Raw genomic sequence first — 56834 nt, 5'->3', positions numbered from 1 at the left:
AAGCGGAAAAGGTAAAAGAGCTGAAAGCTCAAGGGAAAACGGTGGCGATGGTAGGGGATGGCATCAACGATGCCCCGGCGCTTGCACTCGCTGACGTAGGGATCGCCATTGGAACGGGTACAGACGTTGCCATTGAAGCTGCTGATTTGACAATTCTCGGAGGAGATTTGCTTCTCATACCAAAAGCATTCCGCCTCAGCCATGCAGTGATGAGAAATATTCACCAAAACTTTTTCTGGGCCCTTGCCTATAACTCAGCCGGAATTCCAATCGCGGCGGCTGGACTGTTGGCCCCGTGGGTTGCTGGAGCGGCGATGGCCTTCAGTTCGGTTTCAGTTGTTTCCAATTCACTGCGTTTAAAAAGAGTAAAATTATAAAATCAGGAGGAGATTGAACATGCAAGAAACCGTATTAAAAGTAGAAGGAATGACATGCGGACACTGCAAACAATCAGTTGAAAAAGCATTAACAGCCCTAGCAGGGGTTGAAAAAGCCGAGGCAGACCTGGATGAAGGAACTGTTAAAGTTTCCTATGATCGTTCCAAAACGGATATCGGCAAAATGAAAGAAGCCGTAGAAGACCAGGGATATGATGTGGGCAAATAGGGATCAGCCAAAGTCAAAAATAACAAGGGGTGTGTTCAAGTGAAAGTTTTTGTAGCGGGTGCAAATGGACAAATCGGCCGTCATATTATGAAACTATTGAAAGACAGCGACGATTATACCGGTATTGCCATGGTTAGAAGCAAAGAACAGGCCGAAGCCTTCAGGGAGAAGGGGATAGAAGCGGTATTGGCAGACCTGGAAGGCAGTGTCGATGAATTGGCAGAGGCTATGAAGGGCTGTGATGCCGTCGTTTTCACAGCCGGTTCAGGCGGTCATACCGGAGCAGACAAAACACTGCTTATTGACCTGGATGGAGCGGTCAAAACGGTGGAAGCAGCCGAATTGGCAAACGTTAATCGCTTTATTATGGTCAGTGCTTTCCAGGCGAACAACCGTGAAAACTGGAATGAAAAAATCAAACACTATTACGCAGCCAAACATTACGCTGACAAAGCCTTATTACAAAGCGGTTTGACCTAAACGATTGTGCGGCCCGGCGGTCTTGTGAACGAGCCCGGGACCGGGAAAGTAAGTGCTGGTGAAAAAACAGAACGGGGCATCATTCCACGTGAAGATGTGGCCAAGGCAGTTGTTGCATGTTTAAAAGAAGAGCATACTCATAATAAATCGTTCGATCTTGTCTCCGGCGACACTCCTATTGAAGAAGCGTTAAAAAGAATCTAACCGGAATTGGCGGGGTGCGTGTGAATATCATCGATCTTCATTGTGATATTTTATGGAAGCTGTGGGAAAGCAAGGGTAAGCTTCGTTTCAATGATTCACCTGAACTTGATGCAAATAAGGAACGTTTGAAAAAGGGAAATGTGAAGGTTCAGTGCTTCGCTGTTTTCATTCCACCGGAAATTAAGACAACAGAGCAATTTCAGTCCGCCCTTGAGCAAATCAATTATTACTATACGGAAATCCTGGAAAATAACCCCGACATCATCCAGATCAGATGCTGGAAGGATATTCTGGATTTAAAACCCGGCCAAACAGGGGCTGTGCTTACACTTGAAGGGATAGATTGCATTGGTAATGACCTGCAGAAACTCAGTCTTCTAAATCATATGGGGGTCCGTTCTACTGGTCTTACCTGGAATTATGCCAACCTGGCTGCGGATGGGGCGGAAGAGCCGCGTGGAGCGGGTCTTACAACTTTTGGAAAGCAAGTTGTTCGTTTTAATAATCAGCGCAAGATGCTTACAGATGTTTCCCACTTAAGTGAGAGGTCCTTTTGGGACGTGATGGACCTTGCGGATTATCCAATTGCGAGCCATTCCAATGCAAAGGCACTATGCAGCCATCCAAGAAATTTGAAAGATAGGCAGGCTGAAGCCCTCTTTGAAAAAAACGGCATGGTCCATGTTGTTTTTTTTCCTGAATTCATAGCAGAAAAAGAAATAGTGACCATCCCGGATCTCATCAAACATATTGATCATTTCTGTTCGCTCGGCGGAGTTCGCCATATTGGATTCGGTTCTGATTTTGACGGAATCGATAGACATATTGCCGGTTTGGAAAATGCATCAAAATACCAAAATCTGATCAATGAGCTTTTAAAATATTACTCGGAGGATCAAGTACGGGGATTCGCCGGCCAAAACTTTTTAGAAACGGTCTCAAATTGGAAAATCTGAGCGGGCTTAATGAAAAAAATGTAAAAAAAAGTATGATTAAAACCGCCATGGGCAATATTAGTCCTATGGCGGTTTTTTTATTTGCCGTTTGGTAATCAAATAGGAAAATAAGGAGGCTGTTAAAATGTCAGAAAAAGATAAGGGCTTGACGCGCCGCGATTTCCTGAAAACCTCCGGAATTGCGACAGGAACGTTGATTGGAGGCGGTGTGCTCGGCGGATTGATCGGATATAACGCGAACAAACAACCCGATACTGCGAGAAAGGATCAGGGAACCGGCAAAGACAGGTCAAGCCCAAAAGGATTGCAGTTTTTCAAAAATTACAATGACTTTGAAGTGTTATCACAGGCAACCGAACGGATTTTTCCAAAGGATGATTTGGGTCCCGGTGCCATCGAACTGGGTGTCCCGTATTTTATCGACAATCAGCTTGCCGGAAGCTACGGTTTGAATGCAAGGGAATATATGCAGGGACCATTTGATATTGGGGAAATCACCCAGGGTTATCAAACTCCGATGAACCGTCAGGAGGCTTTTCTGCTTGGAATCAAAACGATGGACAAAGAAGCGCAAAATCGTTTTAAAAAAGGTTTTGCCAATTTAGAAGCCGATCAGATGGATGAAATATTGACGGACTTCCAAAAAGGAAAAGTGAAAATGGATGGAATCACATCCGACTTCTTTTTTACGCTGCTCAGGTCTGCAACACTGGAAGGAGCCTACGCAGACCCGATATACGGCGGCAATAACAATATGGACGGCTGGAGGATGAAAAACTTCCCGGGTCACCAGGCAGCATATATAAACGTCGTGGACAGTGACAAATTTCAAAAAATCAATCCCCAGTCACTGGCAAGTATGGATCATTAAAGGAGTTGAGGACATGGCTAAAACTTTGGATAAAGTGGATGTTGTAACCGTTGGGGTCGGCTGGACAGGCGGCATCGTAGCAGCCGAGTGTGCAAAGGAAGGATTGAAAGTGGTGGGCCTCGAACGCGGGGAAAGAAGAGGGACCCAGGACTATCAGCGGATTCACGACGAGTATCGGTATGCCATCCGTTATGATTTGATGCAGGATTTGTCAAAAGAGACGATCACATTCAGAAATACCCGCAAAGAAAAAGCACTGCCCATGAGACAGATGGGGTCATTTTTATTGGGCGAAGGCCTTGGCGGCTCTGGAACCCACTGGAACGGATGGACTTTCAGATTTTTGCCTTACGATTTTGAAATCAGAAGCATGACGGAAAAGAAATATGGAAAAGATAAGATTCCTGACGGCTTTTTGCTTCAGGATTGGGGTATTACATACGATGAAATGGAGCCTTACTTTGATAAATTTGAAAAGACAGCGGGGATTTCCGGTGAAACCAATCCGCTTGGGGGAAAAAGGTCCAATGATTATCCGACGCCGCCGATGAAAAAGACGCCTATACTGCAAAAGTTTGAGAAAGCGGCGAAGGACAGGGGATATCATCCGTATATGATGCCATCTGCAAACTTGTCCGAAACATATGAAAATCCGGACGGGCAGACCATTTACGCCTGTCAATATTGCGGGTTTTGCGAAAGATTCGGATGTGAGTACGGGGCGAAGTCTTCCCCGGAAATAACAGTGATTCCGGCAGCGGAAAAGACCGGCAATTATGAAGTCCGGACAAACGCCAATGTCGTTGAGATCTTGAAAAAAGGCGACAAGGTTACAGGTGTCAGGTATATCGACACAGCGACAAGGCAGGAATACATCCAGCCTGCAGATATAGTAGTGCTGACAAGCTATGTATTGAACAATGCCAAACTACTGATGGTATCCGACATCGGCGAACAGTATGACCCTGACACAGGAAGAGGAACGCTTGGCAGAAACTATTGCTATCAAATGAACGCCGGAGCGACAGGCTTTTTTGATGATCAAATGAATACATTCATGGGAGCAGGAGCACTTGGGATGTATATGGACGATTTCAACGGCGACAATTTTGACCATAGCAAAGAAGATTTTCTCCACGGCGCCGGAATCTGGATTACACAGTCGGGATCCAGGCCGATTGCAAGCAACCCGGTCCCGCCGGATGTTCCACTCTGGGGCGAGGAGTTCAAGAAGGCATCCATTCACTACTACACACGGACATTGTTTGTGGGTGGCCAGGGTGCATCGCTGCCATTTAAGGAAAATTATTTGTCGCTTGATCCGACATATAAAGATGCATACGGCCTGCCGCTGTTGCAGATGACCTATAATTTTACCGATCAGGACCGTGCCCTGCACAAATTTGCGACGGAAAGGTCCGCTGAAATTATGAAAGATATGGGAGCAAAAGAGGTTGTCCCTGAAAACGTATTGACAGATTATGATATCGTCCCATACCAGACAACCCATAACACGGGCGGCACGACAATGGGAGCGGATCCCGCCACAAGTGTTGTAAACAACTATTTGCAGCATTGGGATGCCGATAATCTATTCGTAGTCGGAGCCGGAAATTTCGCCCATAACAGTGGTTATAACCCTACCGGCACTGTCGGCGCATTGGCTTACAGATGTGCGGAAGGCATCATAAAATACAGCAAAAAAGGCGGAAGTCTTGTTTAATACAAAAGGAGGCGTTCAGAGATGGGCATTTCACAGATTGGAGTACCAGGACTAATTATTATTCTGGTCATCGTTTTGATTATTTTCGGGCCGAAAAAGCTTCCGGAGATTGGCGGAGCCATGGGGAAAACGCTGTCAGAGTTTAAAAAATCGACCCGGGAAATCATGGACGACGATGATACCTCAAAGCAAGAGAATAAAAAAGAGATTTGATTTAGAAGGTGCGCTGAATGGGACAAGATACGAAACAGGATAGAAAAATTCTCAGTCCCTTGGACAAAAAGCCCGAAGACCGCAATATGGATCGTCCCTATTATCGGAAAGAAAAGCAAGAGGAAGAAACGAACGGGGAAGCTTTGGTTGAGCACTTAGCCGATCTTCGCAAGCAGTTGATCAAAAGTCTGGCTGTGTTTGTTGTATTTCTCCTTGTTGTCTTTACAACGATGAACTATTGGTTCCCTTATGTGACGAAAGGGAATGAGCTTGTTGTTTTCGGCCCTTTTCAAATCGTCAAGTTTTACACTTCTATTTGTGTGACTCTTGCGCTTGGATTGTCGCTGCCGTTTCTCGTCCATTTTATATGGCAGTTTGTTAAGCCGGGCTTGAAGTCCAATGAGATTCGATTTCTTGGATTATATTCACCCGCAATGTTTCTCTTATTCATTATGGGGGTCGCTTTCGGCTACTTTGTTGTCAATCCTTTAAGCTATCATTTCTTAATGAATTTTGGTGCAATGAATTTTGATGTCATCGTTTCGGCACAGGAATACGTACACTTCCTGATTATGACGACTGTGCCGCTTGGCTTGTTATTTGAACTGCCGATTGTCGCCATGTTTTTGGCATCCATCGGGGTGTTGACCTCGGAAACAATGAAAAAAGTGAGAAAATGGGCGTATTTGGCCATAGCGGTTGTATCGGCTTTGATCACACCCCCTGATTTTATCAGCCAGTTGATGGTGCTGATCCCGATGGCATTACTATACGAAGCGAGTATCTATATTGTAAAACGGATGGAAGCAAGGCAGGAGACCGCTCAGCAAACAGAAGTTGTCTCCACGGAATGAGAAAAAAGCTCCGGGAAAAAGGAAAATTCCTTTCCTGGAGCTTATGTTATTTGCCGTAAATACCTTCAAACCCCTTAACGGACAACGTCCTTGAACTGCGTCAATTCCTCCAAAGTTTCCTCGTCGACCTCCACGCCGAGCCCCGGCTCTTCATTAAGCTGTATGAAAGGTACGTCGTATTTAAGGTTTCCGATATCCCGAGAAAACTTCAATGGTCCGGTCAGTTCAACACTTGTGATGTTTTTCTTGGAAAAAGCGACATGGAAACCGGCGGCTGACCCGATCGATGATTCCACCATCGATCCGACCTGGCACTCAATGCCGGCCATTTCGGCTTGGTATGCAAGCTTTGCTGCCGGAAGGATGCCTCCGCATTTCATCAACTTGATATTGACTTTGTCCGCAGCCTGCTTCCGGATGATTTCCCGCAGTTCACGGGGCCCTTTCATACCTTCGTCAATCATGACTGGAATATCGGTTTTTGATTTGATTTCAACCATGCCGTCGATATCATCGGCTGCTACAGGCTGTTCTATCCAATCGATATTCAAGTCTTTTAATGAACGAATCGCGACAAGGGAGGCGGCGCTGTTTTTCCAGCCTTGATTTACATCCACACGGATGGCAATGTCCTTGCCGACTTTTTCTCTGACAGCTTGAATCCGCTCGACATCTTTCTGTACTGCCGTACCGACTTTCATTTTAAAAGAGTTGTAGCCCTGTTTCATCATGGCTGCTGCTTCTTCAGCCATTTCCTGCGGCTCTGCGATGCTCAAAACATGGGTGATCGGAAATTTTTCGTGATAACGCCCGCCAATCAACTGGTAGACAGGCTGTTCGAGCTTTTTGCCGGCAGCATCAAAACAGGCGATGTCCAATGCGGCTTTTGCCGCAGGAACTGCATAAATTGTCCCATTCATCAGATCGTGTATCTTTTCAAATTCCATCGGGTTTTTGCCGATCAGCAACGGAGCGAGAGTATGTTTTAAAAGGTAATACGTGCTTTCAAAAGACTCGCCGGTCACGTATTCGTCCGGCAAAGCTTCCCCGTAACCTATAATGCCTTCATCCGTTTCTATTTTGACGATGATGGTGGGCATATGGTGAAAGATACCATAGCTCACAATAAAAGGGCTGTACAAAGGTAAATGGACAGCATGAATATGTATGGCTTCGATTTTTATGACGATCAATCCCTTCATTTTACAGTAATGATTTTTTGAATAAGAAAAGCGCAAGCGCCTGTTTATCGAGGTACAGACTGGAGTGCCTCCGACGAGATAAAGGATAAGGAAAGGCGGAGAGTGCCTGCTTATCGGCGCAAAGCTAGACTACGCTTGCGAAGGCGTAGTTTGCCTTCAGCAGCGATTGGCTTAATCCTTGCGCCGATGGCACTCGCAGCCGGACAACACGGCGAGGAACGCAGGCTCAAGCAGCGACGTCCTGTCGCTTCGCCTGCACTAGCACATCCTGTGCGTCGGCAGGCTCAAGCAGCGACATCCTGTCGCTTTACCTGCACTAGGACGTCCTGTCCGTCGGAGCCGATGTTGACTTATCGTAGGAAAGCTTCTTCTTCGAGAGGCTTCCTGAGCTTTGCGACGAGCTGAACAAGGCTTCCTTGATAAGCTATGGCGCAGGAGCACCAGAGGTGCGAAGTCTGCTAGTCGATAGGCGCTGGCCGCCTTAAAGCGCCACGTCCTGTGGCGCCGGCGGCACTAGGACCTCCTGTCCGTCGAAGCTAGACAACAAAAGGCTTTGTTCAAAATTTTAAAGCTAAAAATTTTTATGCTTTCTCTCTGAAAAAAAACCGCCGATTTAAGGAGCAAATACAATGGCCGGAAATCGGACCTGGCGTTTTTAGCATAATATAAAATTTTTGGCCGGGCAAATCAAGGATATGGAAAATGTTCCTCGCATAAGTATCGTAAAATTCAATAATAAAAGATTAGTGTAAAAATGGCTTTTATTTTTGTTGGAGTTGTTATATAATAATTTCAGTTAATTACATCTGATGTATAACACAACGGAGTTTTTTGCTTAGTACAGAGGAGGAGAGAGGAATGGAGAACTACTTGAATGTAAATGGGCTGAAAGTGGCGTCCATTTTGCATGAGTTTATCGAAAAGGAGGCATTGCCTGATACCGGGGTGGATAGCAAAAGCTTTTGGAAAGGCTTTAGCCGCATCATTGAAGATCTTGTGCCCACAAACAAGCAGCTTTTACAAACACGGAAAAGCCTGCAGGAGAAAATCAATCAGTGGCATCAGGATAACAGAGGGCCGGTTGATTTGAAAAAATACAAATCGTTCCTCAAAGAAATCGGTTATCTGGAACAGCCGGTTGAAGATTTCACCATTACAACAAAAAATGTGGATGAAGAAATTACCGCCCAAGCAGGCCCGCAGCTGGTCGTGCCTGTAAATAATGCAAGATATGCCATAAACGCCGCCAATGCAAGATGGGGTAGCTTATATGATGCCCTTTACGGAACTGATGTCATTGATGAAGCGGACGGAGCGGAACTGACAAGCGGTTATAATCCGCTTCGGGGCCAAAAAGTGATTGATTACGGAAGAAAGTTTTTGGATCAGATCGCCCCATTACAGGAAGGTTCCCATCATGACTCGGTCAAGTACAGCATTTCCGGAGGCCATTTGACGATAGAGCTCCGGGGCGGCAAAAGTGTGAAGCTGCAGGATCATCAGAAGTTTGCCGGATTTCAGGGAGAAGCGGAAAATCCGAGTGCCATTTTACTTAAAAACAACGGTCTTCATGTTGAAATACAAATAGATCCTGAAGATCCGATCGGCCGGACTGATTCTGCCGGGATAAAAGATCTTTTAATTGAATCGGCTCTTTCTACCATTATGGATTGCGAAGATTCGGTTGCAGCAGTCGATGCGGAAGACAAAGTCCTTGTTTATCGAAATTGGCTTGGGCTGATGAAGGGAACAATCGGTGCCGTTTTTGAAAAAAACGGCAAAACAATCAACCGGGTAATGAATGAAGACCGCATCTATACGGCACCTGATGGAACTGAATTTTCCCTTCGCGGCCGTTCACTCCAGCTTGTCCGGAATGTAGGGCACTTGATGACAACGCCGGCCATTTTGGATCAAAACGGAGAAGAAGTGCCGGAAGGAATCGTTGATGCCGTAATCACTAGTTTAATAGCCAAACACGATCTTCTTGGAAATACCGCTCGGAAGAACTCTGAAAAAGGATCTGTTTATATTGTTAAGCCCAAAATGCACGGTTCCGAAGAAGTCGCTTTTGCCAATGAGCTGTTTGACCGTGTCGAGGATCTGCTCGGACTCGAACGAAATACGCTGAAAATGGGCGTTATGGATGAAGAGCGCCGGACATCGCTAAATTTGAAAGCCTGCATCAAAGAAGCCAAAGACCGGATTGTTTTTATTAACACAGGGTTCCTTGACCGTACAGGCGATGAAATCCATACATCGATGGAAGCGGGGCCGATGATCAGAAAGAATGATATGAAGGCATCCAGGTGGCTCAAGGCATATGAACAGTCGAATGTTTTCGCGGGGCTTGAGACAGGGCTGCCGGGCCGCGCACAGATCGGTAAGGGAATGTGGGCCATGCCCGATCAGATGAAGGCGATGGTTGAACAAAAAATCGGACATGTAGAGGCAGGCGCCAATACAGCGTGGGTTCCTTCCCCGACTGCTGCTACATTACACGCCCTGCATTACCATCAAAAGAATGTCTGGGAAATCCAGCACAATCTGTCAAAGGAAATCAAGGATGTAGAGGATGACATATTGGATATTCCGCTTGCATCCAACACTCATTTTACACATGAAGAGATCCAGGAGGAGCTTGATAATAATGCACAGGGAATATTGGGGTATGTTGTCAGGTGGGTGGAGCAGGGCGTAGGCTGTTCCAAAGTTCCGGACATCCATGATGTCGGTCTGATGGAAGACCGCGCAACACTGAGAATTTCAAGCCAGCATATGGCCAACTGGCTTCACCATGGCATTTGTACCGTTGAGCAGGTTCTGGAAACGATGAAACGTATGGCGGCAGTTGTCGATGAACAAAACGCCGGAGATCCGCATTATAAACCGATGTCGGATAATTTCGAGGAATCTGTTGCTTTTCAGGCAGCGTGCGACCTTGTATTGCTCGGAAGAGAGCAGCCAAATGGATATACGGAACCGATCCTTCACAGCCGCCGTCTTGAATTCAAGCAGAAAATGTCAATACAGCAGGCATAGGGCGGCCTCTTCAAGGCTGGTCATACGGCCTTGAAGAGGCCCGAAAGTTTGCTAAAGAAAATAAATGAAAAATATTTTAAAAAATATTGTATTATAACAGTTGACTAAATAACAACTCTGTTATATATTAATATCAACTTATTAAAAAAGAAGGTGGAGAACATGCAAACGAAACAAACAGCAGAAAGAGACTTTATCGAAGAGTGGATTTTGGAAGAGCTGATCAAAGGGAAGACGGTTGAAGAAATGAATGGTACAACTTTCGTCCTCGGAAACGAATTGCTGACTTTAAAAAGAAATGCTGAAGGTTCGTTTGATGTTGAGCCGCTCGCAGCGAAAGAAGTGGTCGTTATTAGGGAGGAAGAGAAACTGGAAATTGAAAACATTTGCAGCAAATGCGGTATGGAGCATCAAACATTTAAGGAAGTCATTCAATGCTGCGAGAACGTTGAATAATTTTTTTGCCTTATATGTTATATAACATTATAAATATCGAAAAACAGATATATTACAGGTGAATAATAGATTGATTGAATCAATCTGTTGATCAAATATTAAAACGTAGAATGGGAGAGGTTTATCATGACAAGAGAAGAACAAATCCGCCAAGTTGAAGAAAGCTGGGCAGCAGAACGCTGGAAAGGGATTGAAAGGCCATATTCCGCCGGGGATGTAGTGAAACTGCGCGGATCGGTCGTCATTGAGCAGACATTGGCGCGGATGGGGGCCGAAAGGCTTTGGAATTTGATCAATACGGAAGATTATATAAATGCGCTGGGTGCTCTGACAGGGAACCAGGCAATGCAGCAGGTAAAAGCAGGCCTCAAGGCAATTTACTTAAGCGGCTGGCAGGTTGCCGCAGATGCGAACCTAGCAGGGCAGATGTATCCGGATCAAAGTTTATATCCTGCCAACAGTGTTCCGCAGGTCGTCAAACGGATCAACCAGACACTGCAGCGTGCAGATCAAATCCAGCAGGCAGAGGGAGAAGGCGATACGTATTGGTTTGCTCCCATTGTAGCAGATATGGAGGCAGGATTCGGAGGCCCCCTCAACGTATTCGAATTGACAAAAGCTATGATTGAGGCAGGGGCTGGTGGGGTCCATCTTGAAGACCAGTTGGCTTCCGAGAAAAAATGCGGACACTTGGGCGGTAAAGTTCTTCAACCGACACAAACGGCTGTGCGCCACTTAATCGCGGCAAGACTTGCTGCAGATGTCATGGATGTGCCTACTGTCATTATCGCAAGGACTGACGCGAATGCGGCTAACTTGATTACAAGTGATGTCGACCCGTATGACCGCGAATTTCTGACAGGCGAAAGAAGTCCGGAAGGGTTCTATTACACAAATCCGGGACTTGACCAGGCAATTGCAAGAGGTCTTGCCTATGCGCCTTACGCCGATCTCATCTGGTGTGAAACGGCTGAACCGGATCTCGAGGAGGCACGGCGTTTTGCAGAAGCCATTCATGAAAAATTCCCGGGCAAACTGCTTGCATATAACTGCTCACCTTCCTTTAACTGGAAAAGCAAGCTGAGCGATGAAGAGATTGCCGGCTTCCAGCAAGAGCTGGGAAAAATGGGTTACAAATTCCAATTCGTTACACTTGCAGGCTTCCACTCCCTCAACCACAGCATGTTCGAATTGGCCCGCGGCTACAAAGATTCCGGCATGGCTGCCTATTCCAAACTCCAGCAGGAAGAATTTGCTTCCGAGGCGCAAGGATACACAGCTACACGCCACCAGCGTGAAGTTGGTACTGGTTACTTCGATGAAGTGTCAATGGTCATTTCAGGAGGAACCTCTTCCACAACCGCATTGGCAGGATCAACAGAGGAAGCGCAGTTCCAATCATAAAAATAGCGAAAGGCCCCCTTGGGAAAAGGTACACCCAAGGGGGTTTTCCTTCGTAGTATAGGAAATTATAAAGCGCTTAGGTTGTTGATAATTCATTATCTTTTTGTGCTGCGTCCGGCTCCAGCGCCTATCGACTAGCAGACTTCACGCTTCTTCCTACGATAAGTCAACATCGCTCCGCTGCGCTGCGCGTGTTTCCTTTATCTCGTCAGAAGCGCTCCAGTCTGTACGTCGATAAACAGGCGCTTGCACCTTTGTTCTGAAAAATTGGCCATTGCCCGGCTACGATGAAAAAGCGCCTGCGTGGTCATTGGCAGGCGGGACCAATGCCCGGATATGGTCGAAAAGCCTCAGCGTGGTCAATGGCGGATTGGACCAATGATTAGCCATTTATCCCAATTTCTATTGATCATTTGACAATCACGAAAAAAGTCAGGGGTTGCAAAATATATTTGTATGTTATAATACAAACATTCGAATAGTTTTTTCCTTCGGGGCAGGGTGAAAATCCCGACCGGCGGTGATGAGACAAGTGTCTCTTAGTCCGTGACCCGGCTCGGCAACGATCCGGTGGATTTGGTGAAATTCCAAAGCCGACAGTGAAAGTCTGGATGGGAGAAGGAAAAAGGCGTCTGTTTCTCGTGCATTTTTTTATAAAATGGCATGTTTATTTAGGCTTTGTTAAAAATCTTTTTGTCAAAGCTTCATGACGCTTATTTAAAATTGCTGTTTTTGCGCCCCGAAACAATGTTTCGGGGCTTTTTCCGTCGATCATTGAAAGGAGGCACTATGGGAGACAAGTATTTTTATATGAAATTGGCCATACAGCTGGCGGAATCCGTTGTCGGGCAGACGAGTCCGAATCCGGCGGTCGGCTGTGTCGTTGTCAAAAACGGGCAGATTCTCGGCATGGGCGCACATATGAAAGCAGGCGAGCCGCACGCTGAAGTCAACGCCTTGAAACAAGCCGGCGAAAGGGCGGAGGGCGCCGATCTTTATGTCACTCTTGAGCCATGTTCACATACAGGAAGGACGCCGCCGTGCGCTGATTTGATCATTGAGAAAAAAATCAGGCGCGTCTTCATAGCGGGCCTGGATCCGAATCCGGTTGTTGCCGGAAATGGTGTGGCAAAGCTTCAGAAAGCCGGAATTTCGGTGGAATATGGAATTTACGGTCAACAAGCCGAAGATCTGAACAAATTTTATTTTCATTTTATTAAGACAAGGAAACCATTCACTACATTAAAAACCGCTGTAACTTTTGACGGAAAGACAGCGGCTTCCAGCGGAGACAGCAAATGGATCACATCTGATCAGGCAAGGCTTGATGTCCATCATTACCGGCATCGCCACGATGCAATATTGGTCGGCATCAATACTGTGATTCAGGATAATCCCCATCTTACAACCCGACTGCCCCAGGGTGGAAAAAATCCCATTCGAATTGTTTTAGATACTCATTTGAGAATTCCTATGAAATGCAATCTTTTAAATGACAATGCGGCTCCGACGATCATCGTGTGCGGAAAGCATACAAATGAAAAAAAGCGTCGTGCCATTGAGGAAAAAGGAGTCAAAGTGAAAAAGATGCCTTCAGAGAAAATTGAAATCGAACCGCTCCTGAATTGGCTGGGGAAGGAGCAAATCCTTTCCGTCTTTGTCGAAGGAGGAAGCGCCGTCCATTCCGCATTCGTTGATTCCGGTTTTTTTCAGGAAATTGTCATGTACATGGCACCGAAATTATTGAATGACAGAAAAGGGACGCCGGCTTTTGGTGGAATCCCCAAACAAGTAGTAAAAGACAGTATTCCCTTGGCATTTAAATCAGTCGAACAAATCGGTCCTGACATAAAATTAATTGTTGAACCGGTGGAAAGGGGAAAGTGAATGTTTACAGGAATTGTAGAAGAAATCGGTACTGTTCTGCGAATTGAACGAAAGGCGAAGTCCTTCACTGTCCATATCCAGGCAGAAAAGATCCTGGAAGACATCCAGCTGGGCGACAGCATCGCGGTAAACGGTGTCTGTCTTACTGCAACGGAAATTACCCGCTCAACGTTTCAGGCCGATGTCATGCCTGAAACATTCAATGTGACGTCACTCAGCATGCTTTCACCAGGTTCAAAAGTGAACCTTGAGCGGGCGATTGCTGCCAACGGCAGGTTCGGAGGACATTTTGTCAGCGGGCATGTCGATGGAACCGGCACCCTTATAAGTAAAAAAAGTATGGAAAACGCACTTTATATGGTTATCCAAATACCAGAGAAATTCCAAGTGTTTGTCATGGAAAAAGGATCGATTGCAATAGATGGAACATCGCTGACGATTTTTGAAACAGACAGTGAAAAAATAACAATTTCCCTGGTACCGCACACACAAGCGGAAACGATTCTTGCAGAAAAAAACATCGGCGACCCAGTCAATATAGAATTCGATATGTTCGGCAAATACATTTATCACATGCTGGAAAGCCGAAAGGAAATAAAAACCGAAATCACGATGGATAAGCTATTGGAGAATGGCTTCATCGGTTAAAAAGGAGGGAGTGACAGTATGTTTGATTCAATTGAAAAAGCCCTGGAAGAATTGAAAAATGGGAAAGTGATCATTGTAACGGACGATGAGGACAGGGAAAATGAAGGCGATTTTGTTGCGCTGGCTGAAAAGGCAGCTCCTGAAGTGATCAATTTCATGGCGAAGGAAGGACGAGGCCTCATTTGCATGCCCATAACGGAAGAGAGAGCGAAGGAATTGAATTTGCCGAAGATGGCCGACCAAAACACCGACCCTTTTGGAACAGCGTTTACCGTCAGTGTTGATCATATTGATTCCCACACAGGCATCAGTGCATTTGAACGTTCGGAAACGATTTTAAAAATGCTGGAAGAGGGTGCTAAGCCCGGGGACTTTAAAAGGCCGGGCCATATTTTCCCCCTCATAGCAAAAGAGGGAGGGATATTAAAAAGGCCCGGCCACACGGAAGCGGCTGTTGATCTGGCTCAACTTTGCGGGGCAAAGCCGGCCGGCGTCATCTGTGAAATCATGAAAGATGACGGAACGATGGCACGTACTCCCGACTTAAGAAAAATGGCTGATGAATTTGGGCTGTCAATGATTACAATCAAAGACTTGATTTTATACAGGAACGCCAAGGAAAAGCTCGTCAAAAGGGAAGCGGAAGCCCTATTGCCGACTGAATACGGTGATTTCAAGATCATTGCCTACTCAAACGTGCTTGATTATAAAGAACATTTGGCCATTGTAAAAGGGGATATTGAGCCGGATACACCTGTCATAGTACGGATGCACTCTGAATGCCTGACGGGGGATGTATTCGGATCTTGCCGCTGTGATTGCGGCCCGCAGCTTCAATCTGCATTGAGGCGGATTGAAGAAGAAGGTGCCGGGGTTCTCCTATACCTGCGCCAGGAGGGAAGAGGGATCGGGCTCATTAATAAATTAAAAGCATACAAGCTGCAGGAAGAAGGGCTTGATACAGTGGAGGCCAATGAAAGACTCGGATTTCCGGCGGATCTTCGCGACTTTAGCATTGGCGCACAAATGCTGAAAGACATAGGAGTCAAGAAACTCAAACTGCTCACTAACAATCCAAGGAAAGTTTCCAGTCTTTCGGATTTCGGGTTCGAGGTAACCGAGAGGCTGCCGATCCAGCTGCCTTTTAAAAGTGAAAACGAAAAATACTTGAAAACAAAAGCAGAAAAGCTCGGACATTTGCTTACATTTTAAATAGCTGAGGAGAGATAAGAGATGAAAACAGTTTATGAAGGGAATTTAGTTGGTACAGGATTGAAAATCGGTATTGTCGCAGGCAGATTCAACGAATTCATTACAGGAAAACTTCTGTCCGGAGCGCTGGATGCATTGAGACGCCACGGTGTTTCCGAGGATGATGTTTCGGTTGTATGGGTGCCCGGTGCATTTGAAATACCGTTGACTGCCAAGAAAATGGCAGAAATGAATGAGTATGATGCAATTATCACTTTAGGGACTGTTATACGCGGTGCAACCCCGCATTTTGATTATGTTTGCAGCGAAGCGGCGAAGGGTGCGGCGAATGTTGCGCTTCAATCGGGAATTCCTGTCATATTCGGTGTTCTGACAACAGATACGATTGAGCAGGCTGTCGAAAGGGCCGGAACAAAAGCAGGGAATAAAGGCTGGGATTCGGCAGTTGATGCCATTGAGATGGCAAACTTATATAAATCAATGAATTCCTAATGTAAAACGGCTGCCCGATCGGACAGCCGTTGCCTTTACTTTTTATCTTTCAGTGCCGCCTTTAATGCATCCGCCATGCTGTTTCCAAAACCTTCATCATTGGAATATTTTTTCAGAAGCTGGCGCTCTTCCCGCTTTGTGACTGTCTTTTTCCGGTTTTCAGCTTTTTCCACCAGATTGCACTTGCGGCATTGGAAATACATACCCGCTTTTCCCTTATGGATTTCCATTTTCTTGTGGCATTGCGGACAGCGGCGGTTGGAAAGCTTCGGGTCTTTCCTTTTTCGGAAATTGCACTCTCTGTTGGAACAAACAAGCATGCGCCCGTCCTTTCCTTTGATTTCCTTCATGAGAGAACTGCATTCAGGACATTTGGTACCCGTAATATTATGGGCTTTATACGATTTATCGCTTTGCTTGACTTCAGTTACAAGGCGTTTTGTCTGCTTTCGGATATTTTGTAAAAACTTCTCCGGATCCCCTTTTTGGCGGGCGATTGCCTCCAGTTCGGCTTCCCACTTGGCTGTCAATTCCGGAGACTTCAGCTCATCGTTCACAAGTTCAATAAGCTGCTTGCCTTTTGGCGTGGGGAACAGGCGGTTGTTTGAGCGGTCAATCACCTGTGAGCTTAGAAGCTTCTCGATAATATCAGCTCTTGTAGCAGGTGTTCCAAGTCCGTATTTCTCCATCCTCGCCAAGAGGTCGGATTCCGTAAATCTTGGCGGGGCTTCCGTCAGATGTTCCTGAAGCCGGCTGTTCTCGATTGTAAATGTTTGCCCCTGCTTTAAATGCTGGAGGGACTTCAGGTGCTTTTCTCCATCCTGCTGCCTTGTCAGCACCTTAAATCCTTCATCAATGACTGTCGTTTCCTTTGCCAGGAACGTTTCACCGCCAGACTCAATCGTCACACGAAGTGTTTCATATTTATAAGCCGGGTAAAAAAGTGCCAGGAAGCGTTTGGCGATCAAATCAAAGAGTTTTTTTTCATCCTGCGAAAGGTCGCTTAATCTTACCGGCTGTTCCGTTGGAATAATGGCATGGTGATCTGTAACTTTTTGGTTGTTGAAGACACGGGAGGCCAGCACCTTCACCTTCTGCTTCAATACAGGCTGCACATCATCTTTGTAGGCGGAGCGAAGGGCTTCAAGCCGGTCGGCCATCGTAGCTGCCAGGTCAGTGGTCAAATACCTTGAGTCCGTCCTGGGATACGTAACGATCTTATGATTTTCGTATAAACCTTGCAAAACGTTTGAAGTTTTTTTGGCTGAAAAACCGAACCGGCGGTTTGCGTCCCTTTGCAATTCAGTCAAATCATAAGGGAGGGGCTGCTGCTCCGATTTATCCTTGCGGTCGACCGCCTTCACAACCGCTTTCTGATTTTTCACTTTTGCAATAATGGCATTTGCCTTATCTTTTGAAAAAACTCTTTTTTCCCCTTGGTGTTCCCACTCGGCTTCAAGGCCGCCGGCTTGTATATGAACTGTCCAATATTCTTTCGGAACGAATGATTGTATTTCTTTTTCCTGCTTTATAATCATTCCGAGTGTCGGGGTCTGCACACGTCCCGCTGAAAGGGGATCGTCGAATTTCGTAGTCAAAGCCCTTGTTACATTCAAACCGATGAGCCAGTCGGCTTCAGCTCTGCAAACGGCTGAATCATATAAAGCATCGTATTGCTTCGCCGGCTTTAATTGCCGGAATCCTTCCTTGATTGCGCGGTCAGTGTAGGACGAGATCCAAAGGCGTTTCACCGGCTTTTTCCAGCGGACCTTTTTTATGATCCAACGGGCGACGAGTTCACCTTCACGTCCCGCATCAGTCGCGATGATCAGGTCTTTAATGTCTTTTCTTTTGGCAAGCTGTTCAATTCCTTTATATTGCGGAAAGGTTTGCCGGATCACTTTTAAGTCCATTTTTTCAGGAATAATCGGCAAATCTTCCAATTTCCACGTCTTATATTTTTGATCATAGTCTTCCGGCATCTTCAGTTCGATCAAATGTCCCAAAGCCCATGTAACGACATATTGCGGACCCTCGATGGAATATTTCTTTTTTTCCGTGCAGCCGAGAACCCGGGCCAGATCCCTTGCAACACTGGGCTTTTCTGCCAGTACTAATGATTTCAATTGCTTGACTCCCTTCTTGCTGCTTCTACTGTATATCATAACATAGCGGAATGTGTAAAAAACCAAAAATGATTGGCTGTATATGTCGCAAGCCCAAACATAAACTCCCAATTTGAATAGTTTATTGTGTAGGGATTTTTACTTATCCCCGATCAGGAGGTGAACGCTTATGTGGGGCGGATGTGGCTTCGGTTGTGGCTACGGCGGCTACGGCTACGGCGGAGGTTTTGGCTATGGCGGTGGCTTTGCGTTGATCGTCGTATTGTTCATTCTGTTAATCATTGTTGGTGCAGCTTGGTGGTAAAATCCACAATAGAAAAGAGCGGGATATACCGCTCTTTTTCCAATTGGATTATGTAACTTTAATTTGGATATTAGACGTTACTCACAAAAAAAGCCTGCAACTTTACCTATCCTTTTCATGTGGAGAAGGCAGGATAATGGTGAAAGTGGTCCATTTCTCATTGGAACTGCATAATAACTGCCCGTGGTGTTTTTCTATGATTTGTCTGGAAACATAAAGTCCCAGACCTGTACCGGATTTTTTGGTCGTTACAAATGGTTCAAAAATATCTTTGATCAAAGAATCAGGAATCTTCGGCCCGGTATTGGAAGTTTCGAGATAAATCGAGTTTCCTTTCTTGTATCCTTTTATATGTATGACGGACTCTGCATCAGCGGATGCCATGACTTCAATTGCATTAAAAATGATATTAATGATCACCTGGCGTACTTCTTCCTGGATTCCTTTTACATACAGGTCATTTTCCATTTCCTGGTGAAGGGAGACCCTCAATTCCAGCAGCCTGGGATACACGAAAGAAGCAACTTGTGCAACAAGTTCATTTAAGGAAAAAATGACTTCTTCCTGATTCACTTCCTGTTTTTTGGAAAGCATTAGAAACTGAGTGATCCGGAATTTAAGTTGATCCAGTTCTGAAGAGATGATATCCATGTATGGGAGATCGGGATACTCCGCACGCAGGAGCTGAACAAACCCTTGAACGGTTGTTAAGGGATTTCTGAATTCATGGACGAAGCTGGACGTCATTTGGCCAAGCAGCGTGAGACGGTCTTCATGGCTTGAGTGAATATACCGGTTATCCTGTTCATTCAATTGTTGTTTCAGCCTTCTATAATGCATGACAGAGTGATATGAAAAATGATCAAAAATATAGGATAAATGCATGAAAAATTTCTTTAAAATTTGCGGTTCTGATGGAAAATTACACACTTCTTCGCAAAGTATATTTTTTGCCATGTTCAGGTTATAAACTAAGAGTTCAATTTCCGAGTTTTCTCTTATTTTCGTTTGCGCTACTTTATGGGCACTTGCCTGTAAATAGGTTTGCAAGTCAACCTTAGGCAAAGAAAGTGCTTTCAAAGCAACCTCATATATGAACTTTCCCTTGTTGTCCAGCTTCTCTCTGTTGAGCTGGGTCAAATCGGGAGGCAGCATCGCTCTTTCTTTCCATTTTTCGAGGAAGCTTGATCTTTTTTGTTGAAGAAAAGATATAAGTTCGTCCGTAAGCTGGTTCATCCCCGTACTCACCTCCTCTCCATTATATCAGTTGAAGGGTAAAAAGACTCTTTTAAACATTAATTTTATGCAATTTATTTAAGAGCTTTATAGATATGTATGCAGCAATTTGTAGGATATGCCCAAATCGAACAAATTCTCCTAATCTTTTTAAGCCACTTTTTATATAAAATGAAAATAAAGCTGATAAAAACGTTATTGATATTATATAAAAAGCGGTGTATTTCAAGGCTTCCGACCTTGTTATTTCTGAAAAGTTGATAAAAAGTACCTATATACTTGTTTGAAAAGTCTATATATAATAAATATAATTCAGCAAATATCTACCCATTGTATTTGGTGTAAAATGACGATTTTTCCATCATTATAAATTATGGCAGGCCAAGCCTTGCAGACAGGGGTGGGTAGTATGAAAAATGAAGAGGAAAAAAACAAATCGAAAAATCCTGTAATCAGCAAATGTATGAATCATTTGGAAATCATTGGAGCAGATGATAAAACAAGGCAAATTGTGTATATGTATATGAAAACATTGGAAAATGAGCTGTCCAGGGTGAAAGAAAAAGAACTGGATCACTAATCCTTATACGATGCGCCCAAACAATCGGAATAAACCGGTTGTTTTTTTTTGTGTTTCCTTTATCTGTCAGGAGTCGTCCAGTCTGTACGCCGCTAAACGTCGCCTTCCACTTTTCTTGTTGTCCAGTTCCGGGCTCCAGCGACTAGCAGACTTCCTCCTCCTTCCTACGATAAGTCAACATCGGCTCGCCTGCGGCTTCGCCGTGTTTCCTTTATCTCGTCAGGAGTCGTCCAGTCTGTACGTCGCTAAACGTCGCCCTTCACTTTTCTTGTAGCTTTTTGATGAAAAAAACATTATATTATAATTGGTTTCCAAATGTGTATGGAGCCGGCGCAATTGAAAGCGAGGAAAAGGTATGGACCTGTTTTATAAAATAAAAGACAGTTTATGGAGGTTTTGGAAAAAAGCCCATCTGAATCAAATTTTATTGCTGATCGCTTCGTTGGTTATTTTGATCGGCCTGTCATATTTTGCCTATTTGGCTAGTGCTGCCAATGTCGAATCTTTGAAACAGGGATTGGCACAGGCAACCGTTATCTACGACAAAGATGGTGATGAAGCCAGTAAAATATCTGCCAACCGGATGGAAGGCGTCCCAATAGCGGAAGTCCCTGAAAATATGAAGAATGCCATAGTGGCCGTTGAGGACCACCGATTTTATAAACATAGGGGATTCGACCTTTACGGTATTTCCCGGGCGTTTTTTAAAAATCTGTTTGCTGGAAGAATCACGGCCGGAGGAAGTACGCTGACGCAGCAGTTGACCAAAAATGCCCTTCTTTCTCCAGAGCGGACATATAAACGGAAGCTGGAGGAAGTTTTTCTGGCAATCGAAATCGAAAAGAAGTTTACGAAAGATGAAATATTGGAAATGTATCTGAACCAAGCTTTTTTTGGAAGCGGCGGCTGGGGAGTCCAAAATGCATCCAAAAAATTTTTTGGCAAGGATGTAAGCCAAATTACACTCAGTGAAGCCGCGATGCTGGCGGGAATAGTGAACCGGCCATCAGCCCTCGATCCATATAAAAATTATGATGCGTCAGTTGAACGGCGGAATCTCGTATTAAGCCAAATGCTGAAATATGAAATGATAAGTGAGTCAGAATATCAGGAAGCTGTCAATGAGAAAATTGTACTAGAAGACAAAGGCGCGGATCCGCTGAAAGGAAAGTATCCTTATTATGTGGATGCCGTATTAAATGAGGCTATTAACCAGTACGGCCTGACACAGGAAGAAATATTGACCCGCGGTTATAAAATTTACACTGAGATGGATCAAAATGTTCAGGCGGGTTTGGAAAAAGTATATCAAAACAACTATCTTTTTCCTGTAAGTTCAGACGGAACACTTGCCCAGAGCGGGGCGATCATGCTTGATCCAAAAACGGGAGGCATCCGGGGGCTTGTCGGCGGAAGGGGAGAGCATACTTTCCGCGCTTATAACAGGGCGACACAGCTGAAGGCACAGCCGGGTTCGGCCATTAAGCCCCTTGTTGTTTACACTCCGGCACTTGAAGAAGGCTATACGGCCCATTCCACTTTAAAAGACGAGGAAGGAATGACATTTTCAGGCTATACACCAAAGAATTTCAACGGGCAATATGCGGGTGAAGTGCCTTTATATACTGCTGTTGAGCAATCATTGAATGTTCCGGCTGTCTGGCTTTTGAATGAAATTGGCCTTGATAAAGGGGTCGCAGCCGCCAAGAAATTCGGACTTACCATCCAAAAGGAAGATGAAAACCTAAGCCTGGCATTGGGTGGAACGAAAACGGGATATTCACCCCAGCAAATGGCGGAAGCCTATTCCGTTTTTGCAAATGGCGGGAAAAGGGCAAAAAGCCATATCATCACAAAAATTGTCGGTCCCACAGGGAATGTGGAAGGTGAATTCAAACCGAAAACCACCCGGGTGACAAGCAGTAAAACGGCTGAAAAAATGACGGCCATTCTCCTGAACGTGGTGGAGACCGGAACAGGGAGAAACGCGAAACTTGATGGCTACGATATTGCCGGAAAAACCGGGTCAACACAGCTTCCATATCCGGAAATACCGGATGGAACGAAGGATCAATGGTTTGTCGGCTATACGCCAAACCTTGTGGGGGCTGTTTGGCTTGGCTATGACAGGACCGACAGAGACCATTATTTAAAAGGCTCCAGCAGTGATACAGTCGTCCCCATTTTCCGCTCAATGATGGAACAGACACTTCCGCATGTTGAAAAAGATAAATTTGAAACGCCATCCATCAATAAACGGCTTGAGGAAGAGCGAAAAAAAGAAGAGAATTCTCTCAAAGAACAAATGAAAAATTTTGATGACAAAATGATGGATGAAGCAAAAAAATGGAAAGAAAAATTGGAAAAAGGAAAAGGAAATTTGAATAAGTTTGAAGAAAAATTAAAGGAAACGTATAGGCGGTTCCAAAATGATTAAGCAGGTTTTTTCATCATTTCCGGCAGGGTAGATGAAATTTTTGCCGATATATGAGAGAATACCTATGGTTAAAACTTAGAGGAGGCATGTAAGAATGGAATTCCGCATCGAACGGGATACAATTGGTGAAATTAAGGTGCCTGCAGATAAATACTGGGGCGCACAAACTCAACGGAGCAAGCAGAATTTTAAAATTGGAAATGAAAAAATGCCTTTGGAAGTCATCAAGGCTTTTGCCCAGTTAAAAAAAGCTGCTGCACTTACAAATAATGTATTCGGAAAGTTATCAGATGCCAAAAAGGAAGCGATCGTCAAAGCATGCGATGAAGTGCTTGAGGGCAAGTTTGACGACCACTTTCCGCTTGTTGTCTGGCAGACAGGAAGCGGCACTCAGTCCAACATGAACGTGAATGAAGTGATTGCCCGCAGAGCAAATGAATTATTAAATGTGGGTTCTGAAGAGAAGATTCATCCGAATGATGATATCAATATGTCGCAAAGCTCCAACGATACATTCCCGACAGCAATGCATATTGCTGCATACCATGCCATTTACCATGATTTGATTCCTGCCTTGGACCAGTTGAAACAAACGCTTCTTGAAAAAGAAAAAGCGTATATGGATATCATTAAAATTGGCCGCACGCATTTGCAGGATGCCACTCCGCTTACGCTTGGACAGGAAATCAGCGGCTGGAGGGCAATGGTTGAAAAAAGTGAAAGAATGATCAAAGAAAGTGCCGAGCATCTCCTTAATCTGGCTATTGGCGGAACGGCTGTGGGTACCGGCATCAATGCTGAACCGGATTTTGGCGACAAAGTGGCGGAACAGCTGAGCAGGCAAACCGGGTATTCTTTCAAATCATCGGATAATAAGTTCCATGCACTCACAAGCCATGACGAAATTGTTTTCGTTCACGGAGCATTGAAGGGACTTGCCGCCGATTTGACAAAAATAGCCAACGATGTTCGTTGGCTTGCAAGCGGCCCACGCAGCGGAATTGGAGAAATTTCGATTCCCGCCAATGAACCGGGAAGCTCCATCATGCCTGGAAAAGTGAATCCGACGCAAAGTGAGGCGCTCACAATGGTTGGCGTCCAAGTATTCGGAAACGATGCAGCCATCGGCTTTGCTGCAAGCCAGGGAAACTTTGAGCTTAACGTGTATAAACCAGTAATTATTTACAACTTCCTGCAGTCAGTCCATCTGCTTGCAGATTCAATGATCTCATTCAATGAAAAATGCTTGAAAGGCCTTGAGCCGAACGTTGAAGTAATCGAGGAAAATGTGAATCGGTCCCTTATGCTTGTTACAGCGTTGAATCCTCATATCGGGTATGAAAAAGCGGCCGAGATTGCCAAGCTTGCTTTCAAAGAGGGAACAACATTGAAAGAAGCGGCAATCAAAACAGGATATCTCACAGAAGAGCAATACGACGAATGGATCGATCCGAAAAAGATGGTAAATTTATAAAGAAAAAGTGGAGGCGCCGGAACTGGACAATAAGAGGTCCGGCCCCATATGAAAGGCCCCCGAATCAACGGGGGCCTTTTGCCATGTTTTATTTAGTTATTGTTGGGAGAATCCGCCAAGCTGTTGTTGTGCCATTGCTACCAGGCGCTTGGTAATTTCTCCACCGACAGAACCATTGGCGCGGGAGGTAGTGTCTGCACCAAGATTTACTCCAAACTCCTGGGCAATTTCAACCTTCATTTGGTCGATTGCCTGCTCGGCACCAGCAACTAAAATTTGGTTTGAGTTGTTGTTAGCCATGTTGTCATCTCCTTGCTGTTGTTATAAATTTGGCTGGGTTAGCCGGATTTGCACCGACACACATGCATGTGGCCTTCTTTTGGCTTAACCCATTGTTTGTACCATTTATTATGATTTTTCAAGGTGAAAATATACAGAAAGAGAAGAGGAACTTTTTACCTGAATGAAAAGCCGGGTGCCATACATGTATTCCCCGATTTCACAAAAGATATGTGATAAGAGGAGGACTGCTTATGAATTACTGCCGGTTATGCAACGGGATGCCAGCCGAGAATCGGGCCTGTTCCATATGTATGGGAGCACTGAAGGATCAAGGGAAAATATATGATTTTTATGGTGATTATTCCCCCTATATGGAAATTGACTTGAATAAATTGGTTGACGGGGATCCAAAGAGCACACAAAAGCCTGAATGTGTGCACATGTTCATTTGTGAAGCGTGTGGAACGCAACAGGAGCTGAAAATTTTTTATGGATCATAACGAAAGAAAGGGACCCGTTGTCGAGTCCCTTGGTTATTCCATACGATCCTGCGGCGGATCCTCTGGAAAAAAATCAGTGGATTGCTCTATGTTTGTTGAGTCTTCTCTCATAAAAACATAGCCTCCGGACATGCCTTCATTTTCCATCCGGTCTACATCCATGAAATATCTGTCCCGGCCTTCGTGGTCTGAATCAGGCAAAAATTGATCTTTCAGCTTTTTCTTCTTCAACGCTTTCAGCCTCCTTACGGATAGTTTCGGCTGCTGATACGTTTGGCCATGCATATAAAAAGTTGGTAAAAGATTAACGCTGCTGATCGTATACATGAAACAGCATTAAATCGTGCACCTGCTTTTTCAGGGCATTCTCATGTTCCCTGTCCGGCTTTCCGGATGTCCATACAATTGTTCCATCTTGTTGATAGCTGCCTTCTATTCTTTTTCCGGAGAAATAAAAGGAAAATGCCCACCCGGGAATTCGTTCATCTTTATAAAGCGGCTTGTATTGGAAGTGCTGCAGCATGCGGGTCACCTCGGTTTTTAGAACTATTTTACCAATCAATCAGATGAGAAGCTATGATTATCCCTCCCAAAGCAGTTGAGGAGAATGGATTGTTTTTTCCGTCAAATGAACTGCGAATGCAAGGGCCAGCTTGCTGGTCAATGTATCGGATTCTTTGAGGCCGGGATGGGAAAATATTTGCCTGCCTGGTTTTGAGTTGGCCTCGAACATCCAAATCTTTCCGTTACGGTCAATTCCAAGATCAAAGCCGATTTCCCCAACAATTCCTCCGATGTTGTCTTCAATGGCAGCAGCGAGATCCAATGCGGCTTTATGGAGCTTATTCCGAAAAGTTTCCCTCTCCTCTTCTTCCGGAAAAACTTCTTCAAGGGAACGCACTACGCCGCCAAACCTGGTATGTGTTGTCGGGCTTCCTTCCCCGGCTATTTTAGCGGCAATCGCACTGACTTTCCAATGCCCGTTTTCATCTTTGTTGACATGGACACGAAAGTCCATCGGCTTTTTGTCGATTCGGCGCAGGCGGATACCCTGCTGGACAATCAATTTCTCTGATTCCTTGCCTTTGTACATGTGATTGATCAGGCTTTCAATGGAATCATATTTATACAGTCGGCTTTTTTCATCAAAAAATCGGCAATAGTAATCACCTTTTTCCGGATCATAAAGCACTTGCCGAATCCTCTCGCCGTTACTGCCGTCCGCCTGTTTCAAATATACGTGCCCGTAAGTGGCAACCATCCGTTCAATATCTGAAAAAGACCTGAATGGATGTGTTTCAGGCAAATAATGTTCGGCACGCGAATCATTGTATAATCGCTCATGAAGCTCCAGCTTGTTGAAAAAACCTGGATTGTACCAAGGGATTAAATAGTCATTTTCCATTTTTTCTTTCACTTTTTTAAATGAAGGCCGGCTTTCACTTAAGCGGTTTGGCAGCCGATCATATACGACATTTGGAAAGGGAACAATCCTTCTTTTCCAGCTATGTTCGTGATAGAAAAATCCATTAATGACACCTTTTTCCCAATCAATATGTTTTTCGCCGAATAAGAAAGGAACCGCCCCGACGGATGCCTGCAGTGACATTTGCTTGGCGAAGTTTTTTGTCCTTTCACCAACCGGCAATAATTGAAATGGAGTAAAACCCGATGTAAAAATGCCTACAAGTGGACCGAGATAGAACGTTTCATCATCATCGAAGAGGCAGAGTGATGAAACGAATTCAGGGATTCCCAAAATTTTAGCTAAACTTGAACTGATGGAAATGACATTTCTTCCATTTGGATGCCGGCTGCATTCAGCTTCCGCAGCATTGGAACCAAATGAGGTGAATCGATGTTCTCCTTTAGGCTTAAATTCCCGCGGATAATACAGTCTTATCTCGTTGCTGTCGAAAATCTCGCATTTATACCGAACCCTCATATAAAGGCCCTCCTTTAAAGGTGTCCATATTTGCCCTTGTGCACCATTATTATTTATAATCAGTTCAGACCGTACAATTGGCAAAAAAGGCCAAACAACGGAACTGGGCGCATTCCCCATATCGTATGAACGAGAAGATGTCCATGTTCTTAAACGGTTATAAGGAGAGGAAATACATGTCAAGCTGGTATACAGTCATACCATTCATGGTCATTATCGGAGCCGTAATAGGGGGGTTCACCAACTTTTTGGCGATCCGGATGCTGTTTCGCCCGTATCGAACGCTTTATATCGGAAAATGGCGGTTACCGTTTACGCCAGGCCTGATTCCGAAGCGGCAGGGTGAATTGGCTGCCCAAATTGGAAAACTCGTTGTAGGCTATCTGGTAACCCCTGAAAGCATTTATAAAAAACTGACGGATGAGGCATTCAAGCGTGAGACAGAGGAATGGATCAACGCCAAATTGAACAGCTGGCTGGAAAAAGGGATGACCCCGGAAGAAATATTGAACCAATTTGGAATAAATAACCCTTTGGAGAAAATGGATTCAGCCATTGATCGAACGATTGAAAAAAAATATGACTCACTTAAGAAAAAATATCTGGATGAGCCGGTTCGGAACATTTTTCCCGGCCAGCTTACAGAAACGATACACAGTAAAATTCCGGAACTGGCTGACCACATCATTCAAAAAGGTACAGATTACTTTTCCAGCGAAGAAGGAAAAGAAAAAATTAGAGTCATGATCGAGAATTTTTTAAAAAACAGGGGAAAGCTTTGGAATTTGGTCCAGATGTTTATAGGAGAAGATCAGCTGGCGGATAAGGTGCAGCCGGAAATAATGAGATTCTTCCATAATCAAGGGACAAGAGATCTCCTTATATCCATATTGGAGGAGGAAGCAAGAAAGCTGGAACAAAGAAAGCTTGGAGAGTTTTATTCCGGTGTCAATGAGGAAAAGGTTTTGCGATTTTTAAAAGAAGGGGCTTCCGATCTTTTTCCATTGGAAGGGTATTTGCGAAAACCGATTAAAGATCTGATTGAACCCTTTAGACCCAAACTGTTGGATACGGTTGTTCCCCGCCTGCTTGCAGCCGCAGGCGACTATTTGACCAGACAATCGGGTGAAATCCTTGAACGATTCCAGGTGGAGGATATTGTCAGGAAGGAGATTGAGTCATTTTCCCTTGAACGCCTGGAAGAACTGGTCATAGCCGTTGCCAAAAAAGAGCTCGTAATGATCACCTATCTGGGTGCCCTGCTTGGGGGCTTGATCGGAGTGATTCAAGGAATCATTGTAATGATCACTTCATAATATGTTACACTTGGGTGAGGAGGGATGAAAATGAACACAAACCTGTATGATTTTGCGTACGACCTTGAAAAAGCGATGCGAAACAGTAACGAATTCAAGCATTTGAAAGAGATGTATAGATCTGTTACCGATGACAATGAAGCAAACAGAATGTTTGGCGAGTTCCGCGATATCCAGATGCAGCTCCAGCAAAAGCAGCTGGAAGGCCGCGATATTTCCGAAGAGGAGGTCATGCATGCCCAGGAAATAGCCAACAGGGTGCAGCAAAATGAGAAAGTGACAAGGCTCATGGAAGCCGAGCAGCAAATGAGCATGACCATTACCGAACTAAATAAAATTATCATGAAGCCGCTGGATGAGTTATACAGCTCTATGTCTTAAGATGGCTCCTCTTTGAGGGGCTTTTTTTGATGGAATTTCTTTTGTTATTCCCATATAAACGGGCGTATGCCTCCCGAAGGAGCGTCCAAATCGGAAACACGGTAGGCATAGGGTGCCAATGCCTCCCGAACTAATGACACTACCCAATTATTAGTCCTTAAAGCTGGTGCAACCACCTTTTCTGTGTTCTATCTTGCAGGCGTGTCTCGTATAAATAAGAAGAGGCAGAGACCAGCGCAAAGGGGGAGCATCATGACCTATAAAATGCTTGTTTCGAATATTGATGGAACATTGCTTCAAGACAACGGCCGTATTCATAAGCAAACCCGGGAAGCGATTGAGTTCGCTCTCCAAAAAGGGATCCACATAATTTTGGCAACAACAAGGAATTTTCCTGCAGCCAAACGAACGGCAAAGTCTTTGAAGCTGAAGGACTATATTATTGCCCATCACGGAGCTTTTATCGCGAAAGATATAAACAAACCTATTTACGTCCACAAAGTGCATGAGCAGGTAGCAAGTGAAATTACAGCGTTTCTTGAATCTTTTCCATGCAAGATCCGGCTTGTCAATGAAAAATTTTTAATCGGCAATAAAACCAAACTTCCAACCAATATGATGGCAAGGGTCGTTTTCCAATCGGCCAACCGTTTTGTGTACCAGGAACGGTATGTTGACTCCATCAGTGAAAAGCTGCTGGATCAGCCGATTTCGCCGTCCAACTTCGAAGTTGAATTTTTTGATGAAAAAGAAATGGCCGATGCTATGATGGCGATTAAAGAAATGTACAATGAAGCTGTCTGTATTCCAATTGAACCTTTGAAAATGGCCATTGTTCCGGCAGGGGTCTCCAAGCTGGACGGTGTAAAATTTGTGTGCAGCCAATATGGCATTAAAAAGCATGAAGTGGTTTCAATAGGTTCCGGTTTGGATGACCTTCCGCTCCTGCAATGGTCCGGACTTGGTGTGGCAATGGGAAATGCGCCCAAGGAAGTACATGATGCCGCCGATTGGATCACGAGGACAAATAATGATAATGGTGTGGCGTATATGGTCAAAGAACATTTCAGGAAACAATATCGTCCCGGCTTCCTGAATAATTTGAAAAGGGAGGATTTAACCGGTGAGGGGCTTAATAAACACTTTCTGATCGCGGAAAAAAATAAATCTGAATAAAACGTTTCGAAGACTGCCTTTTTTATCGGGGCAGTCTTCTTCCTTTCTCTTTTCATTTACCGATGAAACAGCACCAGTTTTCCTGCTGGGGACGAACAGCGATGTGTTCTGTTGAGCAGCCCTTTCTCGGATAGGATCGCTGTTCCTTTTTCTTTGGCTTCCCTGTCATCCGCAGCTTCAAAACCCTCGTCCAGCAATTTTTCACCTGTTGGTTCAAAAGCGGTAAGTTTATAAATTCCCATTGTTGAACCTCCTTTTCTTTTCATCTATTGTTACATATTTCTGATAAGGTGAAAAGTGAGATGAAAAGAGATATGGCAGTTATTACTATATTCAGGTATAATGATAGGAACGTATATTCGCTTGAGGTGATGGTTTTGGAGGAGATTCGTTTTATCCATACGGCAGACCTGCATTTGGACAGTCCTTTTCTCGGCTTGAGCCAATTGCCCGAGAAGCTGTTCAGCCGCTTGCAGGAAAGCACATTTTCCGCATTTGAACGGGTTGTGGATACGGCCATTGAAAAAGATGTCGATTTTGTGTTGCTCGCAGGTGACTTGTTTGACGGGGAGGACCGCAGCATCAAGGCACAGGCACGTTTGAGAAAGCAGCTGCAACGGCTTGCGGAAAACAATATTTTTGCTTTTATTACATATGGCAATCATGATCACATGGGCGGCGACTGGGTCAGGCTTGATATGCCGGAAAATGTGCATGTTTTTAGCGAAAAGCCCGAACCATTCCTTTTCACGGCTAAAAATGGGGTTACGATTCACGTTTATGGATTCAGTTATCCTAAGCGGCATGTATTGACAAGAAAAATAGATGAATATGAAAAAGTCCCTGGTGCAGATTTGCACATTGCCATGCTTCACGGAAGCGAAGAGGGACAATCAGGTGCCCATCAGCCATATGCGCCGTTTACCATCCGTGAGCTGCTTCGTAAAGGCATGGATTATTGGGCGCTTGGCCATATCCATAAACGAAGAATATTGCACGCGGATCCCTATATTGTTTATCCGGGCAATACGCAGGGACGGCACAGGAAGGAAGAAGGAGAAAAAGGATGTTATCTCGTCACGATGACAAAAGAGGGACAAACGGAGCTTGAATTCATTGAAACAGCGGATGTAAGGTGGGAAACACTCTGTATCGATTTGAAAGAAGCAACGGGAATGACAGAACTCTATACATCATGCACGGCAGCAATGGAATCTCTGGGGAACATGGGACAAAGTGTCCTTTGTCAAGTGATCATAGCAAGCCCGCAGCATCTTTCCCAAAAGGTGTTGAAAACAATAGAAAATGGGGAGTTCATTGAAATGCTTCAGGATGAGGCTTTTCTTGACGCTGACTTTGTTTGGCCTTATCGTGTGGAGCTTGGAGAGGACCCACTGGATGAACAAAAACTCATTTCTGATGACACTTTTTTGGCCGTGCTTGAAGAAGCGGCCAATGAGCTGGGACGTACAGATGAATTCGATCAAGCTGTCTCCGGCCTGTTTTCGCACACGTATGCAAGCAGATACCTTGATGGCTTGGACGAGCGGCAAAGAGAGCAGCTGCTGCATTCTGCAAAAAAACTGGTGATAAGACGACTGTCTGAAACAGACTAAAAAGGAGGGGGACCCCTTGAAATTGAAACAACTGCATATATACGGCTATGGCAGACTCCATGATTTCAAAGTGGACGACCTATCAGATCTGCAATTGTTTTATGGAGAAAACGAAGCGGGTAAATCTACCATCATGTCTTTTATCCACAGCATCCTTTTTGGATTCCCCACACTAAAGCAATCCGAATTGAGATATGAACCAAAAACCCATTCAACTTACGGCGGCAAACTCATTTTTGAAACGGAAAAGTTTGGCGAAGTGCTTATTGAGCGGGTGAAAGGAAAAGCGGCAGGCAATGTCACTGTCCTGCTCGACGATGGGCCTGCAGAAGCTTCTGATTTTCTCCCCAAGCTGCTGAACGGAACGGATAAAAAAATGTTCCGGAGCATATTCTCCTTCGATCTTCAAGATCTTCAGGAGATCGAGCGCCTTAAGGAGGAAGAAATCGGAAAATATTTAATTGCTGCGGGTTCCATCGGAACTGACGGCATTTTGAAGTCAGAACAGCAATTACAGAGGGAACTTCAAGAGCTTTTTAAGCCTGGGGGACGCAAGCCGCTGCTTAATGATTTGTTAAAGAATCTCCGCTTACAGGAGCAGCACCTCAAAAAGGCAAAGCATGAAAATGCCTTATACGAATCACTTTTGACTGAAGTGCGCGAGCTCGAAAGCAGGGTGGAAGCAGCAAAAGAGCTTCTAAAAGAAAAGAAAGCGGAGTTTGATGGTGTGAATGAGCTGCTGAAAAAATGGCCGCTCATAATGGAAAAAGGCCAAATCAAGAAACGTCTATTTGAACTGGAGCCTGTTGAATTTCCCGCGGACGGATTAAAAAGGCTGGAAAAATATAATGACCGGCTGCTTGAATTATCCAGTACACTGCAGACTTTGCGGCAAAGAATGAAATCCATTGAAAGCGAAATGGAGGAAAATGCCCTGAGGCAGGAAGTTGATCTGGATAAAGCGGAAATGTTTGTGAATGAATGGCCCAAACAGCAGCAAAGTTTGCGGGAATTGTCCGGTTTGGAGCATTCTATTGCCGAAGCGCGAAAACAGTATGATTCCTTTCTGGCTGAATTGCATTATCCGGCCGAAAAAGCCGGGAATATAAAAAATTTGAATTTGGGAATGGACATGAAAACCAGAATGAAAGAAACCCTTCAGCAATATATCAGATATGAAAGCCGGCTAAAGGATCTGGCAGACCGGCTTGAAGATGATAGAAAAGCGGTTATTGAACTTGAAAACAAATGCAAAGAAATAGAAGAGCAATTTGTGAGTGAAAGTACATTTAAAGAATGGAAAACACGTTTAGGGCATGAGTCAGCAGCAGGCATCGAAAGGGAAAAAAGCCAGCTTGAAAGAGAAATCGAGGAGCTGGGCAAAAGAAAAAAGCATGAGAAAGACAGACTGCAAAAAAAGAAACGGCAAGCCTTTATTTTCTCATCTGCATTTCTTTTTATCTTTCTGGGGGTATTCATTTGGAGTTTCATATCCAAACAATGGCCGTTGACTTTGGCCGCTATATCAGCAATGATTTTTGCCGGTTATTTTCTCGTCAGAAAAGCTGACGGAAACGCCATTGATTTTATAAATGAAACCCTTGACGACAAACGCCGGCGGCTGCAAAATTTGGATCAACAACTGAAAACGGCTGACGGTGATATACATATTGCATACCGGTATGAAGAGCAGCAGCGTCTCCGTGAAAAATGGAAAGAGGATTATGCACGGCTTGAGGAACAGAAGCAGAGGCTGGAAGAATCGGAGAATTCTTTTAAAAGATTAAGTGAAGTTGTTCAAACTAAGGAAAGTAAGCTGAACGAGATTAAGGCGGAGCTCGGGTTGGCCAAAGATTTTTTCCATCTGAAGATTGAGGATGCATTTTCCGTCCTTAAAAATCTTCAAGGGATAGAAAGCGGATTGAATGATGCTATGGAAAAAAGAGAGCTTCTCCAAAAAGAACAGGGGGCATGGGCCGATAACCTCTTTCAATTTCTGGGCAGCATAGGCGCGTCCATTCATGAGCCTTCACAGGCGGTATTCTTTTTGCAGGAGATGCTGAAAAAGGAACGCGAAAAGAAGATCGTCCTAAAAGAGCTTAAGAAGAAATTGTCCGAACTGAATGCAAATGTCCTTCAGCTTGAAAACGAGGAATCTGCCATCAGGTCGAACATGAAAAAGCTTTTTGAAAGTGCACATGTTGACAATGAAGAGGATTTCCATAAAATTGCCAAGCTTTCAGAGGAAAAGAACACCCTGCTGGCACGCTTGGATCTGCTGGAGGGGCAATTAGGGGAAGTAACCAGCCGATTCCAAACACGGGAAGAAATACAAAATGAAATCAATCACTTGAATGAAGTGATTGAAAAAGAGTCTTATCTTCTGGAAGAAGACAGGGATAGATTGGCATCCCTGAAACAGAAAATTTCTTTTCTCGAAGAAGGCGGCACCTATACCGAACAGCTGCATATCTTCCGGCAGATGCGGTCAACTTTCAATGAAGAAGCCCGGAAATGGGCTGAGCTGGCAGTTGCTTCAAGCCTGCTCGAAAAGGTCATGCAAACATACAAAGAAGGCCGTTTTCCGCAGGTGATCCAAAAGGCAGCCGAGTATTTTTCGTTCTTGACGGATCATGAATACAAGCAGCTTCATGTCAAGGCGGATGGAAGCCTGGCAGTTGAAAGGAAAGACCGGATTTTATTTGCTCCTGAAGAATTAAGCAAAGGGACCGGCGAGCAGCTCTATATCGCCATTCGCCTTGGGCTTGTTCATGTGTTGAAGAAAGAGTACCCATTTCCCGTCATTATCGATGACGGATTCGTCAACTTTGACGAAATGAGGACAAAGCGGATGCTTGAGCTGATACAAACAATCAGCTCTGACACGCAAGTGTTGCTTTTTACATGCCACCGTCATATTGCCGGACAGTTTTCTGAAGATCGGATTATCCAGATTCGGCAGAGGCTGCCCCAGGCCGCTTTGGCTGAATAAAGGGATTGGCGGATAGGGAGTATGTTATAATTTGTTTTGAGATAAGAAAAGCGCAAGCGCCTTGTTTAGCGCAGGCAAACAAGACGATTCCCGAGGAGGCAGTTCTTCAGCCACCACAGGGAAGCGGCTTGTGACCTCGAGGGGCTAGGCGCTGGAGCTGGACAATCACAGCATCGTTCTATATTGATTGAAGACTTTTCTTTAACAGGAACAAAGGGAGGCAGGCGTTTGGATGTTAAAAGAATTGATGGAACACGAAGTAGGGGAACAGGTGGATCTATTTCTCCTTGTAAAAAGTGCCTTCAGGGGAGTGGCAAGCAACGGAAAACCCTTTCTGACACTTATTCTGCAAGACCGGTCAGGAGATATTGAAGCGAAGCTTTGGGATGCTTCTGACAGCGAAGTGAAAGCTTACCAGCAGGGGACGATTGTCCGTGTTGCCGGAGAAGTCCACAATTATCGGGGAAGAATGCAGTTGAAAATAAAAAAAATCAGGCGTTCCAATCCGCAGGACAATATTAATGTCGGGGATTTACTGGAAAAAGCCCCCATATCAAAGGATGAGATTTCAAGTAAGGTAACACAATATATATTTGAAATGAAGAACCCGAATATCCAACGGATCACAAGGCATTTGCTTCGCAAATACCATGAGCCGTTTCTTGAATACCCGGCTGCAACGAAAAATCACCATGAGTTTGTATCGGGTCTCGGTTACCACGTCGTTTCGATGTTGGATTTAGCGAAATCTGTGGCCGAACTGTACCCTTCCCTTGACCGTGATCTGCTGTTTGCGGGTATCATTCTTCATGATCTTGGCAAAGTCATTGAATTGTCCGGTGCTGTAGCAGCCTCTTATACCATTGAAGGGAACTTGCTTGGACATATAACCATCATTGTCAATGAAATCGGAAAAGCTGCCGAGGAGCTGGGAATCCATGGGGAGGAAGTGGTTGTCCTCCAGCATCTCGTTTTAAGCCATCATGGCAAACTGGAGTGGGGGAGCCCGAAACAGCCAATGATCAAAGAGGCTGAAATCCTGTTTCTGATCGACAATATGGACGCAAAAATGAATATGCTGGATCGTGCATTGAAACACGTCAAACCGGGTGAGTTTTCGGAAAAAATATTTCCGCTTGATAACCGCTCATTTTATAAGCCGACATTCCATTCTTGATGCCTCTGTCTTCAGAGGCATTTTTTTGGCATTTTCTCATATATTTAAAATATATGGACTAGCCAATGAAAGGGGATAAGAAAATGGCCTTGCCGATTTGGTTGTATTTCGTCATTGCAGGAATATTCGTCAGTGCGTTCATGGCTGTCAAAACCGCCCGTGAAGAGCGCGAGTTTGAAAGGGAATGGATTGAAAAAGAGGGAGAAGTCTACATTGAGAGGATGGAGGAAGAAAAGGAGCGGAGAAAGGAGATAAGGCAAGCCGGAAGTTAGGGTTTCGATCAGAATGTTTCTCTTGCTGTCGATATCATTAAAAAGAAACCGGGCAGCAGCCCGGTTATTATTTTTCTTCTTTTTTATCTTTTCCTTCATCAACAGGAGCGTCTCCGTCTTCCTTCGGCTCATTTAAAATCTGGTCGAAAGTATCTTTGAGCTCTTTGTCTTTCACTTTGATATCCGCTTTTTCGAGCTCTTTCTTTAAAGCTTCCTGCATCATTTCAGGATCAAGCTTGGCCACTTTTAATTCATTTTTGTACTCGTCTTTTACTTTGTCAAATGGCTTCTTGTCTTTCTTTTCCTTGATATCTGTCACCTGGATAATATGCCAGCCGAACTGGGTTTCCACAGGTTTGCTGATTTCATCCTTTTTCAATTTGAAAGCAGCTTCTTTGAACGTTTCGTCCATTTGGGGATCATCGATGGAGATGGTGCCCAGGTCTCCGCCTTGTTCGTTTGCAGCTGTATCAACAGAATATTTTTTTGCAAGCTTGGCAAAGTCCTCGCCTTTATCCAGCTTATCTTTTACCTCTTTAGCTGTTTTTTCATCATCAACCAAAATGTGGCGGACAGTAATGTCCTTTTGTTTATTCTCATAGTACTCTTTTACTTCTTCCTCAGAGACTTTAATGTCTTTTGATGCAGCTTTTTCCTGAAGAAGGTTGACTTTCAGGGACTGGCGAAAATCGTCTTCGTCCTTGAACCCGCTTTGCATAAGGGCCATTTGGAATTGAGGGCCAAGCTGTTCTTTAAGCTCGTCCATTTTTTTGTCCACTTCTTTATCGGACACTTTGTATTCTTTGGAAAGTACTTTTTCAAAAACAATTTGTTGAAGGGCCTGCTCCCCGTATTTATCTTTCATTGCTTCGTATAATTCATCTTTTGTGACGTTTCCGGCTTTTGTTTTGGCAACAGTATCGCCGCCTTGGCCGCCGCACCCTGCAAGACCGACAATCCCTGCAGCTAAGGAAAGGGATAATACCCATTTTTTCATGTAAGCCAACTCCCTGTTTTTTATATCTATGTGGGTTGAAATTCCACAAGTCATACTATATCACAGTTAGGTGAAGAAAAAAACAATTTCCCGAAAATCTCAGAAATTGGGCGTTTGATTCAGCCAACATGCCCGCCCGCTTCATATGCTATAGCGAAACCGAAAAGGAGGTCATCAATATGGGAGGATTTGGCTATGGCGGAGGCTTTGCGCTTATCGTAGTTTTGTTTATCTTGTTGATCATTGTTGGGACTGCGTTTGTTTGGTAAAAAAGCCTTAAAAAATGGGCGTATACCTTTAGCATAAAATAATTGATTGAATAGGATAAATGGTGAACAAGATTTAGGAGGTGCATAGAAGTGAGCGGAGGCGCTGGATACGGTGCAGGATTTGCTTTGATCGTAGTATTGTTCATTTTGTTAATCATCGTCGGAGCAGCCTGGTTTTACTAAAATTAACAAATCGGCTGCAATCATTGCAGTAAAAAAGGACGGTATCCGCGCAGGGGCCGTCCTTGTTTTGTATGATTATTGTCCGGTTTGCCTGAATCGGCCGACGGACAGGAAGTCCTAGTGCAAGTGAAGCGACAGGACGTCGCAGTCTGAACCTGCCGAAGCGCGGTTCGAGAGGGGCAATCAGCTTACCCCCGGCGCGCTATTCCTATGTGTACAGTATTTCAATATAAGAGGAGAATAGCAAAATAGTAATCAATATATTAATAGTGCGAAATATTTTTGGGTGGCGCTCCTCAGGTATCTCCCGTTGCACACAGAGGGAATACGTCAAGTTATTAAAAATGTATAAAATGAAAATAGCAAATATTATAAACAACGCCGGCAATCCAAATCTCCCCCCAACTATCTCATAAACATACGATAGCAAATTTCACAAAAAAAAGACAGCATAAAAAATGACGCTTCCATAAGTTTTCGGCAAACTTAATGGAAGCATATTACCAGGGATCGTTTTCTACCAATATTTCGTAGCCTTCATTGTTTTCTTCTACAAGGGCATTTTTGGGAGAAAAGAACAATGTTTTAAAATATAAAAGGTCGAACGCCGATATGCCGTTATGGTATGCAAGCAAAATGGTAATATAGTGTCCGAATTGCGGATATAAAAAAAGGGCCGCAAAAAACAGTACATTCAATACAATAAATGGCAATATAAGCGCCAAACCGAATCTGGCCTTAGGAATCGGGTGCCTCACTTTCAAATCTATCACCGGCAAAATACGAAAATACCGTTCGATTTCCCATTTCATATGTTTATAATAAGACATGATCGGTACAATATGAAAAAATTTATGAACCGGATATAGTATAATGAAACAACATAAAAATACAAGAAAAAATTTATCATTGAATTCCCGGGCCGCAATTGCCTGCATTGTTACATAGGATATGATAAAAACAAATACCGAAATGATGGCGGAAATAAAAAAACGCCGGAAAAAATGATGTTTGCGGTCTACGCTGTATGCTTTCCAACAATGCATGGCGACAGCCCCCCAACTTTGCTTATGTTTTCATTCACTCATAATGTACGATGGATGGAAGGGAATTGCAATATGATTTTTGCTTTTTTTCATTGCCTTGTTACAATTTTGTGGTGAATGGATGATAAAAGCTGGAGGTATGTGAATGGACGAGTTATATGAGCGGATCTTGCTGCTGGAATATCACCAAAAATTGCTGTTGGACATGATCCAGCCGGTGAATAAGGACTTTGATCTGCTGATCATTAAGAAGAGGCTGGCGGAAAAGGAAGTGGAGGAATTTTTTCAGTTGTGTGAAGAGCTGTCAGCCGAGATGGAAAAACAGAAAGCGGAAAAGTTTGTGTTTCATTTTCCGCTTTTTAAACAATTTACTTCCAAATTGAATGGAAAATTACAGCCTGAGGAAACGATACAGGCATGTTTAAAACAAAATATCTATCCCGAACTGATGAAAGTATTAAGGCTGAATATCAAATGATTTCCTCTTATGGAGAATGTTCAAAAAGTCACCAAATGATAAGCTGCGAATAGTCTTCGTTATCTTGTTTATAATTTTCTAACTTTTTGATCGCAAATTTATACGGCACTGTTGATTTCAGCCTTTTCCAATCTTCTTCCTTCTTCAAAAAAATCGGATTCAAGATTACTGAAAGACTTTTCAAAAATATCCATAAAGTCATCACCATATATTTGCCTGACAATCACCATCATTTCCATTGCTTCAGGGAGCTTGCCGTATAAATCCTTGAGAGGTGATGCTCCTGTGAAAACCGAGTCTGCGTCGGGATTATAACAGTCGGCCAATTCAAGCAGAAGATCTTCTCCGCGTTCTGTCAGCTTCACGTACGTATTCCGTTTATCATTTTCTTTTTTGGAAAATTGAAGATATCCCCGCTCTGCAAGCTTTTTAGAGAAATTGAAGGCAGTGGAGACATGCATCACACCAAATTTTGCAATATCTGAGATGGATGCGCCTTTTAAATGATAGGCGATCCACAAAATATGGTGTTCATTGATATTCAAATTATATGGCTTGATCCAGTTCTGCCAATCTTTTTCAATGGCTTTCCATAATGCTTTGCTCAATTGGGCCATGCGCTGGCTGAAAATCATTGCTTCTTTGACGGAAACGTGTTTACTTGCCATTTTATTCCCCCGCTTTAAAGGTGTTTCTATTATTATGCAAGAAAAATAATAAAAATTCAATCTGAAAAAAATTGAAAAAATTTAGAATGAAAGAATTTAGAGATAAGGCAAGAGAAATATAGCACAGGTCTCTTGCCCCGGAAGAAGGTCAGGAAGGACGAATAGCGTCTTTTCCTTCTTGAAGCTTGTTCTCAAGCTCAGCAATTGTCTTTTGGATATTTTTTATTTCAGTCTGCATGGCTTCCTTCGTAGGCTCGATTTCATGCTGCCATTCTTCCACAGCTGTTTTCACATCGGTTGCCAGTTCTTTGATGATTTCTTTTCCATCCTGTGAAAGTTTTGTCACGGATTCTTTCAATTCAGTTGCATTTTCTTTAAACTCATTGGCAATTTTGATCCATTCATCTTTCGACTCTCTCATTTGCTTTCGCAGCTCTTTGCCGGATAGAGGAGCGTAAAGAAGGGCCGCGGCTGCACCAATGGCTCCTCCCACAAACAGTCCGTAAGTTAACATTTTTTTGTTCATTTTCCTCACCCTTTTTTTAATTTTTCTTGAAAAAATTAAACTCTCCTGCTAATCACTTTACCCAAACTTGTTCATGTACACACTATTTTTGCATAAGATATAGAAAAGCGTAAGGCGTCGCTTAGCGACGTACAGACTGGAGCGCCTTCGCCGAGATAAAGGAAACACGGCGACGAAGGCAGGCTCAGGACGCGACGTCCTGTCGCTTCGCCTGCACTAGCACATCCTGTGCGTCGGAGCCGATGTTGACTTATCGTAGAAGGAGGCGCAAAGTCTGCTAGTCGCTGACGCCTGAAGGCAGGCTCAGGCAGCGACATCCTGTCGCTTCGCCTGCACTAGGACTTCCTGTCCGTCGCTGGACAATAGAAAAGCGTAAGGCGTCGCTAAGCGACGCAATAAAATTAAGGGCTTTGAGGTGGACGGCTTGAACATCATCATGATCGTTTTCATCACCCTTGGTATACTGATGCTCGCGGCCATGTTCTATAATGTCATTTTGTACCAACGACCCGGCATTTATCCGCCGAAGAAAATATTGAAGGCCCGTGCTGCTTCCCTTGGAAGCATTGGCGGAATCCTTTTCGCCGCCGGTGTTTTATTTGCAATATTTTTTAAGTAAAATAAGAACCCTCACCAACGGCGGGGTTCTTATTGGTTTTAAGAAGCTTGCTGCATCAGATTCGTCCTTCTTAAAATCGTCTTAACAATCGGGAAAAGGATAAACATGGCAATTGCATTCATGATCGTTGCAGGGATGACTACAGTTGCGAATAATGCTGCAAACGGTGCAGGCAACCCGCCGACAATAAGCAAAGCTGATGTCAGGAAGACTGTTCCGGAAACGATTGTACCAACTCCCGTTAGGATTGAGACCCCGATCAGGTTGGACATGTTTTTGGCGATCAGTAAATAAAGTCCGAAGAAAACAAAAGCTGTAATCGGTTTGTCGATCAGGTTTGGAATAAGCCCTCCGGGGAAGCTCGAAGTGAGCCCTGCAAGCAATCCGGTAACTAGACCGAGCAGAAGTACGTTTTTCTTATCCGGGAAAAGTGCAATTCCCAAAAACATCATGGCCAGCATCGTATCCGGCTTCATACCCATATAGATGCCGGGCATGATAAAATGCAGTGCAGCCCCGATCGCAACAAACAACGATAAAATGACAAGCGTTCTTGTATTCATTTGTAACTCTCCTCTTCTCAACTAAGCTCGTAATTTCAATCCTGACATGCTCTGATGCTGCCAGCGAAAGATTAACAGTATTGTAGCATACTATTTTCTGAAAATGAAGCCTTTTTCGTTGTTTAGCGTTGTTATAAAATGCTCAGGTTGTGAGTAACTTATTTGTCACTTAGTGCTGCGTCCGGCTCCGACGGACAGGAAGTCCTAGTGCCGCCGGCGCCACAGGACGTGGCGCTTTAAGGCGGCCAGCGCCTATCGACTAGCAGACTTCACCCTTCTTCCTACGATAAGTCAACATCGCTCCGCTCCGCTGCGCGTGTTTCCTTTATCTCGTCAGAAGCGCTCCAGTCTGTACGTCGATAAACAGGCGCTTGCGCCTTTGATCTTGAGAAGGAAGAACATTATGTCAATTGATTTGAAATTGCTGCTGCCATTGTTTGTAAATCTTCAGAAGAGTACTCAGATTGGTGGCTGACAAACCGCTTTGAAAAACCGTCATTTTCATCGTATCTTGGAATCAGGTGCATATGGTAATGAAAAACTTCCTGTCCGGCAAAAGAACCATTGTTGTTCAGCAGATTCATGCCTTTCGCGCCGAATTCGGCTTTAATGGCCCGTGCAATTTTGGGAACCGCTGAAAAAAGCTTGGCCGCAGTCTCTTCGTCCATTTCAAATATATCTTCCTTATGTACTTTCGGAATGACCAGTGTATGTCCTTTTGTAATTTGGCTTATATCCAAAAAAGCCAGAATATCTTCGTTTTCAAAAACCTTTGCTGACGGAAGTTCGCCATTTACAATTTTACAAAAAATACAGTTGCTCATGTCCACTTCACCTCAAATTGATTATAATAGTCCATTTTATCATACAGGAAGTGAACAGCAAAATGTGCAGAGCCGCTAAGCTCTGCACATTGAAGGATTGCGGTTCATTTTGGAAAGTGTTCTTCATCTCGCCCATCGGTTCGATTAAAGAAGCATTCGATCAATCATTATCATGCCCAACGCAATCATCCCCTTGTAAGGTACAGATTACTGTTCATGCAATTGATGACTTTCCGCGTCTACTGCAGATCAGTGTCTACGACAACCACCCCAGCTTCGCTTTCCCGCTCCCTTCGAAATATATATTGTGCGTTTCGGCACGATCTATTAGAGGTAAAATTCGCCAGCCGTTAGTGCTTGCACGATTGTTTTTTGTTACAATGAAATCAGTTGAACGAGAGGACGGTTGATGATGTCTTTATTGGAAATCAAAAACCTTACCGGCGGATACACGAAAAGGCCCGTATTGAAAGATATATCTTTTTCCATGGAAAAAAGCCAGCTGATCGGCCTGATCGGCCTGAATGGGGCCGGAAAGAGTACGACAATCAAACATATTATCGGATTGATGGAGCCGCGTTCAGGGACAATCACGATAAATGGTACGCGATTGGAAGAGGATCTGGTCAAATATCGGAAGCAGTTTTCCTTCGTGCCCGAAACACCGGTGCTGTATGATGAATTGACACTTGAGGAGCATTTGCAATTGACGGCAATGGCCTATGGGTTATCGCAGGATACATATGAATCGAGGGTCATGCCGCTGCTCAAGGAATTCCGGCTTGATAAAAAATTGAAATGGTTCCCTGCCCATTTTTCCAAAGGCATGAAACAGAAAGTGATGATCATGTGCGCCTTTCTGATTGAACCATCATTGTATATCATCGACGAACCGTTTGTAGGACTTGACCCGCTCGGAATTCAGTCGCTGCTTGAAATAATGGAAAAGATGAAGGAACAAGGGGCCGGCATTCTAATGTCCACCCATATTTTGGCCACTGCCGAACAATTTTGTGACGGGTTTGTCATTTTGCATGACGGAAAAGTACGGGCAAAGGGAACTTTGGAAGAACTGCAGGAGCAGTTCGGCATGCGTGGTGCAACTTTGAACGACATTTATATTCAATTGACAAAGGAAGAGCCCGATGAAGCAAATAAATGAGCTATGGACTGAAAGGCTTCAGGAATTTATAAAAGAAATGCGCCGATACTTCAAATATATGTTTAATGACCATATGAAGTTTGTGTTGATTTTCGGAGGCGGTGCAGCCATTTATTATTATTCGCAATGGGTGAGGAATCTTCCGCAGGATTTCCCGGCTCCCCTTGTCATGTCGCTTATTTTAGCCTTATTTCTGACCATCAGCCCGATCATTACATTGTTAAAAGAAGCGGACATGGTATTCCTTCTGCCACTGGAGAATGAGCTGGCGGGATATTTCAGCAAAGGGATGAGACTCAGCTTTATCATCCAGGCGTATATTCTTCTCCTCGTGCTTGCAGCACTGATGCCCATGTACTTCAAGTCAACGGGTGCCGGGTTGGTTTCTTTCCTCTATTTATTCGCTGTGTTGCTGCTGCTGAAATATTGGAACTTAAGACTGCATTGGGACACGCTGAAAACAATTGAACAGGGGACGCTGGCTGCGGATCCGATCATTCGTTTCATCCTGAATGCAGCGGCCCTTTACCTTATCATTGCAAAAGCTTGGTGGTTCATATTGGCGGTTCTTCTCATCATGGCTGCTTTTGCTCTTTATATGAGAGCTTCTGTGAAAAACAAGATGCTGAAATGGGAGCTGCTGATTGAAAAAGAACAGAGCAGGATGCAAATGTTTTACAGGATGGCCAATATGTTTACCGATGTCCCTCATATAAAAAGCAAAGTATGGAGAAGGAAGTGGATGGATCCTCTCTTTCGCTTTATTCCATTTGCGGATAAAAACACTTACCGGTACTTATATTCAAGGACGCTTGTACGGACCAGCGAGTATTCGGGATTGATTGTCCGATTAACATTGATTGCGTCCGTTCTATTATTTTTTGTTGATAATCTATACGCAGCGATCGGCATTTCGATTCTCTTTCTGTATTTGACGGGCTTTCAGCTTCTGCCCATCTTTAGGCGGCATGATGCGAAGGTATGGGTGCATCTGTATCCTGTACTGCCCCTATATAAAAAGCTGGATTTTTACCGCTTATTGATCCAGGTTCTCGTCGTTCAGGGGCTGGTGTTCGGGCTGGCCGCTCTACTTGGCGGAAGCTTTGTCAACGCGGGGCTGATTTTAATGGCAAGCCTTTTGTTTGCTTTTGTCTTCGGGAAACAATATGCCCCCGGAAGAATCAAGAAAATGGAACAAATGTAAAAGCACCCGTATTTAGCGGGTGCTTTTTGCGTAATTATGAAACTGCAACGGATTCATCTTTTGGGAGCCCCTGTTTTTGATATTCAACAGCAGCCATTGCCAAAGTTTTAGCTCCCAAAAGCATCGACTTTTCGTTAATATCGAATTTCGGATGATGATGCGGGTACGGAGTTTCGGCATCATCCGGCTGGGCGCCGGTGAAGAAGAAAGTACCTTTTACATGCTGTAAATAATATGCGAAGTCCTCTCCACCCATTTGTTGTTCCAATTCTTCGACGTTGGAAACACCCGGAACATCTGCCGCAAGGCCGGCCAAAAATTCTGTCTCCTGTTTGTGGTTGACGACTGCCGGATAACCGCGGTAATAATTAAATTCATGTCCGCAGCCTCCATTGGCCAGACAAGTCCCTTTAACAACAGCATCCATTTCTTGCTCGATCAAGTCACGGACTTCTTCACTGAACGTCCGGACAGTGCCTTGGAGTTTAGCCGTATCCGCAATGACATTAAAGGCATTTTCAGCAATAAAAGAGCTGACGGTGACAACCGCCGGTTCGGCAGGGTTCACCCTTCGGCTTACAATTTGCTGGATATTCGTGACAAGCTGGGAACCAATCGCAACTGCATCCTTTGTTTTATGCGGCATGGCCCCATGGCCCCCCCGGCCTTTAATGACAATTTCAAACCGGTCGGCAGCAGCCATGAACGGGCCTGTCCGATAACTGATCGTTCCATACGGAATCTCCGCCCATAAATGCGTGCCGAAAATGGCATCTACACCATCCAGGCAGCCATCCTTGATCATGGAAATGGCTCCGCCCGGTGCAAGCTCCTCGGCATGCTGATGAATCAAAACATACTCGCCGGAAAGGTCCTCCCTCATTTCGTTAAGGACCTTTCCAATGATCAATAATAATGCAGTATGGCCGTCATGGCCGCATGCATGCATGACACCCGGCACGTTTGAGCTGAACGGAAGGCCGGTTTCTTCCTTGATCGGAAGTGCGTCAAAGTCAGCGCGCAAAGCAATTGTTTTACCGGGCTTTCCGCCTTTGATCCGAGCCACAACACCGTTGCCTCCCACACCGGTTTTTACATCGATCCCGAGACGATTATAAAAATCGGCGATATAGGCCGCTGTTTTGGTTTCTTTGAATGATAATTCGGGATTTTGATGCAGGTGGCGCCTGATTTGAACCATTTCTTCATAATGTTCTTCCAGTTTTTTAAATAGTGCCTGCTTCAACGAGAACCACCGCCTGTTTATGTTTTTCTAAATTATAACATAGTGGGAATTTTATATCTTAACGATTGGAAAACATGGAATTTGTATTGTTAACGAAAAATAAGGAAATGCAGCCGGCAGGCGCATTTCCTTATAGAAATTATAAACCGCTTAAGTTATTGATAACTCGTTATCTTTTTGTGCTATGTCCAGCTCCAGCGCCCAGCGACTAGCAAACTTCGCCCTCCTCCACTACGATAAGTCAACATCGGCTCCTTCGTCGCCGTGTTTCCTTTATCTCATTGCGGAGGGCTCCAGTTTGTACGTCGCTAAACGGGCGCTTGCGCTTTTCTTTATATGAAAAACAAAGCGGCAATGGTTGTAACGATCAAGCCGGTAATGACAGGGACGAGATTGCGCCTGGCCAGTTCAAAAGGATCGACATTGCAGATGGCCGCGGCCGGTATGAGCGCCCACGGAATGAGGGTTCCGCCCCCGACCCAGATTGTTGTAATCTGTCCCAAAGCTGTCAAAGAGGCTGTGCCGGAACCGATGGCTTTGCCGAACAGTGCGGCAATGGAGCCTGTCAGCGGAAGGCCGGAGAAACCGGAGCCGTCCAATCCTGTAATCACTCCGACTGCGGCAATTGTAAATGCTCCCAATGTTTTGGTGACAGGTACGGCAGCGGCAAGTGCTGTTCCAAGGTCGTTGATGATCCCTTCGGATCCTTCAGGCAAGGGACTGCCGATCATCTGCTCAAATCCGCCTCCGCCCAGATAGAAAAATGCGGCAATGGGAATGACCGGACCGAAAACCCGAAAGCCGAACTGCAGCCCTTCTATAAGAAATTTCGTTGTTTTTTCCAATGCCTGCTGTTTATGCGCCGCAATAGATGTGAATATTAGTATTAATACGGATGTACCGCCAATGAGGGCGGTGGCTTCGCCGCCTTGAAGATTCAAAGTAAACATCATGACAATATTGCCTGCAAATAAGAGAGGAATAATGACTGCGAAGATTCGTTTGACGGGAAGGGAAAGTTCGCTTTCTTCACTTTCCTTCATGACTTCTTCTGAGGCGAATCCTTTTACGGAGTTAAGCTTTCCTTTTTTCATATCCCTTTTTAAAAGGATGAACGCGGTGACTGTTGTTACAACTCCCATAATGATGATAAGAGGGATGCTTGCGGCGATAACATCGGAAGCGGCAATGCCTGCCGCATCCCCGGACAGTTTGGGTGCGGCCTGGATGATGAAATCGCCGGATAATGCTATGCCGTGCCCGAACAGGTTCATCGCAATCGCGGCTCCAAGGGCCGGAAGGCCGACACGGAGGGCGACGGGAAGCAGCACAGCCCCCATCAAGGCGACAGCAGGAGAGGGCCAGAAGAACCAGGAAATGATCATCATGACGATTCCGATCGTCCAAAAGGCGAGCGCCGGCGTTTTGATCGCCCTGGCAAATGGAGAAATCATCAGGTCATTGATTCCGGCTGCCATTAATATTTTGCTCATGGATGAAATGATGGCAATGACGAGGATGATGGACAAAAGCTCGGAAATGGTATACATGAAGCTTGTAAAAATACTGCTGATGGATGCGGCCAATGATCCCGTGGAGGTAAAAGCGAGCAGAAAAACACCTGTCACGCAAACAATTGTGATGTCACGCCTAAAAAACATCAACAGGATTGTAAGCCCAATGAACAGAAGATAAATCCAATGTAAAGCAGTCAATTCCATTCCCACATTCATTCCCCCCCTGCAGCTTCATATGTCGGTAGGGACAAAAGCCCAATTTCCTATACTGCATCATATGAAAACCCGGGAAGGGTGTGTCAACATATTCAGGCTTTAATCTGCATTTTCCTCTTTTTCATCATCCAGCACAAAGACGGATACATAAGATGGTCCCGAAAATACGCTTGTGCTTTTAGCGGGTTGGATTGTTGAATGAGATTCGGCAAACGATGAAGATTGCTTCCAATCTTTGTAAGCTTCTTCATTCTTCCACATCGTCATGACAATATACGTATCATTGGAAAGCGGGCGCAGTAATCTAAAGGCGGTGAAGCCGGGAAATGAATCGACTTTTTTCATCCGCTCCGTAAACTTAAATTCAAATACCGGCCGGCCCTCTTCGCGCACAGGTATATGGTTGCAAGCAACGAACCCTTTCTCTTCAAGCTGCCCTGACGAATGGATGACTTCGTATTTTCTGGGTGATTGAAAAAACGTTGCTCCATTAGTTTCATGCCATAACAGGGCCGTTTCCGCGTTTTGCATTAAAAGCATACATTCGTCCGGATGCTGTTCCACAAGTTTTTTCAAGAAATAATAAGTTCCTGTTGTAATGTATGTGTACAATCTAGACACCCCTTTTCTTCAGAATAGCCATTACATGAGTCTACCCAAAATGGGAGAGGACAAAACAAAGCACGTGAGCTCATAAAAAAGCACAAATTTATGACAACCCCGCATTCCGCTATACTTTGGAATAAAAAAATACTATAGTAGGCATGTGTCAATCGCACTATTAAATAATATTGTTCTTATATTTAGAAAAGCGCAAGCGCCTTGCCCATCGACGTACAGACTGGAGTGGCCTCCGACGAGATAAAGGAAACACGGCGAGGAACGAGCCGATGTTGACTTATCGTAGGAGGAGGTGCGAAGTCTGCTAGTCGATAGGCGCTGGAGCTAGACAACAAAAGGCTTTGTTCAAAATTTTAATGCTAAAAAATCTTATACTTTCTTACTCTGATAAAAAAACCTGAAAGGTGGCTTCCTTGTTCATGGGCAAAATAACAAATGATACATTTTTAAGGGCTGCAAAAGGGGAGAAAACGGATCATGTGCCTGTCTGGTATATGCGCCAGGCCGGGCGTTCTCAGCCGGAATACCGGGAACTGAAAGAAAAGTATTCTCTGTTTGAAATCACGCATCGTCCGGAGCTTTGCGCATACGTAACAAGGCTCCCGGTAGAAAATTATAATGTGGACGCGGCTATTTTATACAAAGATATCATGACACCTCTTCCGGCGCTGGGCGTGAATGTCGAAATCGTCAGTGGAGTCGGCCCTGTCATTGATAATCCGATTCGTTCCGCAGCTGATGTTGAAAAGCTCGGTGAGCTCCATCCGGAAAAAGATATTGATTATGTTTTAGAAACAATCAGGATTTTAACGGAAGAGCAATTAACGGTCCCATTGATCGGATTTGGAGGGGCACCATTTACGTTGGCGTCATATATGGTTGAAGGAGGCCCTTCAAAAAATTACCATAAAACGAAAGCGTTCATGTATTCGGAGCCAAAAGCCTGGTCGCTATTGATGGAAAAGCTTGCTGATATGACGGTCGTTTATTTAAAAGCCCAAATCAAGGCGGGAGCCAGCGCCGTGCAATTATTTGATTCATGGGTCGGTGCACTGAGCCGTGCAGATTACCGCACGTTTATCAAGCCTGTTATGGAAAAGATATTCACTGAATTGAAAAACGAGAATGTCCCGCTCATCATGCATGGAGTGGGAGCCAGCCATCTTGCGCTGGAATGGAACGGTTTGCCGCTTGATGTGGTAGGCCTTGATTGGAGGCTCCCGATTGCAGATGCCCGTAAGCTAGGCATTACAAAAGCAGTGCAAGGAAACCTGGATCCGGCTGTGCTCATTTCTTCATGGGATGTCATAGAAGAGAGGGCGAAGGTAATCATTGATCAGGGAATAGAAAAGCCGGGCTTTATTTTCAATCTTGGCCACGGCGTATTCCCCGAAGTCAAACCAGATACACTGAAAAAACTGACTGCATTTGTTCATGAATACAGTGCAGAGAAACTAAAGCAGTAATTTTTACAGAAGGAGAGCAGCAAGATGCCGAAAAAGAAAATGGGATTGCTCGTTATGGCATACGGAACTCCATATAACGAAGATGATATTGAACGTTATTATACTCACATTAGGCGCGGCAGGAAGCCTTCCCCCGAAGCATTGGAAGATTTAAGGAACAGATATAAGGCGATCGGGGGAATTTCACCGCTTGCAAAAATTACCGAAGACCAGGCATACGGGCTTGCCGGCCGGTTGAATGAAATTCAGGACGATGTTGAATTCAAGGCATACATCGGGTTAAAGCACATTGAGCCTTTCATTGAAGACGCAGTACAGAAAATGCATGACGACGGCATTGAAGAGGCCGTATCGATCGTATTGGCTCCTCATTTCTCCACTTTCAGCGTCAAGTCGTACAACGGACGGGCACAGGAAAAGGCCGCCGAATTGGGAGGCCCTGAAATCACGTCCATTGAAAGCTGGTACAAGGAACCGAAATTCATAGATTACTGGGTCAGGAAGGTAAAAGAAGTTTACGATAACATGCCGGCAGAAGAAAGGGAGGCTGCCTGCCTGATCGTATCGGCACACAGCCTGCCGGAGAAAATCCTTCAATTTCAAGATCCGTATCCCCGGCAATTGCAGGAGACCGCAGACTTGATTGCTCAAGGAGCCGGCATCAAAGAATATGAGGTTGGGTGGCAAAGTGAGGGCAATACGCCAGAGCCGTGGCTCGGCCCGGATGTGCAGGATTTGACACGTGATTTATATCACAAGAAAAAGTACAAGGCTTTTGTTTATATCCCGGCGGGATTTGTATCAACCCACCTGGAAGTGCTCTATGATAATGACCACGAGTGCAAAGTTGTGACAGATGAAGTGGGGGCGGCGTATTACCGGCCTGCGATGCCGGATGCACAGCCTGAATTTATCGATGCACTGGCTGCAGTTGTTTTAAAGAAACTTGGAAAACAATAATTAAAAGAAGGCGATTTCGGTTTGGCGGAAGACAGGAAAAAAGTTGTTGTGGTCGGCGGTGGAATTACCGGTTTAACAGCAGCGTATTATTTGCAGAAAACAATTCATGAAAAGCAGCTGCCGTGTGAAGTTTTGCTTGTAGAAGCAAGCCATAAGCTTGGAGGCAAATTTCAAACAGTATATAAAGATGGATTTACAATCGAACGCGGGCCCGACTCCTTTCTTGAAAGGAAAAGGAGTGCGGCGGAGCTTGCCATCGATGTCGGTTTGAAAGATGAACTGGTGAACAATACAGCGGGACGGTCTTTTGTACTTGCCAATGAGAAGCTCCATCCGATGCCCAAAGGAGCTGTCATGGGAATTCCGACGAAAATAACCCCTTTTATTACAACGGATTTATTCTCCATCCAGGGCAAAATGAGGGCGGCGGCGGATTTTGTCATGCCGCGCTCAAAAGTTTCGGGCGATCAATCATTGGGCGGCTTTTTCCGCAGGCGTCTCGGGGACGAGGTGGTGGAAAATCTCGTCGAACCGCTGCTTTCGGGTATTTATGCAGGCGACATTGACCGGCTCAGCCTGATGTCTACATTTCCGCAGTTTTATCAGGTGGAACAAAAATACCGAAGTTTGATCATGGGCATGAAAAAGACAACACCCTCTGCACCGAAAAAAGAAGTAAGTCCAAAGAATCAAGGGATTTTCTTAACTTTGAAAGGCGGTTTGCAGTCGCTTGTCAAGGCAATTGAAGAAAAACTCGATCCTTCTTCCATCTTAAAAGGGACACGTGTCGTTTCGATTGTAAATAACGATGAAAAAGGATACAAGCTTCAATTGAATAACGGAGAGTGGGTGGAAGCGGACAGTATCATCCTCGCCCTGCCTCATTTTGCGCTGGCAGATTTATTTCCTGATGACCCTCTCATTCATGGGCTGAAGGAAATGCCTGCAACTTCGGTGGCAACCGTTGCGATGGCTTTTGATGCGAAAGATGTCAATGATCACATGGACGGGACCGGTTTTGTAGTATCAAGAAACAGTGATTACACAATCACTGCATGTACATGGACGCATAAAAAATGGCCGCATACAACACCGGAAGGCAAAGTACTGCTGCGCTGCTACGTTGGCCGCGCAGGTGAGGAAACAGTTGTTGATTTATCGGATGAAGAGATAGAAAGAATTGTTTTGGCGGATTTGAAGCGGACAATGGATTTACATGCAAAGCCGGATTTTACCATTGTGACACGCTGGAAACAGGCGATGCCGCAATACACTGTCGGCCATAAAGAACGGATTGGCAGAATCAAATCAAATCTTCGGGATGCCATGCCCGGCGTATTCATTGCCGGAAGCTCCTATGAAGGGCTGGGAATTCCCGATTGTATTGACCAGGGAAAAGCGGCGGCAGACGAGGTTTTACAACATATCGGTTAAAATTAAAAGCGGAAGAATAGTCCCCGTTGGGCTTATTCTTCCGCTTTCTTGTTAAAGTGCCGCTTTGATATCTTTAATGATCTGTTTGAATGGTACTTTTTTATCTCCGGGATATTCCCCGATCAGCTCCCCGTCTTTATTAAAAAGGTAGAAGCTGGTTCCATGGATGACTTGGTCATCGTCGCGCGGCTTTTTCACGACTGTTTTAAAATTTTTTGGAGCATAATCTTCTATTTCTTCCTGTGAGTACCCTGTAAGAAAGTGCCATCTGGAAAAATCGGCGCCGAAAGATTCCCCATATTTTTTTAGCACCTCGGGTGTATCGACTTCCGGGTCTACACTGAAAGAAACAAAATGGACATCGTCCAGCCCCTTTTCTTTCACTTTTTCCTGCAGATCGCTCATATTCATCGTCATTGGGGGACAGACCGTCGTACAATTCGTGAAAACGAAATCGGAGACCCAGACCTTGCCTTTTAAATCCTTGAGCCCGAAAGGCTTCCCATCCTGATCAGTATAATTGAAGTCCTCAATGGGCTTTCCGCTTTTTTGCGAAGAGCAGGCGCTTAAAATGAGAATGAAAGATATGAAAATAACGGAAAAAACTTTTTTCAAAAAAAAACCTCCCGAAAAACGCACATTTGCATCCATTATACCCAATATATGCAATGCGTTGGCGGCAAACGGCCAATGTTCAGAAATAATTCATTTTAGAGGAATTCCTGTGAATTTTTTGCCTGCCGGACAAAAAATGAAGCCTGCACCTTATTGAGAGTCGCGGGGGATAATGGTAATATCAATCCGAGAAAAGAATTTCAAACGGCATGTTAGAAAGGCGTGAGGAGTCATATACCCTCTGATAAAAAAATTTTTATTTAAGATGGATCCCGAGGAGATACACCATCGTACGGTGTCCGCATTGAAACTTGCTGATAAATCGGGCGGAAAGGGTTTGCTCCGTTCCATGTATCAGGTTCATGATGAAAGCCTGGCAATAGATGTCTGTGGAATACGGTTCCCAAATCCGGTCGGGCTTGCTGCCGGATTTGATAAGAATGCAGAGGTTTACCATGCATTGTCTGCCATGGGTTTCGGCTTTGTTGAAGTCGGGACCATCACACCGCTTGCGCAATCTGGAAATGAAAAACCCCGGCTTTTTCGCCTCGCGGAAGACAGTGCGGTGATCAACCGCATGGGATTCAATAATGAAGGAGCGGATGCTGCCGCAAAGAACTTACATAGTTATGAAGCAGCAGGGGTGCCGATAGGTGTCAACATCGGCAAAAATAAAATCACCCCCAATGAAGAAGCGGCGGGTGACTATGAAAAGTGCCTGGATGTCCTATATCCGTACGGGCATTATTTCGTTATTAATGTAAGTTCGCCCAATACTCCTAATTTGCGTGACCTGCAGGAAATAGAGAGCCTCAAGCAGTTGATCGCTTCCATTCAGAAGAAAAAGAATGAATTGGAAGCCAATGGCGCAGCGAAAAAGCCGGTCTTTTTAAAAGTGGCTCCTGATATGACCGATGAACATATGCGCGATGTGGTGCATGCGGCAGTGGATGAAGGGCTCTCCGGAATCATCGCCACAAATACGACGTTGTCAAGGGAAGGGCTGGCTTCGAAAGCTCATGTTGAAGAAGCCGGCGGTCTCAGCGGCCTTCCGCTGAAAGAAAGATCAACTGCATGGATCAAAGAAATATATGAAGAAATCGGTGATCAGGTGCCCATCATTGGAGTCGGCGGCATTTTCACCGGGGATGATGCCTATGAGAAAATCCTTGCCGGCGCAAGCCTCATCCAAGTGTACACAGGAATGATTTATGAAGGCCCTGGAATCGTCAAGGCCATTAATACAAGATTGCTGGAATTGATGAAAAGGGATGGATTTTCAAATATGAAAGAGGCGATCGGGGCAGGCCGTTAGAGAAGAAAGGAGTTGTCATTGCGGCAGCTCCATTTTTGTATTATAACAGATTTGCCAAAAAAATAACCCCCGGTGTTGGGGGGAACATGTCATCTTATTTGAAACCTAAGCACTTATCACATTTCGTTCCATAGCACTCGTGTTGTTCTGATACGGTTTCTCCGCATTCTGTACATTTCTTTGGAGGCAAATTTTTAAAGAATTCTACTACGTTTTCCATCATTTTATTTTCCACTCCCTCAAGTTTGTTATACAACGGTGCTTCGTTGTTTATATTGTATTATAACAGTTGTTTTGCTGTCAACAGGAAATTTCTATTTTCCTGCTAAAAATTCAAAAATCTAGTATAGTTATTATTATGAGAGATACGGCAGGGAGTGATAAAAGTGGATCTGACAATCATCGGACACTGGGGTGGATTTCCGAAAGCGGGAGAAGCAAGTTCGGGATACTTGTTAGCCCATAACGGTTTTTATTTGCTCATGGATTGCGGCAGTGCTGTTTTATCCAAGCTTCAAACAATAATAAGTGCTGAAAAACTGGACGGGATTATACTCTCGCATTACCATGCGGACCATACGGCGGACATCGGGGTAGTCCAGCATGCCCTTTATGTCGGCAAGTTTACCGGCCAGTATGACAAAACCCTTCCCATCTATGGCCATGGGCTGGATTCGGAGGGGTTTAAGCAGCTCACTTATAAAGATGTAACAGCAGGGATAGCCTATAAACCTGATGAAATATTACATATCGGCCCATTGTCGATCTCCTTTCTGCAGACACATCATTCAGCTCCCTGCTTCGCCATGAGAATAGAAGCAGATGGAAAGGCCATCGTTTACACGGGAGATACTTCATACTTCAAAGAACTGGCGGACTTTTCCAAAGGAGCTGATGTGCTGCTTTGTGAATCGAATTTTTATAAAGGGATGGACGGCAGTGCTGCCGGCCATATGACGAGCGAGCAAGCTGGAAAGACTGCCCGACAGGCGGGCGTGGACAAGCTTATCCTGACGCATCTCCCCCATTTTGGAGATCTGTCCAGGCTTAAAGACGAAGCTGCCGAACAGTTCGCAGGAGAAATTATCATTGCCCAAGAAGGATTGAAAATGGAAATTTAAAGTAAAGGGGAAGGAAATATCATGCTTTTTATTGATAATCAGGGCATTACCGATCCGCGGATCAACCTGGCGATTGAGGAATATGCTCTTAAGAATCTCGATATTAACGATGATGGGTATTTACTGTTTTATATCAATGAACCCTCAATCATCATTGGAAAAAACCAAAATACAATCGAGGAAATCAATACGGAATATGTGGAAAAAAACGGCATCCATGTCGTCAGGCGGCTGTCAGGGGGCGGAGCGGTTTATCACGATTTGGGAAATTTGAATTACAGCTTCATCACGAAAGATGAAGGGGACAGCTTCATGAACTTCCGGAAGTTTACGGAGCCTGTTATCAAGGCGTTGGAGAAGCTTGGGATAAAAGCGGAGCTGCAGGGAAGAAATGATATCGTGGTGGAGGGCCGGAAAATATCCGGGAATGCCCAGTTTGCTACAAGAGGCCGTATGTTCACCCATGGGACATTGCTGTTTGATTCCGAAATTGAAAATGTCGTTTCAGCATTAAAGGTGCGAAAGGATAAAATCGAGTCAAAAGGGATCAAATCAATCAGGAGCCGTGTAGCAAACATCTCGGAGTTTTTGGAAGAAAAGATGACAACCGAGCAGTTTAAAGAACTGCTTCTCCGTTACATTTTCGACGGGCAGGATCCGATCCCCGAGTATAAAATGACGGAAGACGATTGGAAAAAAATCAATGAAATTTCCCAAAAGCGATACCGGAACTGGGACTGGAATTATGGGAAATCACCGAAATTTAACATACAGCACTCTCACCGGTTCCCCGTTGGACAAATCGAATTTCGACTGGATGTGAACAAAGGATTGATTACCGGGTGTAAAATTTTCGGGGACTTTTTCGGAATTGGAGATGTAAGCGATATTGAAGACAGGCTGACAGGAGTAAAATACGAAAGATCTGAAATAGCAAAGGCGCTTGAAAATATAGATATCCGCCATTATTTCGGCAATATTGGGAAAGAGGAAGTGCTTGATCTGATATATTAAAAAGGAGTCACAGCCCGAAAAATGGGGTTGTGGCTTTTTTGAACTTTTATTATAATTGAAATAGTAATGCATCATGGGATTTTTTAACGTCAAAAAATGAATGATCATTCATTCAATAGGAGGGCCGTTATGAATTTACCTGATAGTTTACATGAAAGTGCAATGAAGAACCGTGAAAAGATCGCCTATTACTTTATGGACGATCCGACGACATATGAAGAACTGAATGTGTCCGTCAACAAGTTTGCAAGCGGGCTGGCGAAAGCGGGAATAGGAGAGGGGGACCATGTTGCCCTTTTGCTTGGAAATTCTCCGCACTTCATTATCAGCCTTTATGGGATTATGCGTGTTGGGGCGACAGCGATTCCGATCAATCCGACCTATACTCCGTCTGAAATCGCCTACATATTGAAAGATGGAGATGTAAAAGCAGTGATTGCCTTGGATCAGATGATTCCCTATATAGAAAAACTGAGAATGGCTGCTCCGAAAATCGAGCATTATATCATTTGTGAAACCGGAGCTGAATTGAATGCTGAAATGGAAACGTTTTCTGGAATTTTGCATTCCGGAGATGCAGATTTTACAGCGGTGCCTATAAACAGCGGAGATACGGCGGTCATATTGTATACATCCGGTACTACCGGAAAGCCAAAAGGCGCAATGCTGACTCATGGAAATCTGTATTCCAACGCTCGTGATATCC

General features: G+C 44.6%; 59 protein-coding genes, 1 pseudogene and 1 riboswitch (2 of these 61 cut by a window edge). Of the genes and pseudogenes, 40 read left to right on the top strand and 20 right to left on the bottom strand.

What is annotated here, in order from left to right; all coding sequences use genetic code 11:
* The 8 genes and pseudogenes from D4N35_RS02275 to tatC all read left to right on the top strand — a co-directional run.
* Positions 1–377, top strand: partial view of a heavy metal translocating P-type ATPase gene (locus D4N35_RS02275; RefSeq protein WP_120069333.1) — the final stretch only. Its footprint begins 2017 nt before the window's first position; only the last 377 of its 2394 coding nucleotides appear in the window; its start codon lies beyond the left edge, outside the window; the stop codon is at positions 375–377.
* 19 nt (positions 378–396) lie between these two features.
* Positions 397–606, top strand: a complete 210-nt coding sequence (copZ, locus tag D4N35_RS02270) for a copper chaperone CopZ (RefSeq protein ID WP_120069330.1) — start codon at positions 397–399, stop codon at positions 604–606.
* Between the two features lie 39 nt (positions 607–645).
* A pseudogene (locus D4N35_RS02265) lies at positions 646–1290 on the top strand (SDR family oxidoreductase).
* A 20-nt stretch (positions 1291–1310) separates the two neighbouring features.
* Positions 1311–2246 (top strand): dipeptidase, encoded by a 936-nt coding sequence (locus D4N35_RS02260; protein ID WP_120069327.1) that lies wholly within the window; start codon positions 1311–1313, stop codon positions 2244–2246.
* A gap of 124 nt (positions 2247–2370) precedes the next feature.
* The gene (locus D4N35_RS02255) at positions 2371–3117 is read left to right on the top strand and encodes a gluconate 2-dehydrogenase subunit 3 family protein (protein ID WP_120069323.1); all 747 of its coding nucleotides are present in this window, start codon (positions 2371–2373) and stop codon (positions 3115–3117) included.
* Between the two features lie 13 nt (positions 3118–3130).
* On the top strand, positions 3131–4840 hold the full coding sequence (locus D4N35_RS02250; protein ID WP_120069320.1) for a GMC family oxidoreductase: 1710 nt from the start codon (positions 3131–3133) through the stop codon (positions 4838–4840).
* A 21-nt stretch (positions 4841–4861) separates the two neighbouring features.
* The gene (gene tatA, locus D4N35_RS02245; protein ID WP_120069317.1) at positions 4862–5053 is read left to right on the top strand and encodes a twin-arginine translocase TatA/TatE family subunit; all 192 of its coding nucleotides are present in this window, start codon (positions 4862–4864) and stop codon (positions 5051–5053) included.
* Between the two features lie 17 nt (positions 5054–5070).
* The gene (tatC, locus tag D4N35_RS02240) at positions 5071–5907 is read left to right on the top strand and encodes a twin-arginine translocase subunit TatC (RefSeq protein ID WP_120069314.1); all 837 of its coding nucleotides are present in this window, start codon (positions 5071–5073) and stop codon (positions 5905–5907) included.
* Between the two features lie 74 nt (positions 5908–5981).
* On the opposite strand, the gene D4N35_RS02235 is transcribed toward tatC, so the two are convergent.
* A complete protein-coding gene (locus D4N35_RS02235; protein WP_120069455.1) occupies positions 5982–7091 on the bottom strand; it encodes a mandelate racemase/muconate lactonizing enzyme family protein in 1110 nt (369 codons plus the stop codon).
* 876 nt (positions 7092–7967) lie between these two features.
* Between D4N35_RS02235 and D4N35_RS02230 the strand changes: the two genes are divergently transcribed.
* The 7 genes from D4N35_RS02230 to ribH all read left to right on the top strand — a co-directional run bounded on the left by D4N35_RS02230 (position 7968) and on the right by ribH (position 16250).
* A complete protein-coding gene (locus D4N35_RS02230) occupies positions 7968–10151 on the top strand; it encodes a malate synthase G (protein ID WP_120069312.1) in 2184 nt (727 codons plus the stop codon).
* 162 nt (positions 10152–10313) lie between these two features.
* Positions 10314–10607, top strand: coding sequence for a hypothetical protein (locus D4N35_RS02225; RefSeq protein ID WP_120069309.1), 294 nt, complete (start codon positions 10314–10316; stop codon positions 10605–10607).
* 126 nt (positions 10608–10733) lie between these two features.
* Positions 10734–12011, top strand: a complete 1278-nt coding sequence (gene aceA, locus D4N35_RS02220; protein WP_120069306.1) for an isocitrate lyase — start codon at positions 10734–10736, stop codon at positions 12009–12011.
* A gap of 483 nt (positions 12012–12494) precedes the next feature.
* Positions 12495–12638, top strand: a riboswitch (FMN riboswitch).
* Between the two features lie 162 nt (positions 12639–12800).
* A complete protein-coding gene (gene ribD, locus D4N35_RS02215; RefSeq protein ID WP_120069303.1) occupies positions 12801–13898 on the top strand; it encodes a bifunctional diaminohydroxyphosphoribosylaminopyrimidine deaminase/5-amino-6-(5-phosphoribosylamino)uracil reductase RibD in 1098 nt (365 codons plus the stop codon).
* The gene (gene ribE / locus D4N35_RS02210) at positions 13899–14546 is read left to right on the top strand and encodes a riboflavin synthase (protein ID WP_120069300.1); all 648 of its coding nucleotides are present in this window, start codon (positions 13899–13901) and stop codon (positions 14544–14546) included.
* An 18-nt stretch (positions 14547–14564) separates the two neighbouring features.
* Positions 14565–15758 (top strand): bifunctional 3,4-dihydroxy-2-butanone-4-phosphate synthase/GTP cyclohydrolase II, encoded by a 1194-nt coding sequence (locus D4N35_RS02205; RefSeq protein ID WP_120069298.1) that lies wholly within the window; start codon positions 14565–14567, stop codon positions 15756–15758.
* 21 nt (positions 15759–15779) lie between these two features.
* Positions 15780–16250: a 6,7-dimethyl-8-ribityllumazine synthase gene (gene ribH, locus D4N35_RS02200; RefSeq protein WP_120069295.1), complete on the top strand. Its 471-nt coding sequence runs from the start codon at positions 15780–15782 to the stop codon at positions 16248–16250.
* Positions 16251–16285: 35 nt separating this feature from the next.
* Here ribH and D4N35_RS02195 read toward each other — a convergent pair whose 3' ends face one another.
* Complete coding sequence (locus D4N35_RS02195) at positions 16286–18376, bottom strand: DNA topoisomerase III (protein ID WP_120069292.1); 2091 nt, start codon at positions 18374–18376, stop codon at positions 16286–16288.
* 169 nt (positions 18377–18545) lie between these two features.
* Here D4N35_RS02195 and D4N35_RS02190 point away from each other — a divergent pair, with 169 nt between their 5' ends.
* Entirely contained in the window at positions 18546–18680 is a 135-nt protein-coding gene (locus D4N35_RS02190; protein WP_120069289.1) for a YjcZ family sporulation protein, read from the top strand.
* A 102-nt stretch (positions 18681–18782) separates the two neighbouring features.
* Here D4N35_RS02190 and D4N35_RS02185 read toward each other — a convergent pair whose 3' ends face one another.
* Positions 18783–19916, bottom strand: a complete 1134-nt coding sequence (locus D4N35_RS02185) for an ATP-binding protein (RefSeq protein ID WP_120069286.1) — start codon at positions 19914–19916, stop codon at positions 18783–18785.
* Between the two features lie 409 nt (positions 19917–20325).
* Between D4N35_RS02185 and D4N35_RS18020 the strand changes: the two genes are divergently transcribed.
* From D4N35_RS18020 to fumC, 3 genes are all read left to right on the top strand, one after another.
* Positions 20326–20496 (top strand): hypothetical protein, encoded by a 171-nt coding sequence (locus D4N35_RS18020; protein ID WP_164876264.1) that lies wholly within the window; start codon positions 20326–20328, stop codon positions 20494–20496.
* A gap of 355 nt (positions 20497–20851) precedes the next feature.
* Positions 20852–22933: a transglycosylase domain-containing protein gene (locus D4N35_RS02180; protein WP_120069283.1), complete on the top strand. Its 2082-nt coding sequence runs from the start codon at positions 20852–20854 to the stop codon at positions 22931–22933.
* Between the two features lie 94 nt (positions 22934–23027).
* Positions 23028–24407, top strand: coding sequence for a class II fumarate hydratase (gene fumC, locus D4N35_RS02175; RefSeq protein ID WP_120069281.1), 1380 nt, complete (start codon positions 23028–23030; stop codon positions 24405–24407).
* Positions 24408–24503: 96 nt separating this feature from the next.
* Here the strand turns inward: fumC and D4N35_RS02170 are convergent, their stop codons facing one another.
* On the bottom strand, positions 24504–24707 hold the full coding sequence (locus D4N35_RS02170; RefSeq protein WP_120069278.1) for an alpha/beta-type small acid-soluble spore protein: 204 nt from the start codon (positions 24705–24707) through the stop codon (positions 24504–24506).
* 233 nt (positions 24708–24940) lie between these two features.
* Between D4N35_RS02170 and D4N35_RS02165 the strand changes: the two genes are divergently transcribed.
* Positions 24941–25189: a hypothetical protein gene (locus tag D4N35_RS02165; RefSeq protein WP_120069274.1), complete on the top strand. Its 249-nt coding sequence runs from the start codon at positions 24941–24943 to the stop codon at positions 25187–25189.
* 33 nt (positions 25190–25222) lie between these two features.
* On the opposite strand, the gene D4N35_RS02160 is transcribed toward D4N35_RS02165, so the two are convergent.
* The 3 genes from D4N35_RS02160 to D4N35_RS02150 form a co-directional block, all read right to left on the bottom strand.
* Entirely contained in the window at positions 25223–25420 is a 198-nt protein-coding gene (locus D4N35_RS02160) for a hypothetical protein (RefSeq protein WP_120069271.1), read from the bottom strand.
* A 73-nt stretch (positions 25421–25493) separates the two neighbouring features.
* Positions 25494–25712 carry a YheE family protein gene (locus tag D4N35_RS02155; protein WP_120069268.1) on the bottom strand — a complete coding sequence of 73 codons (219 nt, stop codon included), beginning with the start codon at positions 25710–25712 and terminating at the stop codon, positions 25494–25496.
* A 57-nt stretch (positions 25713–25769) separates the two neighbouring features.
* The gene (locus D4N35_RS02150) at positions 25770–27134 is read right to left on the bottom strand and encodes a YheC/YheD family endospore coat-associated protein (RefSeq protein WP_120069265.1); all 1365 of its coding nucleotides are present in this window, start codon (positions 27132–27134) and stop codon (positions 25770–25772) included.
* 176 nt (positions 27135–27310) lie between these two features.
* Here D4N35_RS02150 and D4N35_RS02145 point away from each other — a divergent pair, with 176 nt between their 5' ends.
* From D4N35_RS02145 to D4N35_RS02135, 3 genes are all read left to right on the top strand, one after another.
* Positions 27311–28450: a DUF445 domain-containing protein gene (locus D4N35_RS02145; RefSeq protein WP_164876263.1), complete on the top strand. Its 1140-nt coding sequence runs from the start codon at positions 27311–27313 to the stop codon at positions 28448–28450.
* 30 nt (positions 28451–28480) lie between these two features.
* On the top strand, positions 28481–28831 hold the full coding sequence (locus D4N35_RS02140; protein WP_120069259.1) for a YlbF/YmcA family competence regulator: 351 nt from the start codon (positions 28481–28483) through the stop codon (positions 28829–28831).
* Between the two features lie 252 nt (positions 28832–29083).
* Entirely contained in the window at positions 29084–30007 is a 924-nt protein-coding gene (locus tag D4N35_RS02135) for a Cof-type HAD-IIB family hydrolase (RefSeq protein WP_120069254.1), read from the top strand.
* A gap of 56 nt (positions 30008–30063) precedes the next feature.
* Here the strand turns inward: D4N35_RS02135 and D4N35_RS02130 are convergent, their stop codons facing one another.
* Positions 30064–30249, bottom strand: a complete 186-nt coding sequence (locus D4N35_RS02130; protein WP_120069252.1) for a YhzD family protein — start codon at positions 30247–30249, stop codon at positions 30064–30066.
* 60 nt (positions 30250–30309) lie between these two features.
* Between D4N35_RS02130 and D4N35_RS02125 the strand changes: the two genes are divergently transcribed.
* The 4 genes from D4N35_RS02125 (at position 30310) to D4N35_RS02110 (ending at position 36064) form a co-directional block, all read left to right on the top strand.
* Positions 30310–31623, top strand: a complete 1314-nt coding sequence (locus D4N35_RS02125) for a metallophosphoesterase family protein (protein WP_235870260.1) — start codon at positions 30310–30312, stop codon at positions 31621–31623.
* Positions 31624–31639: 16 nt separating this feature from the next.
* Positions 31640–34615, top strand: coding sequence for an ATP-binding protein (locus D4N35_RS02120; RefSeq protein ID WP_164876262.1), 2976 nt, complete (start codon positions 31640–31642; stop codon positions 34613–34615).
* Between the two features lie 232 nt (positions 34616–34847).
* Entirely contained in the window at positions 34848–35792 is a 945-nt protein-coding gene (yhaM, locus tag D4N35_RS02115) for a 3'-5' exoribonuclease YhaM (RefSeq protein ID WP_120069246.1), read from the top strand.
* 83 nt (positions 35793–35875) lie between these two features.
* Positions 35876–36064, top strand: coding sequence for a sporulation YhaL family protein (locus tag D4N35_RS02110; RefSeq protein ID WP_120069242.1), 189 nt, complete (start codon positions 35876–35878; stop codon positions 36062–36064).
* Positions 36065–36131: 67 nt separating this feature from the next.
* Here the strand turns inward: D4N35_RS02110 and D4N35_RS02105 are convergent, their stop codons facing one another.
* On the bottom strand, positions 36132–37061 hold the full coding sequence (locus tag D4N35_RS02105; protein ID WP_120069239.1) for a peptidylprolyl isomerase: 930 nt from the start codon (positions 37059–37061) through the stop codon (positions 36132–36134).
* A 179-nt stretch (positions 37062–37240) separates the two neighbouring features.
* On the opposite strand from D4N35_RS02105, the gene D4N35_RS02100 reads away from it, so the two are divergent.
* Positions 37241–37330 (top strand): YjcZ family sporulation protein, encoded by a 90-nt coding sequence (locus tag D4N35_RS02100; protein WP_120069235.1) that lies wholly within the window; start codon positions 37241–37243, stop codon positions 37328–37330.
* 90 nt (positions 37331–37420) lie between these two features.
* Entirely contained in the window at positions 37421–37513 is a 93-nt protein-coding gene (locus D4N35_RS02095; RefSeq protein ID WP_120069233.1) for a YjcZ family sporulation protein, read from the top strand.
* Positions 37514–37721: 208 nt separating this feature from the next.
* Here the strand turns inward: D4N35_RS02095 and D4N35_RS18340 are convergent, their stop codons facing one another.
* Positions 37722–37901, bottom strand: a complete 180-nt coding sequence (locus D4N35_RS18340; RefSeq protein WP_018705485.1) for a hypothetical protein — start codon at positions 37899–37901, stop codon at positions 37722–37724.
* 112 nt (positions 37902–38013) lie between these two features.
* Positions 38014–38559 carry a DUF3267 domain-containing protein gene (locus tag D4N35_RS02085; RefSeq protein WP_120069230.1) on the bottom strand — a complete coding sequence of 182 codons (546 nt, stop codon included), beginning with the start codon at positions 38557–38559 and terminating at the stop codon, positions 38014–38016.
* Positions 38560–38704: 145 nt separating this feature from the next.
* Between D4N35_RS02085 and D4N35_RS02080 the strand changes: the two genes are divergently transcribed.
* Complete coding sequence (locus D4N35_RS02080; protein WP_120069227.1) at positions 38705–39037, top strand: DUF1878 family protein; 333 nt, start codon at positions 38705–38707, stop codon at positions 39035–39037.
* Between the two features lie 98 nt (positions 39038–39135).
* On the opposite strand, the gene D4N35_RS02075 is transcribed toward D4N35_RS02080, so the two are convergent.
* Positions 39136–39705, bottom strand: a complete 570-nt coding sequence (locus tag D4N35_RS02075) for an HTH-type transcriptional regulator Hpr (RefSeq protein WP_120069225.1) — start codon at positions 39703–39705, stop codon at positions 39136–39138.
* A 148-nt stretch (positions 39706–39853) separates the two neighbouring features.
* On the bottom strand, positions 39854–40231 hold the full coding sequence (locus tag D4N35_RS02070; protein WP_120069222.1) for a YtxH domain-containing protein: 378 nt from the start codon (positions 40229–40231) through the stop codon (positions 39854–39856).
* Between the two features lie 424 nt (positions 40232–40655).
* Between D4N35_RS02070 and yhzF the strand changes: the two genes are divergently transcribed.
* Positions 40656–40850 (top strand): membrane protein YhzF, encoded by a 195-nt coding sequence (gene yhzF, locus D4N35_RS02065; RefSeq protein ID WP_120069219.1) that lies wholly within the window; start codon positions 40656–40658, stop codon positions 40848–40850.
* A gap of 38 nt (positions 40851–40888) precedes the next feature.
* On the opposite strand, the gene D4N35_RS02060 is transcribed toward yhzF, so the two are convergent.
* Together D4N35_RS02060 and D4N35_RS02055 are read right to left on the bottom strand one after the other, a co-directional pair.
* On the bottom strand, positions 40889–41413 hold the full coding sequence (locus D4N35_RS02060; RefSeq protein WP_120069216.1) for a tryptophan transporter: 525 nt from the start codon (positions 41411–41413) through the stop codon (positions 40889–40891).
* A gap of 401 nt (positions 41414–41814) precedes the next feature.
* Entirely contained in the window at positions 41815–42237 is a 423-nt protein-coding gene (locus tag D4N35_RS02055) for an HIT family protein (RefSeq protein ID WP_120069213.1), read from the bottom strand.
* A gap of 409 nt (positions 42238–42646) precedes the next feature.
* Between D4N35_RS02055 and D4N35_RS02050 the strand changes: the two genes are divergently transcribed.
* Positions 42647–43399 carry an ABC transporter ATP-binding protein gene (locus D4N35_RS02050; protein ID WP_128205390.1) on the top strand — a complete coding sequence of 251 codons (753 nt, stop codon included), beginning with the start codon at positions 42647–42649 and terminating at the stop codon, positions 43397–43399.
* Positions 43383–44603 (top strand): ABC transporter permease, encoded by a 1221-nt coding sequence (locus D4N35_RS02045; RefSeq protein ID WP_120069208.1) that lies wholly within the window; start codon positions 43383–43385, stop codon positions 44601–44603. The genes D4N35_RS02050 and D4N35_RS02045 overlap by 17 nt, the downstream gene beginning before the upstream one ends.
* A 34-nt stretch (positions 44604–44637) precedes the next feature.
* On the opposite strand, the gene D4N35_RS02040 is transcribed toward D4N35_RS02045, so the two are convergent.
* The 3 genes from D4N35_RS02040 to D4N35_RS02030 form a co-directional block, all read right to left on the bottom strand.
* Positions 44638–45849, bottom strand: a complete 1212-nt coding sequence (locus D4N35_RS02040; RefSeq protein WP_120069205.1) for a M20 metallopeptidase family protein — start codon at positions 45847–45849, stop codon at positions 44638–44640.
* A 332-nt stretch (positions 45850–46181) separates the two neighbouring features.
* Entirely contained in the window at positions 46182–47576 is a 1395-nt protein-coding gene (locus tag D4N35_RS02035; RefSeq protein WP_120069201.1) for a hypothetical protein, read from the bottom strand.
* A 105-nt stretch (positions 47577–47681) separates the two neighbouring features.
* Positions 47682–48194, bottom strand: a complete 513-nt coding sequence (locus D4N35_RS02030) for an antibiotic biosynthesis monooxygenase family protein (protein ID WP_120069199.1) — start codon at positions 48192–48194, stop codon at positions 47682–47684.
* A gap of 428 nt (positions 48195–48622) precedes the next feature.
* Here D4N35_RS02030 and hemE point away from each other — a divergent pair, with 428 nt between their 5' ends.
* From hemE to hemY, 3 genes are read left to right on the top strand one after another with little or no spacing between them, the layout of a single operon-like run.
* On the top strand, positions 48623–49669 hold the full coding sequence (gene hemE / locus D4N35_RS02025; RefSeq protein ID WP_120069196.1) for a uroporphyrinogen decarboxylase: 1047 nt from the start codon (positions 48623–48625) through the stop codon (positions 49667–49669).
* A 24-nt stretch (positions 49670–49693) separates the two neighbouring features.
* Positions 49694–50629 (top strand): ferrochelatase, encoded by a 936-nt coding sequence (gene hemH, locus D4N35_RS02020; protein ID WP_120069193.1) that lies wholly within the window; start codon positions 49694–49696, stop codon positions 50627–50629.
* A 21-nt stretch (positions 50630–50650) separates the two neighbouring features.
* The gene (gene hemY, locus D4N35_RS02015) at positions 50651–52063 is read left to right on the top strand and encodes a protoporphyrinogen oxidase (RefSeq protein WP_120069189.1); all 1413 of its coding nucleotides are present in this window, start codon (positions 50651–50653) and stop codon (positions 52061–52063) included.
* Positions 52064–52114: 51 nt separating this feature from the next.
* Here hemY and D4N35_RS02010 read toward each other — a convergent pair whose 3' ends face one another.
* Complete coding sequence (locus D4N35_RS02010; protein ID WP_391564087.1) at positions 52115–52714, bottom strand: SCO family protein; 600 nt, start codon at positions 52712–52714, stop codon at positions 52115–52117.
* A 196-nt stretch (positions 52715–52910) separates the two neighbouring features.
* Between D4N35_RS02010 and D4N35_RS02005 the strand changes: the two genes are divergently transcribed.
* A complete protein-coding gene (locus tag D4N35_RS02005; protein ID WP_120069183.1) occupies positions 52911–53993 on the top strand; it encodes a quinone-dependent dihydroorotate dehydrogenase in 1083 nt (360 codons plus the stop codon).
* A 94-nt stretch (positions 53994–54087) separates the two neighbouring features.
* Here D4N35_RS02005 and yhfH read toward each other — a convergent pair whose 3' ends face one another.
* Positions 54088–54216 (bottom strand): protein YhfH, encoded by a 129-nt coding sequence (gene yhfH, locus D4N35_RS02000; RefSeq protein ID WP_120069180.1) that lies wholly within the window; start codon positions 54214–54216, stop codon positions 54088–54090.
* Positions 54217–54379: 163 nt separating this feature from the next.
* On the opposite strand from yhfH, the gene D4N35_RS01995 reads away from it, so the two are divergent.
* From D4N35_RS01995 to D4N35_RS01985, 3 genes are all read left to right on the top strand, one after another.
* Positions 54380–55114 carry an MBL fold metallo-hydrolase gene (locus D4N35_RS01995; RefSeq protein WP_120069177.1) on the top strand — a complete coding sequence of 245 codons (735 nt, stop codon included), beginning with the start codon at positions 54380–54382 and terminating at the stop codon, positions 55112–55114.
* Between the two features lie 21 nt (positions 55115–55135).
* Positions 55136–56128, top strand: a complete 993-nt coding sequence (lplA, locus tag D4N35_RS01990; RefSeq protein ID WP_120069174.1) for a lipoate--protein ligase — start codon at positions 55136–55138, stop codon at positions 56126–56128.
* Between the two features lie 129 nt (positions 56129–56257).
* Positions 56258–56834, top strand: the 5' portion of a protein-coding gene (locus D4N35_RS01985) for a fatty acid--CoA ligase family protein (RefSeq protein ID WP_120069171.1). Its footprint extends 941 nt past the window's final position; only the first 577 of its 1518 coding nucleotides appear in the window; the start codon lies at positions 56258–56260; the stop codon falls past the right edge of the window.

The sequence above is a fragment of the Siminovitchia fortis genome, from assembly GCF_003605365.2.
Taxonomy (GTDB): domain Bacteria; phylum Bacillota; class Bacilli; order Bacillales; family Bacillaceae_C; genus Siminovitchia; species Siminovitchia fortis.
The sequence above is the reverse complement of the archived record's forward strand: the minus strand, read 5'-3'. Positions and strand labels throughout refer to the sequence as shown.

Excerpts from the sequence above, each read along its gene's own strand:
- D4N35_RS02080 (WP_120069227.1), top strand. The coding sequence starts at position 38,705 with ATGGACGAGTTATATGAGCGGATCTTGCTGCTGGAATATCACCAAAAA.
- D4N35_RS02145 (WP_164876263.1), top strand. The coding sequence starts at position 27,311 with ATGTCAAGCTGGTATACAGTCATACCATTCATGGTCATTATCGGAGCC.
- tatC (WP_120069314.1), top strand. The coding sequence starts at position 5,071 with ATGGGACAAGATACGAAACAGGATAGAAAAATTCTCAGTCCCTTGGAC.
- D4N35_RS02100 (WP_120069235.1), top strand. The coding sequence starts at position 37,241 with ATGGGAGGATTTGGCTATGGCGGAGGCTTTGCGCTTATCGTAGTTTTG.
- D4N35_RS02250 (WP_120069320.1), top strand. The coding sequence starts at position 3,131 with ATGGCTAAAACTTTGGATAAAGTGGATGTTGTAACCGTTGGGGTCGGC.
- D4N35_RS02230 (WP_120069312.1), top strand. The coding sequence starts at position 7,968 with ATGGAGAACTACTTGAATGTAAATGGGCTGAAAGTGGCGTCCATTTTG.
- ribD (WP_120069303.1), top strand. The coding sequence starts at position 12,801 with ATGGGAGACAAGTATTTTTATATGAAATTGGCCATACAGCTGGCGGAA.
- lplA (WP_120069174.1), top strand. The coding sequence starts at position 55,136 with ATGCTTTTTATTGATAATCAGGGCATTACCGATCCGCGGATCAACCTG.
- copZ (WP_120069330.1), top strand. The coding sequence starts at position 397 with ATGCAAGAAACCGTATTAAAAGTAGAAGGAATGACATGCGGACACTGC.
- ribE (WP_120069300.1), top strand. The coding sequence starts at position 13,899 with ATGTTTACAGGAATTGTAGAAGAAATCGGTACTGTTCTGCGAATTGAA.
- tatA (WP_120069317.1), top strand. The coding sequence starts at position 4,862 with ATGGGCATTTCACAGATTGGAGTACCAGGACTAATTATTATTCTGGTC.
- D4N35_RS02070 (WP_120069222.1), bottom strand. The coding sequence starts at position 40,231 with ATGAACAAAAAAATGTTAACTTACGGACTGTTTGTGGGAGGAGCCATT.
- D4N35_RS02085 (WP_120069230.1), bottom strand. The coding sequence starts at position 38,559 with ATGCATTGTTGGAAAGCATACAGCGTAGACCGCAAACATCATTTTTTC.
- D4N35_RS02255 (WP_120069323.1), top strand. The coding sequence starts at position 2,371 with ATGTCAGAAAAAGATAAGGGCTTGACGCGCCGCGATTTCCTGAAAACC.
- hemE (WP_120069196.1), top strand. The coding sequence starts at position 48,623 with ATGGGCAAAATAACAAATGATACATTTTTAAGGGCTGCAAAAGGGGAG.
- D4N35_RS02190 (WP_120069289.1), top strand. The coding sequence starts at position 18,546 with ATGTGGGGCGGATGTGGCTTCGGTTGTGGCTACGGCGGCTACGGCTAC.
- D4N35_RS02045 (WP_120069208.1), top strand. The coding sequence starts at position 43,383 with ATGAAGCAAATAAATGAGCTATGGACTGAAAGGCTTCAGGAATTTATA.
- yhaM (WP_120069246.1), top strand. The coding sequence starts at position 34,848 with ATGTTAAAAGAATTGATGGAACACGAAGTAGGGGAACAGGTGGATCTA.
- D4N35_RS02125 (WP_235870260.1), top strand. The coding sequence starts at position 30,310 with ATGAAAAGAGATATGGCAGTTATTACTATATTCAGGTATAATGATAGG.
- D4N35_RS02060 (WP_120069216.1), bottom strand. The coding sequence starts at position 41,413 with ATGAATACAAGAACGCTTGTCATTTTATCGTTGTTTGTTGCGATCGGG.
- hemH (WP_120069193.1), top strand. The coding sequence starts at position 49,694 with ATGCCGAAAAAGAAAATGGGATTGCTCGTTATGGCATACGGAACTCCA.
- D4N35_RS02135 (WP_120069254.1), top strand. The coding sequence starts at position 29,084 with ATGACCTATAAAATGCTTGTTTCGAATATTGATGGAACATTGCTTCAA.
- D4N35_RS02155 (WP_120069268.1), bottom strand. The coding sequence starts at position 25,712 with ATGCTGCAGCACTTCCAATACAAGCCGCTTTATAAAGATGAACGAATT.
- D4N35_RS02075 (WP_120069225.1), bottom strand. The coding sequence starts at position 39,705 with ATGGCAAGTAAACACGTTTCCGTCAAAGAAGCAATGATTTTCAGCCAG.
- aceA (WP_120069306.1), top strand. The coding sequence starts at position 10,734 with ATGACAAGAGAAGAACAAATCCGCCAAGTTGAAGAAAGCTGGGCAGCA.
- D4N35_RS02110 (WP_120069242.1), top strand. The coding sequence starts at position 35,876 with ATGGCCTTGCCGATTTGGTTGTATTTCGTCATTGCAGGAATATTCGTC.
- D4N35_RS02170 (WP_120069278.1), bottom strand. The coding sequence starts at position 24,707 with ATGGCTAACAACAACTCAAACCAAATTTTAGTTGCTGGTGCCGAGCAG.
- D4N35_RS02150 (WP_120069265.1), bottom strand. The coding sequence starts at position 27,134 with ATGAGGGTTCGGTATAAATGCGAGATTTTCGACAGCAACGAGATAAGA.
- D4N35_RS18020 (WP_164876264.1), top strand. The coding sequence starts at position 20,326 with ATGAAAAATGAAGAGGAAAAAAACAAATCGAAAAATCCTGTAATCAGC.
- D4N35_RS02185 (WP_120069286.1), bottom strand. The coding sequence starts at position 19,916 with ATGAACCAGCTTACGGACGAACTTATATCTTTTCTTCAACAAAAAAGA.
- D4N35_RS02205 (WP_120069298.1), top strand. The coding sequence starts at position 14,565 with ATGTTTGATTCAATTGAAAAAGCCCTGGAAGAATTGAAAAATGGGAAA.
- D4N35_RS02105 (WP_120069239.1), bottom strand. The coding sequence starts at position 37,061 with ATGAAAAAATGGGTATTATCCCTTTCCTTAGCTGCAGGGATTGTCGGT.
- fumC (WP_120069281.1), top strand. The coding sequence starts at position 23,028 with ATGGAATTCCGCATCGAACGGGATACAATTGGTGAAATTAAGGTGCCT.
- D4N35_RS02130 (WP_120069252.1), bottom strand. The coding sequence starts at position 30,249 with ATGGGAATTTATAAACTTACCGCTTTTGAACCAACAGGTGAAAAATTG.
- D4N35_RS02055 (WP_120069213.1), bottom strand. The coding sequence starts at position 42,237 with ATGAGCAACTGTATTTTTTGTAAAATTGTAAATGGCGAACTTCCGTCA.
- ribH (WP_120069295.1), top strand. The coding sequence starts at position 15,780 with ATGAAAACAGTTTATGAAGGGAATTTAGTTGGTACAGGATTGAAAATC.
- yhfH (WP_120069180.1), bottom strand. The coding sequence starts at position 54,216 with ATGATGGAAAACGTAGTAGAATTCTTTAAAAATTTGCCTCCAAAGAAA.
- D4N35_RS02050 (WP_128205390.1), top strand. The coding sequence starts at position 42,647 with ATGATGTCTTTATTGGAAATCAAAAACCTTACCGGCGGATACACGAAA.
- D4N35_RS02140 (WP_120069259.1), top strand. The coding sequence starts at position 28,481 with ATGAACACAAACCTGTATGATTTTGCGTACGACCTTGAAAAAGCGATG.
- D4N35_RS02165 (WP_120069274.1), top strand. The coding sequence starts at position 24,941 with ATGAATTACTGCCGGTTATGCAACGGGATGCCAGCCGAGAATCGGGCC.
- D4N35_RS02225 (WP_120069309.1), top strand. The coding sequence starts at position 10,314 with ATGCAAACGAAACAAACAGCAGAAAGAGACTTTATCGAAGAGTGGATT.
- D4N35_RS02180 (WP_120069283.1), top strand. The coding sequence starts at position 20,852 with ATGGACCTGTTTTATAAAATAAAAGACAGTTTATGGAGGTTTTGGAAA.
- D4N35_RS02010 (WP_391564087.1), bottom strand. The coding sequence starts at position 52,714 with ATGGATGCAAATGTGCGTTTTTCGGGAGGTTTTTTTTTGAAAAAAGTT.